Origin of the sequence: Ruminococcoides bili (assembly GCF_040093295.1) — a bacterium.
Classification (GTDB): domain Bacteria; phylum Bacillota; class Clostridia; order Oscillospirales; family Acutalibacteraceae; genus Ruminococcoides; species Ruminococcoides intestinale_A.
Window position 1 is genome coordinate 1 of sequence record NZ_JBBNJY010000013.1, and the last position, 51272, is coordinate 51272.

The window sequence follows — 51272 nt, forward strand, 5'->3', positions numbered from 1 at the left end:
TAGCTGCACCGGCAATGCCCAATTCGGGGAAAAATCCGATTCCGAAAATTAACAATGGGTCAAGAGCAATATTAACATGGGCAAAGCCCACACCCACGACCTTTTCAAAGGTTGACAAACTTTTATAATTGTTTTTTAAATTTATTCCGCTAAGCAAAAATTATAAATCAACACAAAAGCTCCCGATTTTTGTATCGGGAGCTTTTAGTTACAGTTATGTATTAAAGTTATTCCTTAGTTTCTGTTTCTGCAGGAATATCGCTTGTACAGTGTGGGCATTTTGTAGCCTTGATTGAAATTTCGCTCTGACAGAACGGGCAAATCTTTGTTGTGGGTTCTGCCGGTTCTTCGGGCTTTTTGCCGATTGCCATAATCTTATTTACTAATTTAACAATAAGGAAAATGACAAATGCCATTATAATAAAGTTAATAACCGCAGTTAAGAACTTACCGTATCCAATCGAAACATCGCCTATTGTAAGCGCATACTGGTCAAAATTCATTCCGCCGAACAAACCGAGAATCGGTGAAATGATATCCGAAGTAAGTGAAGTTACAATTGCCTGAAAAGCAGCACCGATAATAACACCGACTGCAAGGTCAAGCACATTGCCTCTCATAATAAAGGTTTTAAACTCGCCAAAAAACTTTTTCATTTCCTAAACTCCTCTGTTAAGATATTTTTAGCAGTTGCCATAACCGCAAAAATACAGAATAATGCAGGACAAACACGTTCCCACTAATAATAGTGGGAAAATTTTTTTGATTGAGTTAATAAACTGAATTATAAAACAGCCTTATGGAATTTCTTTTTGCCTTTTTTAATTACAACATAGCCTTTTTCAAAAGCAGACTTAGGAACATTTGCATATACATCTGTTACCTTTTCATCATCAACGGCAACACCGCCCTGCTGAATAAGGCGTCTGCCCTCACCCTTTGACGGAATAAGCGCACACTTTGTAAGAAGATCAAGAATTGCGATACCGTCATCTGTAAAGTCAGCGTCCGTAAGCTCTGTAGAAGGCATATTGTCTGTATTTGCACCGCTGCCAAACAATGCTCTTGCAGCCTCCTGTGCCTTGTCTGCCTCTTCCTTGCCGTGAATAAGATTTGTTACCTCATATGCAAGAATCTCCTTAGCCTTGTTAAGATTACTGCCCTCAAGTTTAGCAAGCTCATCAATCTGCTCAAGCGGTAAAAATGTAAGCATCTTTAAGCACTTGATTACATCTTCGTCGGCTACATTTCTCCAATACTGGTAAAAATCATAAGGACTTGTCTTTTCGGCTGAAAGCCATACAGCGCCGGACTGGGTTTTGCCCATCTTCTTACCCTCGGAATTAAGGAGAAGATTAATAGTCATAGCGTATGCGTCCTTACCGAGTTTTCTTCTGATAAGCTCTGTACCGCCGAGCATATTGCTCCACTGGTCGTCACCGCCGAACTGCATATTACAACCGTACTTCTTATAGAGAGCATAGAAATCGTAGCTCTGCATAATCATATAGTTAAACTCAAGGAAACTTAGTCCCTTTTCCATTCTCTGCTTGTAGCACTCTGCTCTGAGCATATTATTTACCGAGAAACAAGCGCCAACCTCACGCAAAACATCAACATAGTTAAGGTCAAGCAGCCAATCAGCATTGTTTACCATAAGTGCCTTGCCGTCTGAAAAATCAATGAAACGCTCCATCTGCTTTTTAAAGCAATCAACATTGTGCTGAATAGTTTCGGTAGTCATCATCTGGCGCATATCTGTTCTGCCTGACGGGTCACCGATCATAGCTGTACCGCCGCCGATAAGAGCAATCGGCTTGTTGCCTGCCATCTGTAAGCGTTTCATAAGACAAAGTGCCATAAAGTGACCTACATGTAAGCTGTCAGCAGTAGGGTCAAAACCGATATAAAATACAGCTTTACCATTGTTGACAAGCTCTTTGATTTCTTCTTCATCTGTAACCTGAGCGATAAGACCTCTGGCTACTAATTCCTCATAAACTCCCATTTTATTATAAAATCCTTTCTGATTTTGTTTTCATTTGTTAATTATAAATCAAAATTTACAATAGGTCAATACCTAAACTTACATATAAGAACAGGGCTTTGACGGTTTGCATTTACAGTTAATTTATTTCTTTTTTCTTCTGTATTTTGCAAACTTATCTTTTGTCTGTTTTCCGTTTCTGTTACGGGAATTGTTTTTATTTGAATTGTAAGAAGATTTCTGACCTTTATTATTTCCCTTATAATTATTTTGATTACTCATTGGCTGAACAAGACATTTTGAATCATAACCTATCAAATCTTTTCTGCCTGCTTTTATAAGTGCTTTAATTACTTTCTGTTTGTTTTCGGGAATAAAGTATTGCAAAAGTGCTCTTTGCATTGACTTTTCTTCCTCGGTTTTCGGTACATAAACCTCTTTCATTGTATAAGGGTCTATGCCTGTATAAAACATACAGGTTGAAATTGTACCCGGAGTCGGATAAAAGTCCTGCACCTGCTTTGGATGTATATTCTCCCTCTTACAGAACAGCGCAAGTTCCACCGCATCCTTCAAAGTAGAACCCGGATGCGAACTCATAAGGTACGGCACTATGTATTGGTCTTTACTCATACGACCTGTCAGTTTATAGAATTTATCGCAAAACTTTTTATAAGTTTCTATGTGCGGTTTACCCATTCTGTCAAGAACTGCAGCCGAACAATGCTCCGGCGCAACTCTTAACTGACCGCTTATATGATACTTTACAAGCTCTTCAAAAAATTCGTCACTCTGATCTTCCATAAGATAATCAAAACGAATACCGCTGCGAATAAATACTTTTTTAATGCCGTCAAGTTTTCTCAATTCTCGCAAAATATCAAGATACTCCGTATGCGACACCTGCATATTAGGGCAAGGAGTCGGAGCAAGACACTTTCTTCTTTTACAAAGTCCCGCCTTTTTCTGTTTTTCGCAGGACGGCAGACGGAAGTTGGCTGTAGGGCCGCCCACATCACTTATATATCCTTTAAATCTCTTATCGTTAAGAAAAGACTTTGCCTCGTCAATAACGCTCTGTTTACTTCTTACCGTTACCGCTCTTCCCTGATGAAACGCAAGCGAACAGAAATTACAAGCGCCAAAGCAACCACGGTTATGCGTAATTGAGAAAAGTACCTCCTGAATACCCGGTACACCGCCAAGTTTTTCGTAACACTGCGGATACCATCTTTCATACGGTAACGAATACACATAATCAAGCTGTTTTGTGTCAAGCGGCTGCATAGGCGGATTCTGAATTAAAATAAAGTTGCCGTGGCGCTGAATAAGAGTTTTGCCTCTTACCGCATCTGCCTCTTCGAGCTCTTTTCTGGCAGCAATTGCATAGTCCTTTTTGCTCTCACAAACTCTTTCGTAACTCGGCAGTTCCACAACGGTTTTCGGAACATAATCGCTTGTCTTTACAGCGTAGCAAATACCACGGATGTCATACAAAGCCTCTACGGGATAACCCTCCGACAAGCGCTTTGCCATTTCAATAGTTTGCAGCTCGCCCATTCCGTAAGAAATAATATCTGCTTTACTGTCAAAAAGTACAGACGGCATTACGGTGTTTTTCCAATAATCATAATGAGCAAATCTTCTTAGCGAGGCTTCAAGTCCGCCGATAATTATTACCGAATCGGGATAAAGTCTGCGGATTATATTTGAATAAACAGTTACAGCTCTGTCAGGACGCTTGCCGTTTTTACCGCCTGCCGTATAAGCATCATCACTTCGCTTACGCTTTGCAACGGTATAATGTGCAACCATACTGTCTATATTGCCTGCCGTAACAAAAAATCCGAGCCTCGGTTTGCCAAACTGTAAAAAATCGGCATCATTTTTCCAATCAGGCTGAGAAAGGACTGCAACCTTATAGCCACAGTCCTCAAGCACTCTTGTAATTATGGCAGCACCAAAAGACGGGTGGTCAACATAACTGTCGCCCATTACATATACAAAGTCAACTTCGTCCCATCCACGGGCTTTAACCTCTTTTATATTCATCGGTAAAAATGCCATAATATCACCTATATAATTTATTCATCGTCACTGCCCATAATATTACGGTGTTCAAGCCATTCATTATAGGTCATAAGTACATCTCTCGGTTTTGAACCCTGATGAGGGCCTACAACACCCATCTGCTCCATATCGTCTATCATTCTGCCGGCTCTTGCATAGCCTACCTTGAGCCTGCGCTGAAGAAGTGAAGTAGATGCCTGTCCTGCTTCAATTACGCATTTAATTGCGTCTTCCATTTTTGAGTCAATTTCAATATCATCGCCGCCTCTGTCATCGCCTTTTTTACCCTGAGTAATTTCTTCTGCGGCAATTCTCTTGATTTTTTCTTCAATCTCCGCATTATATTGAGCGGAAGAAGATTTTTTAATATAATTTGTTACACCCTCAATTTCCTCATCGGAAGCATAACAACCCTGCACACGCATTGGTTTTGGCGCACCTACAGGCAGGAAAAGCATATCACCTCTGCCTATGAGTTTTTCCGCACCGCTGAAATCAAGGATAGTTCTTGAATCAATATTTGAACTTACTTTAAGCGCAATACGGCTTGGAATATTTGCCTTGATAAGACCTGTAATTACATTTACCGTAGGTCGTTGCGTTGCAACAAGCAAATGCATACCTGCGGCTCTTGCTTTTTGAGCAAGTCGGGCAATGTACTCTTCCACCTCACTCGGAGCTGCCATCATAAGGTCGGCAAGCTCATCAATTGCAATTACAATTCTCGGCATTTTTTCCTTTGGTACGGGTAAACCGTTTCTCTCAAGTACAGGCTGAACAAGCTCGCCGTCTTCATTTTCTACAGGCGGATTTTCTGCCATATACTTAAGATTTTCTTCTATAAGCTCATTGTATGCGTCAATATTTTTACAGTAGTATTCCGAAAGAATCTTATATCTCTGCTCCATTTCGGAAACCGCCCATCCAAGCGCACCCGCCGCTTTCTTAGCGTCGGTTACTACAGGAATAAGCAAATGCGGAATACTTCTGTACTTTGTAAATTCAACCATTTTTGGGTCAACAAGCAAAAGTTTTACTTCGTCGGGTGTAGCTTTGTAAAGGATACTCATAAGAATTGAGTTTACACAAACAGATTTACCCGAACCCGTTGTACCTGCAATAAGCAAGTGAGTAAGTTTTGACAGGTCGGTAACCACAATTTCACCCGAAATATCTTTACCGAGTACGCAGGTAAGTTTACTCTTTCCTCTTCTGAATTCATCAGAGTCAATCAACTCACGCATAGTAACCATACTTACAACCTTGTTTGGTACTTCAATACCGACTGCGGCTTTGCCCGGAATAGGAGCTTCGATTCTTACTCCGTTTGCGGCAAGGTTAAGTGCAATATCGTCTGAAAGGTTTGTAATCTTGCTTATCTTTACACCCGGAGCAGGTGAAAGTTCATATCTTGTAACAGACGGACCACGGCAAATATTTACTATAGATGCTTTTACATTAAAGCTGTCAAGCGTATCAATGAGTTTTTTCGCATTGTTATGCATTTCTTCCGCAGCATTTTTATCGTTATTGTTTTCTGAAAGACTTAACAGCTGAATAGGCGGAAAATGATACTCGGGCTTTTCTTCTTTTTCTCTGATTTCAACAGGAGAATAGCTTGCATTTTCAAGTTCTTCTTCAAAGCTGTTTTCTTCGTTATGTCTGTTCTCTTCGTATGACGGAACCGGCTCGGGTTCTGTTTCTGCTTTATGATTCTTTTCATCAAAGTTTTTGCTTGCTCTGTTGATTATGTCCATCAAATCGTCAGAAACATTTTCATTTTCGTTATGTTCATTCTGTATTATTTCATCTTCGTATTCTTCACCGTATACTTCCTTTTCGGGACTTTTGTAAAACTGCGGCTCTTCAACTTCATCTGCAACTTTTGACGCATCTTTAACATCTGCTTTGTAGTCGCAGTCAACCTCAAGTTTTCTGTTAAGCTTTGTTTTGTTATCATCGTGAGTGTTTTCATCAAGAGGAATATCAATGCCGCTCCTCTTGCCTCTGCGTTTTTTCTTTTGAGGAGAAACTATGGTTTTGTCATTCTCTCCTCCTGCAATAAACATCTCACGCTGTGCCTCTTCCGCCTCACGCTCGGCAATGTACTCACGCCTTACCCTTGCTTTTTCTTCGCTCTTGTGCTTTACATATGTAACACCTTGCTCAACCTTTGATGCGGCAGCTTCTGCAATATCATTGATTGAAAGATTTGTAATGCCGAAAATAACGGCAAGCAATACAAGAATACAAATCAATACCGTCGGAACATTTCCGATTAACGATGCCATAGGATAACCAAGCAATCCTCCGATAAAACCGGCGCCGAATGTAAAGTAAGATTCACTTTTGAAAATATCGAGATAAAGTTCGCCTGCACAGGCAAGATAACCTTTTTCCGAATGAGGAGTGCCTGTTGCAACATAAATCAATGCTCCTATCAGCAAAACAATAAGTATGCAGAGTGCTACCTTACTTTTAAAATGCTGTATTTGCTTTTCCTTGTCCGTAATAATTGCCATATACATAAGAAAGACGGGAACAAGAAATGTTGCAAAGCCAAATACTCCAAAAAGTGCGGAACGAACCGTACTCCATAAATTTACGCTCTGAACAAATATTAAAATTACAAAAAACAGTGATAAAGCACCAAGGATAATTGCTCTTATCCTTGGTGTCAGCAAAGGTTGTGATTCAGGTATCGGTTGACTTTTTTTAGTGCTTTTTGCTTTTGAGGAGGTTGATTTACCTGAAGCTTTCTTTTTGGTTGTCTTTTTCTGGGTTGCCAATTTATACTACCTCCGCTAAAAGCATTATTGAATCATTGCACCGGTAAAGACATTTGCTCCTGTGTTCATTTCAATGCAGGAAATAACAAGGAATACTATACCTACAAGTGCAGTATATACTACGAAAATTATCATTTTGTCGGTCTTTAAGAACCATTTGAAAATAAGAATTGCAAAGTAGCCTACAATTGCAGAAACTACCATACCAACTATAATTACCACAGGGTCAATTGATATGCCCTCCGGACTTTTTATTGCGTCAACACCCTCAAGAAGAGCTGCCGCAAGTATTGACGGAACACCGAGAACAAATGTGTAGTCAAGCGCTTTCTGCTTGTTTATGCCTCTCATCTCACCGACTGCAAGAGTTGAACCCGAACGGGAAATACCGGGGAAAATTGCAGCAACAAACTGCATAAGACCTACGCATACAGCGTCAAGAACATTAAAGCTCTCTTTGCCTGCCGAATTTTCGCTGTGCTTTACATTTTTTAAATGCTTAAAACCTGCGTTTGAACCGATAGTCCTCTTGTTGCAGATAATACCGACAGTAAGCAAAATACTTGTAATCATCAAAGAAATCGAAACCACAATCAAGTATCTTTCGCCTGTAAGAACATCGGCAAGATCTTTAATTTTCATATCCGTGCCCGGAATAGGCAGAAATAACAGGAAAAGCGGAAGAAGTCCTATAATGAGCATCATAATAAGATTTCTTTCGTAATTCATCTCTTTCCATTTAAATTTACCTGTAAATACATCTTTAACAAGTGAGAAAAATTCCTTGATAAGACTCCATATAAGCTTATGGTAAAAAGCAACTACCGCTACAAGTGTTCCCACATGGAGCATAACATTAAAGAAAAGGTTATTTTCCGTTGCGCCCAAAATATGCTGTGTAATAGAAAGATGTCCGCTGCTCGATACAGGCAAAAACTCTGTTAAGCCCTGCACGATGCCCTGAATGATTGCATCAATAATTGACATAATATGTACTCCTTTAACCATAAAATATGTAAGGGCGACTTTTGACCGCCCATATAACCGCATTTAATTTATTTATATGCGGTTACTGTAAAAAATAAAATTATCTGCCACGTTTTTTACGGGTCTTATTGCGTTTTATCATTGTGTACAGGCAGTCAATTGCATCCGAAACCGTGCCGACCTCGTCAATAAGGCCTTCACTGACAGCCTCTTCCCCCTCAAGAATCGTTCCGATGTCCATTACAAGTTCGCCCGTGTTGAGAACAAGCTCATTGTACCGTTCTTTTGAAATATCGGAATTTTCCGCAACAAAGGTTGTAATTCTGTCCTGCATACGCTGAAAATACTCAAAAGTCTGCGGAACGCCGAGCGTCAGTCCCGTAGTTCGCACAGGATGCACCGTCATAGACGCACTCGGTGCAATAAAACTCTTGTCTGCCGCAACGGCAAGCGGTATGCCTATGGAATGTCCTCCGCCGAGCACAATTGAAACCGTGGGCTTTTTCATTCCCGAAATAACCTCAGCAATGGCAAGACCTGCCTCTACATCTCCGCCGACCGTATTTATTAAAATAAGCAGTCCGTCTATTCTTTCGTCCTCTTCAATAGATACAAGCAATGGAATAACATGCTCATACTTGGTCGTTTTATTCTGTTGCGGAAGAATGTAATGTCCCTCAATCTGTCCTATAATTGTCAGGCAATGAATTACGCTGTCTTTATGCGTAGTTAGCACCGAACCTGTTTCTTCTACCTGATCCGTATGCTGTTCGTCAATGGGACTGTCTTTTTCAAGCGACTTTTTTTCGGGCTGTTCGTTCGGATTTTTTACTGTATTATCAACCCTTGACTTACCCGATTTTTTTGCTGTGGTATTCTTTTCTTTTGCTTTTTGTGCCATATTAATGCACCTCCGAAAAATATTTTTTCCAAAAATGCGTTAATAATGTATTTGGCAATTAAATATTATAGCATTTATAGCAATATATTTCAATCTTTTTGCTCTTTTTTCTTAAAAACAATAATGATATAAAAGAATTATAGTAGTATAAAAGTAATAATGTTTTTGGAGTGAATTTAATTGGCATCAAACATAGTAATGGCGATAGTAATTTTCGTACTTATTGCATTGTCATCGTTCTTTTCCGCAACGGAAACGGCATTTTCTTTTGTAAACAAAATCCGTATTCAAAAGAAGTCCGAAGACGGCGACAAAAAAGCAACAACCGCTCTTTTTGTTATTGAAAATTTTGACAAAGCACTTACCACCATTCTTATCTGCAACAATGTAGTAAATCTTAGCTGTTCATCACTTGCAACGGTATTGTGTATGGCTCTTTTCGGCGACTACGGTTCAGCTATTGCAACGGGTGCAACTACTTTGCTTGTACTCACATTCGGTGAGGTGCTTCCTAAATGTTTGGCGAAAGAAAATTGCGACAGCTTTTCTCTTAAAACAGCAGGCATAATAAAGTTCTTGATGTTCATTTTAACCCCGCTTGTGTTTATCCTTGTACAATTCAAAAGCCTTGCCCTTAAGATTGCAGGCGGAACAGAGGATGCACCGAGCGTTACCGAAAATGAGCTTAAATATATAGTAGAAAGCATTGAAGAAGAAGGCGTGCTTGAAGAAAGCGAAAGCGAGATGGTTCGCCTTGCACTTGACTTTGACGAAAAAACCGCCGAAGAAGTTATCACACCTCGAGTTGATGTTACATTCATAAGCGTGGACGATTCGCCGGAGAAAATTAAAAATTTAATTATTGAAAACAGATATTCAAGAATTCCTGTATATAAAGATACCGTTGACAACATTGTCGGCGTACTTCACACAAGAGATTATCTCGAAAAACTTGCGGACGGCATCGCACCGGATGTGCGTGACATAATGCAGCCGCCGTACTTTGTATTCAGAACTCAACCTCTTTCAAAAATTCTCAGCACTTTCAAGAGAATAAAAGTTCACCTTGCAATCGTTACCGACGAATACGGCGGAACTCTCGGTATTCTCACAATGGAAGATCTGCTTGAAGAAATCGTCGGCGATATATGGGACGAGGACGAAGAAATTGAGCACAACTACTACAAAATCGGCAAGAATGAATTTCTTGTAAACGGCGACCTTGAGCTTGACGATATGCTTGCACTGTTCGACCTTGACGAAGATTACATTGACAGTGACAGCATAACCGTCGGCGGATACATTCTTGAAAATGCAGGCAGTATTCCGAATAAGCGTGAAAGCGTAGAGGCAGGCGGTTTCCGCTTTACGATTATGGAAGTGGCAAATCAGAGAATTATTCGTGTTGTTGTAAAAAGACTTGTTGACGAAAGTACAAGCGAAGAAAAAACAACAGACGAAAAAGAAAAAGAAGAATAATACATACAAAATAAAGAGCCAAGCACCCAAAGCCTTGGCTCTTTTCAGATATTGATACGGAGAATAATTATGAGCAATACAAAAGAAAACATAAAAAGAGGCAGCTGCCCCGTATATAAAAAATGCGGCGGATGTCAGTTGCAGAATCTCACCTACGCCGAACAACTTAGCTTTAAACAGAAAAAAGTTGAAAAACTGCTCTCAAAATTTTGCAAGGCAGATAAAATAATCGGTATGAACACACCCTATCATTACCGCAACAAGGTTCAGGCAGCGTTCAGGACAGATAAAAACGGTAAAATAATTTCGGGTGTCTACCAATCGGGAACTCACCACATCGTCGGCATTGACGAATGTATGACAGAAGATGTAACGGCAGATAAAATCATAGTTGCCGTACGAAAAATGCTTAAATCTTTCAAGCTCACAACCTATGACGAGGACAAGCAGAGAGGTTTTTTAAGACATATACTTGTAAAAAGAGGCTTTGCAACAAACGAAGTAATGCTTGTTTTAGTAACAGGCACTCCTGTTTTTCCGTCAAAAAATAATTTCGTAAAAGCGATTACCAAACAGTTTCCCGAAATCAAAACAGTTGTTCAAAATATAAATCCGTACAGAACAAACCTTGTACTCGGCGATGTGCAAAAGGTACTGTACGGCAAAGGATACATTGAAGATATTTTGTGCGGATGTAAATTCAGAATTTCACCAAAGAGTTTTTATCAGATTAACCCTGTGCAGACCGAGGTGCTTTACAACAAGGCAATTGAATTTGCAAATCTGAAAGGCAAAGAAACAGTGCTTGACACCTACTGCGGAATCGGCACAATCGGAATTGTTGCCGCAAAGCACGGTGCAGGCGAAGTTATAGGCGTTGAACTTAACAAAGACGCAGTCAAGGATGCGGTGCAGAACGCAAGAGCAAACAATTTGAAGAATATAAGATTTTATCAGGGCGATGCAGGCGAATTTATGGAGGCAGTCGCAGAAGAAAGCGAAAAGCCCGATGTAGTATTTATGGATCCGCCGAGAGCAGGCAGTGACGAAAAATTCCTCTCTTCCCTTATAAAAATGTCGCCAAAAACAGTAGTATACATCTCCTGCAACCCCGAAACCCTATCAAGAGATTTGGCATACATAGATAAGAACAGCACATATAAAATTCAAAAAATCCAACCCGTAGATATGTTCCCACATACAGCGCACATCGAGACCGTAGTCTTGATGTCAAGAAAAGAGGAGTAAATCGGGATAGGTGGCTTAACGGTGTGGTTTGTGCGTATTGGTCAGGCTGTGCTGTTTTGGCAGGTTGGCTTTGATTTGGATACAAATAAGGGAATGCAGACAGCACACTAGGAGAAACGAATGGATAGATTTTCAGAGAAGAGTCTTCTTTCACTCGGAGATCATTATGTGTATGGACTCATAGATCCACGCAGTAAGCAAATTTTCTATATTGGAAAAGGCACTAAAAACAGAGTGTTCTTCGTGGATGAAAGATATGAGCAGGAATTTCCGTTGGATGAGAATGAAACATTCTACATTGGAAAGTCGATAGCCAGACTGAAGATGAATCAGTCGGCACAGAATCCGATTACATATCTGAATCCACGATAGAGAGACAAATTTCATATTTAATGAAATTGACAAATCGGAATTTACGGAGGAAAATAGTAATGGCACTGTTCTTACTGATTACATATATAGTAATTTTTACATTTCAAATAATATTATTTGTGATAACCATTCGCAAGAAAACAAAAAAACTTTGGCGGATATTGTTTTCGTCAGAACTAATTCCGCTGCTTATATCCATAGGACTGATGATTTACTTTAATAATCTTCCTGGATATGGATTTATGCCAGGACTAACTTATTTGGGAGAAATATTGTTTAGTTTTGGAGCGGTTGTTTTGTACTGTATAAGTTTCCTGATTTCTATATGCAGTTATATTGCAATTTCATATAAACAAAGGAAACGCTGAATAAATCGTTTCTGTCGTTTGTTCACAGTCCTCTCAGTGACATATTTTCGAGCGTTGCTCAAAACGGCGAAACGAATGCTTAGCATTAATCAGCTTTTTCCAAACTTAATTTGAGGTATTCCACTTGTGTGTTTATTTGAGTTCCTTGAATGAGCTTAAATATTATGTTAATATTTTAAAGAAGTTGGCGTGTAGTTGAGTAGAAAGATAAATCGGAATTTGAGGAGACAATGAAATGATTAGGAAATACGTTGCTTGTGATATAGATTCAGTAATGCAAATATGGTTGAATACGAATATTCAGGCACATAGTTTTATATCTCAAGATTACTGGAAAAGCAACTTTGATATGGTAAAAGAAATGATTCCACTTGCAGAAATATATGTGCATGAAGTTGACAATGCAAATCAGATAGATGGATTTATTGGATTAAATAACGACTATATTGAAGGAATCTTTATAAAAGATGTAGCACAGTCAAAGGGAACCGGAAAACAGTTATTGGATCAGGTAAAGAAAATCAAGTCCACTCTAAAATTGAACGTTTATCAAAAAAATGAGAGAGCAATTCAATTTTATCTGCGAGAAGAATTTAGTATCCAATCTGAATGTGTAGATGATAATACGGGAGAAAAGGAATTTACAATGGTATGGAAGTGCTAAATTCCAGTTTGTAGGGATGACATGAAAAATGAAGTTTAAGGAACAGAGCTTTCCCTGTTTGCCTATACAAATGATAGAGCAATTCAAGGTTATCACAGGCTCGAACCACTGGATTTCAAGGGAAAAGGTGCGTTCCGCCATTCCCGTGTACAATAGGGGGTGAGTATGTTTTTCGTTGAACAACCGAGCCATATTGAAACCATAGTATTGATGTCAAGGAAATAATCAAACAATCTATAATGCGGCTTGTTTGCTGACTTTTGCAGCAGTTTAAATTATACGCACAACTGCTGCAAATGCTTGGCTGTATCTTGCGGAAACATATCCAACACAAAATTTCGTTCAGGTTGTAGCCTCGGATTAGATAATGCAAATTGAGTGAGTGGATTAGATGTCAGTGTGTTTGGAGAGAATTTTATAGAACAAAAAGCTGACAGGCAATCCTGCAATTCGACCGTTTTGAGGGGTTCATGAACAGTGAAATAGATGTTAATAGAAATTAGATAAATCGGAATTTATGGAGGATAAAGCTGATGAACAACAAAAGGATAATTATAGGAGTCACTATTGGAATAATCGCAGCAATACTTTGGAGCGTTGTTTTTATAAATGTCTTAAATAGCATGGCTGGAATTGGAATCGGAATATGTCTGGGTATATCTTTTGGTATATCTGGCAGTCTTATTTTTTCAAAAAAAGATAAAGATAAATGATGATACAACTTCCAGTTTGCCAACTTGCCCTTTGAGAAGAGAATTTTACAAAAGAAGTGTTCTCTATGTTCTCAGGCGAGAAAGTTCTTGAAGATTTACGGTGTGATAACACCCTGATGAAAACAATGGTTGACCGCTTCGGAGAAGATGTGACAACCTTGCGTATGATATTACGTCTTTCAGAGTACAGACTGAAGTATCAGCTAGTCCAACCTTTTTCGGTTGGGTGTTTGGCTTTAATGGCAAGGTACAGATACTTGCACCGGAAAGTGTAAAAGAACAGTACAGACAGATGATTGCACAAGCCGATGAGGGTATGCAGGAAAAAGAAAACAAAGGACAGGAAATCTAACACTCCAAAGCATACGATGTCAAGAAACGGCAGAATCTTCCCGCAAAGCTCGCAGCATGAATATGCCAAGGGCGTGGAGTTTGAAGTTTATCCGTCTGCGGATACAACCGCCCCAAACTATCGTTGTGAAATTTGGGTAGCCGTGAACGAAAAAGCCAAGTAATAAGGACAGCAACTGCGAGTTGCTTGTTTGAGATAATGCGTGAGACTATAATAAAGGTGTAAGGAAGGTACTGCATAGTGGATACAAAACAGGTTATACTTGAACTTCGTACTCAAAAGGGAATGTCGCAGGATGAGCTTGCAGAAAAAGTTTTTGTAAGTCGTCAGGCAGTTGTGGAAATAAAAAATGATCTGATAAGAACGATGGGAGAATGTCGTGATGTGACAGACCAATATCAAACCGAACGAAGTGCATATTTGCGACTGGGACAATTATTTATGAGATTATTTGCTGGATTGCTATAAGAGTCTGATGAAACGACATTTTAAAAAACAGTTGATTTAGAAGTTAACTGTTTTTGGAAGGCCGTTTTTGCTATATCTAACAGTCTGTTGTACAAAGAAGATTTTGCATGGATGAAAAAAACAAACCTTGTTGAGGTTAAATTGAGTTTTCCATTGTATTGTATTGCTAATGAATAAGAATAAGAAAAAGAACAGACAATGCTGAATACTCTGGAAACAAGAATATCTGAGTATAGTATGTAAGTTCGTAACAGAATGAAAGGAGCGATTCAAATGAGCAATTTGGAAAATTATATGAAACAGCAAGCAATTTTTTGCGAACAAAATGATAGCATTAGTAAGAATCTGTATTCAGAGTATGGTGTAAAAAGAGGCTTACGAGATGAAAAAGGCCAAGGTGTGTTGACGGGGCTTACAAATATTTCTGATATAAAAGCTTTTGAATATCGTGATGGAGTAAAGAGCCCATGTGATGGCGAGTTATCTTATCGTGGTTATAATATAAAAGATTTAGTAACAGGAGGTAAAGGAAAAAGGTTTGTCTTTGAAGAAGGAGCATATCTTCTTTTATTCGGAGAATTGCCAACTGATACACAGTTAATGGAATTTCAGGGAAGACTATCTGATTGTATGGAACTACCGACTAACTTTACCAGAGATGTCATTATGAAAGCACCTACATCAGATATTATGGGTTCTATGACTCGAAGTATTCTTACATTGGGCTCTTACGATAAGGAGAAAGAAAGTCTTGAAATTCCGAATGTGCTAAGGCAGAGTATGCAGTTGATCGCAGTATTTCCTATGTTAGCAGTATATGCATACCATGCTTATTGTCATTATGAAAAAAACGAAAGTATGTATATTCATAGACCTGAAAAAGATTTATCTATTGCTGAAAATTTCCTGCGCCTATTAAGACCAGATACAAAATTCACAGAACTGGAAGCAAGAGTACTGGATATAGCATTATTGTTACATATGGAACATGGTGGTGGTAACAATTCTACATTTACTACACGGGTAGTAACATCTTCAGGTTCAGATACTTATTCTGTTATTTCAGCAGCAATGTCATCCTTAAAAGGGAAAAAACATGGCGGTGCAAATCTGATGGTAATGAATATGATGGATGATATTAAAAGTCATGTGAAAGATTATGAAGACGAAGAGGAAATTACATCATATCTGAGTAAGATTTTGAAGAAAGAGGCGTTTGATCAGAAAGGACTTATTTATGGAATGGGACATGCTGTGTATTCTATTTCAGATCCGAGAGAAAGGGTGTTCAAAGGCTTTGTAGAACAACTCGCAAGGGATAAAGGACGTGAGAAAGATATGGCCCTTTATAACAATATTGAGAAGATTGCACCTAAGTTGATTGCAAAGCAGCGTCAGATATTCAAAGGAGTAAGTCCTAATATAGATTTCTATAGTGGTTTTGTGTATGATATGTTGAATATTCCAAGAGAATTGTACACGCCATTATTTGCGATAGCAAGAATTGCTGGTTGGAGTGCACATCGCCTGGAAGAATTGATAACTACAGATAAGATCATTCGACCGGCATATAAGAGTCTAGTCAGCAAAAAAGAATATATAGAAAGAGAGGAACGATAATATGGGAGCAGGAACCAGTGCAGAGGAGTTTTTTTTAAAGAGCGTCAATGTTGAAAGCATATTTGAATTTATTGAAAGAACAGATTATTTGTTCCTTTATAGTATAAAGGAATGTGTTGAAAAATCAGACTGTCATGAAAGAGTATATCTTTCAGAAGTGGCAGAATACATGAAATTATCGATTCCAGAAACATCTAAGATGGTAAAAAGTCTTGAAAATAAAGGATATATTATCTGGAAATTAGATGAAAAAAAAGAAAGAACATACCTGGTTTTGACGAACAAGGCAATTGAATTAAGTAATTGTCAGAAAGAAAAAATGATAGAAGCTTATGAAAAAATCATATCGAATATACAAGAAGATGACCTGGCAGTTACACAGTGTACATTGAGAAAAATCCGACAGCTTATGGAAGAAATAAAATAGTGATTAATACAACGGAGTAAGAAAAGCTCCTTCATATATTAGAATAAAAATAAATTTTGTTGAGGTTAAATTGAGATTGACTTTGTATTGTATAAGTATGAAATAAAAAGGAATCAGGTGATGTACAATGAAAAAGTATAAAATATGTAAAATCCTTAATATATAAAATCCTTCTTGTTATACTGGCAATTTTTTTATGTGTGGCTTTTTATGAATTGCTCGGAATCTGCGTTGCATATAAAAAGCAGCCGGAAGTGTCCAATACAACCAAAAAAGAAACAAAAAATGGGTCATGGAACGAATGAAGTGAAAATACAGAACTGGCAGTAATCATAGAAAAGAATCCAGAAGCACTTTTACAAAGAGTGCGTTTGATCAAGAATGCAAAAGAGGAAATTATTCTTTCTACTTTTGCATTTCAATCCGATGAAAGTGGAAAATTGATTTTAGGAGCACTGCATGATGCGGCAGACAGAGGCGTACATATTCGTCTGTTAGTAGATGGAATGAAGAGCTGGATTGATATGAAAGAGTGTCCCGCCAGGTATTGGAAGATGGAACCTATCGTGATCCATATCATGTAGAGCCAATCGAATTAACAAAGAAACGTCAGAGAAAAATATTTTTGGTACAGCATCTGCTTGGATGGGCAAGGTATCTGTTTTAATAAGGAGGAAGGAAAACGTGTTTCAAATATTGATTGTAGAAGATGATAAAGAATTAAGCCAGCTATTCCAAAAAGTGCTTGAGAAGAATGGATATCAAGTCAAAAGTGCATCGGATGGAGCACAGGCATTAGAAGTATTGGATAAGGAATATATTGATCTGATCATTTCTGATATTATGATGCCGGTTATGGATGGCTATGAACTGGTGTCAGAACTTCGCTCAGCAGGATATCAGATACCGGTGCTTATGATCACTGCGAAAGGTTCCTTTGATGATATGCGCCAGGGATTTCTTTCGGGAAGTGACGATTATATGGTAAAACCGGTAAATGTGAATGAAATGGTTTTAAGAGTCGGAGCACTGCTTCGCCGTGCACAGATACTGAATGAACACAAAATTGTGATCGGTTCAACAGAGTTTGATTATGATGCAATGACGGTTACAACTGATAAGGAAAGTCTTGTTTTGCCTAAAAAAGAATTCCTGCTTTTATATAAGCTTGCAGCTTCGCCAGGCAGAACATTTACAAAACAACAGTTGATGGATGAAGTATGGGGATACGAGACGGAGGCAGACCCACATACGATAGAGGTACATATAGGAAGAATCAGAGAGCGTTTTAAAGATAACCCTGATTTTGAAATCGTAACAATGCGTGGAATTGGATACAAGGTGGTGAAAAAATAATGGAACAAAAGAAAGAAAAAGGATTGCGGATCCGATCCTGTCTGACCGGTGCAATCTGGCTGGCACTTGTATTTTCAACAGTCATATCTGCTTTATTATTTGCTTTTTTGAATCATTTTTTTTATCTGCCGGGCAGCATACCTGTGCTTGGCTGGCTTTTGATTTTCAATACATTGATTGCAGGGCTGATCACTTCCTTTATTAATGCAAAGTTACTGGAACCAATTACCAGACTTAGTAAAGCAATGAAGGAAGTTTCTCAGGGAGATTTTGAACAGCATTTGGAAACGAACAGCCGTATAGCAGAAGTTGGAGAATCTTATCAAAGTTTTAACGTTATGACAAAAGAACTTCGTGCAACAGAGGTGCTGCAGATGAATTTTGTATCTGATGTTTCTCATGAGTTTAAAACCCCGATTAATGCCATTGAAGGATATACAATGCTGCTTCAGGGAGAAGAACTGTCTCCGGATCAAGAGAAATATGTAGAAAAAATCTTATTTAACACCCAAAGACTTTCCGGATTGGTTGGTAATATTTTGCTGTTATCCAAGTTAGAGAATCAGAATATACCAATGAAAAAAACAGAATATCGTCTGGATGAACAGATCCGCCAGGCATTTCTTTCATTGGAAACAAAATGGACAGAAAAAGAAATTGGTTTTCAGGTAGAATTGGAGGAAGTTAAATATACTGGGAATGAAGGACTTTTTATGCATATCTGGATAAATCTTTTGGATAATGCGATTAAGTTCAGCCCTTCAAAGGGGACAATTACGATGTTTCTAAAACAAGAACAGGATTCTGTTAAATTCATTCTGGAAGATGAAGGACCAGGAATAGAGGATGATGTAAAATCCAGAATATTTGACAAGTTCTATCAGGTAGATGGATCTCATAAAGCAGAAGGAAATGGCCTAGGTCTTGCACTTGTAAAACGGATTGTAGATAGTGCCGGAGGAACAATCAAAGCAGAAAACCGTGAATATGGTGGATGCAGATTTGTTATAGAGCTGCCAAAGCAGAAAGATGAGATTATATAGTTTTAAGATAAATTAGAAGATGGGAGGATTTATATGACATTTTATCAGGAGTTGCAGTTAAATCAGGCAGGTTCTAAAAACCTGTTGAAAAAGAGTGAAACACTAAAAGAAAGATTATATCATATGTGGGTATATCTGGTGAAGATAGCTGTTACAATGGCATTTTGTTTTTTCTTTGTGAGTATTTTCAGCATCCTATTTGGAAATGAGAACAGCATTGTAGGTGTAGTAGTCTTATTATGTCTCATGGTGTTTAGAAATGCGGATCTGGGGATCCACACCGGACAATCTACGATGCTTTTGGCTTTGTTCTTTGTAATTATGACTGTATGTCCGCATTTAGCAAATCAGTTTTCACCGGTATTGGGAATGCTGTTAAATATTGCGGCACTGGCTGTGTTGATTCTGTTCGGATGCCATAATCCATTCATGTTTAATCAATCTACATTGGTTCTTGGGTATCTGCTGCTATATGGTTATGATGTTACGGGAAAAAGCTATCAGATGCGATTAGTCGGAATGGCTTTAGGTGCAGCACTTACCTGCTTCGTATTTTATCGAAATCATAAAAACAGAACTTATAAAAGTAATCTGAAAGATCTGATACAAGAATTTGATATCACTTCTTCCAGAACAAAATGGCAGATATGTCAGATTTTATGCGTACCGATTGTCCTTTGCATTGCAGAACTTTGTAATATGCCACGTGCAATGTGGGCTGGTATTGCGGCCATGTCCGTGATTTTGCCGTCTATGGAAGATATGCACTACAGAGTCCGTAAAAGGATTGTCGGAAATATTGCAGGTGTTATATGTTTTACAGTATTATATTTTCTGCTTCCTTCGTCAATCTATGCATATATAGGAATTCTTGGTGGAATCGGTGTAGGATTTTCAGCACAATATGGCTGGCAGGCAGTATTTAACACATTTGGTGCTTTAGCCATTGCTGCAGAGACTTATGGACTACAAGGAGCAGTTAGTCTTAGAGTGATTCAAAATGTTTTTGGTGTTGTGTTTGCTTTAGCATTTTGTGTTATATTTTATTGGTTTATGTCTAAAAAAAAGGAAAGTGATGTGACCGTACATGCAGAGTGAAGTGAATCAGGAAGAAAATTTGAATAGAATTATTACGGTTCCTAGATAAGGTTTTTTATGATGAAAACAGTATATCATATGCGGTCATGCATTGAAAATACTGTTCAGTTAAGAAATGCTGTATTTTTTAGGTGCACTAATGTGTAGAAAGCAGGTGTATGATGAGTTCAAATCATTTTTTGGGGTATGACAAAAAGACAGATTGCATATCTGCCTCATAATGGAGTATAATGGTAACGAGATTTATGCAACCCGATACATGAAATCCCTATTTCTCTTTGGACGGAGGTGGATAGGATAATTTCGATTGTACCTGACAGGTGTCAGATACTTTTGTATGAGAAGCATGGTCTCTGTTTCGTTACCACCGTGTTTGAGATATGCCCTGCATATGTTTACTGTGATGGCGAAATTAATTTTATAGATGTGTTTGGTATTTTTAGATGTTTTTACCACAGCGTGAGAAGTCACTAATTCACAGAAATTATACAGAATCATACGGGCATTGATTTTCTGAAGGATTCCATCATACTTGCTGCGCCCCAGATCAATCAGAATGCCGTCCGTCTCATGAAGGAGCTTTACGGCATCGACATGGAGAAAAAGCAGTATTCTAAGCTGATATCAAGCATCCCGGAGCCAGACATCTCCATCTCCATGGGTTGTGATGTAGGTTGTCCGTTTATTGGCAGAGCGTTTGATGACAACTGGAAACTTGAAGATCCGACAGGAAAAACGGATGATGATTTCAGGGGGGTTATACAGCAGATCGAGAAGAATATTCTAGAATTAAAGAAAAAATGATTGCAATATAAATTCCAGTTTGTAGGGATGACATGAAAAATGAAGTTTAAGGAACAGAGCTTTACCCTGTTTGCCTATACAAATTATAGGACAATTCAAGGTTCTCACAGGCTCGAACCACTGGATTTTAAGGGAAAAGGTGCGTTCCGCCATTCCCGTGTACAATAGGGGGTGAGTATGTTTTTCGTTGAACAACCGAGCCATATTGAAACCATAGTATTGATGTCAAGAAAATAATCAAGCAATATAAAATTTGGCTTGTTTGCTGACTTTTTCTAAATCTAAAATTATATATTTAACCATCAAAAGCACTCGGGTATATCTTATGGAAACATATCCACCGCAAAATTTCATTCGTGTTTTAACCTCGAATTAAATATTATGAAAACATATATATTTAAAAAGTCATAAAAACTCCGCAATGCCACACATTTAATGTTTTATGCATACCGCAATATAAGGCAACTACTATGACGATAACAAAAAATCTAAACACTATTAGGAAAAATACAGTTTTAAATATCATAATACGGAAGAAAACAAGCTTGTATCATAAGGTACAATGTATTTATTGCAAAAAAAATTAAAATATACAATAATTTTCAGGAAGGTAAAGAATGTATCAAGTAACAGTTACACCTCAATTTCTAAGCGGCAAAGATACTTTTCGACAGGCAGTGCCTGCATTGTCATGGGCAGTTTTAATTTTTGCCACATTTATTTTGATGTGCGTATTTGATTTATATATTCTTGTGATACCGTTTCTGCTTGAATTTATATGTGTAATACCTATGGGAATATGGTCGGTAAAAAGGTCGAAAAAAATCAGAAAAGAATCCGCCAAACCAACAATAATAACACTCACAGCAAAAAGCGGAGAAATATACAAGGACAATATAAAACTCAACTTATCGTATAGTGTGCCGAAAAACATAGTTTATATAGATAACGGACACAGATCGGGGAAATTTAAATTTTATACTCTCTCTTTTTCTGCGATAATTACAGGAAATGAAGTCAACGGATTTATTGACTTTTGTCTTAAAAATAATGTTAGATTCTTAGTCTAACTTTTTGGGGGCGGCTCATTCATAGCTACATTTCCAAATATTTTTTCTGTTTATATTATAAGAAAAACAAGACCTCATGAGAAGTCTTGTTTTTGTTCATCTGTATATACTTAAAGGTTATAACTGCTTTTTAGTTTTAACTGCTTCTTCCGCCGCTTTATTAAAACTGCCTGCGTCTGTTGCTCTTATAAAAGTTTCAATTTGCGGATTATACATCAAATCATCACCGATAAACTTTGATATATTTGATATTATAATTTATACGCTATTCTTTTGTCAAACCGACAAAAAGTGTAAATTTTTCGCAGCTTATCTCCAATTGAAAGTTATCAAACCGTAAACATAAATAAATCCTATAAACAGAGGCACAACATATTTAAAAATCGGTTTCATCCACGACTTAATCTTAAGTCCTTTGCCCTCGTTAGCCTCTTTGATAAAGTTATCCCAGCCCCAGCCGAATTTATTGCAACAGAAAAGAGCAAGAACAAGCGAACCCAGCGGAAGAATATTTGTAGATACTATGAAATCCCAGAAATCAAGCCATGTTGTTCCTTCGGAAAACGGTTGAAAATGAAGCACACTAAAACCGAGCGCCGTTGTAAGTGCAAGGACAAATACAACAATTCCGCAAATCAAACTTCCTTTGCGGCGTGACCAACCCGTTAAATCTCTAATCATTGCAAGGATATTTTCACACACACCGAGAACGGTTGACAAAGCCGCAAAAACCATAAACAGGAAAAAGAGAGTTCCCCATATGCGGCCGCCTGCCATATTATTAAACACAGTTGCCATAGTGTCAAATAAAAGACTCGGGCCTGAATTTACTTCAACACCATAAGTAAAGCATGCAGGGAAAATTATTACACCTGCAAGAATGGCAACAAGAGTATCCAAAGAAATTATATTAACAGCCTCGCCCATAAGGGAATGGTCTTTGCCTATGTAACTTCCGAAAATAGCCATTCCGCCCATACCTGTTGACAATGTAAAGAATGCCTGATTCATTGCCGCCACTATAACCGAGCCGTCAATCTTTGAAAAATCGGGTTTGAGGTAAAACGACATTCCCTCTCCTGCGCCTTTCAGCAACAGACTGTTTACCGCCAAAACTACCATCAGCACAAGCAATGCGCACATCATATATTTTGTTACTTTTTCAAGTCCGTTCTGAATATTGAACGAAAGAATTACAAAAGCAATAACTACCGTAACCAGCAGAAAAATAACATTTACAGACGGCTGAGAAATCATAGAATTAAAGCCGAGGTCGGCATTATTCCCTATAAGAAAATTGACAAAATAGTAGATAATCCATCCGCACACAACTGTGTAAAACGCCATCAGCGCAAGATTGCCCACAAGGCACACCCAACCAAAGCCGCCCCACTTTTGTCCCGGCTTTTCTAATTTTTTATACATATGAATAGGACTTGTCTGCGCCGCTCTTCCGACGGCAAATTCCATAATCAAAGACGGAATACCGAGTACAATTAAGCAAATTATATATACCAGCATAAAACTTCCGCCGCCGTTTTGCCCGCACATCCACGGAAATTTCCAAACATTTCCGCATCCGATTGCACACCCTGCCGAAAGCATAATAAAGCCAAGTCTGCTTCCAAGTTGTTCACGCTTCATTATAGTAAATCTCCTTTAAAATTAAACACAATATAATTTATAGTATAGCAAAAATTGTATTATTTGTAAAATTGATAATATTATGTTATAATAACGAAAATATCGTTTATAAAGGATAAATAATATGGATACCAATGTATTAAAAACTTTTGTTGCCGTATGCGAATACTCGGGTTTTTCAGCGGCTGCCGATAAACTCGGTTATACACAATCTACGGTTTCTTCACAAATAAAGCAATTGGAAAATGAGCTTGACACTGTTCTTTTTGACAGGTTTTATCACAGAATAAACCTTACAGAGGACGGGCTGATCGTTTTGCAGCACGCAAGAAATATACTCGAATCTCACGAAAAAATGCTTGAAGGACTTAAAACTCCCGAAATAATAAAAGGAAATATCAGACTTGCAATGTCAAGTTCGGTATGTAATCGTTATTTTAAAGATGATTTTCTGAAATTTCGCAAACAGTTTCCCGATATTCATTTGGTTGTATTGGAAAGCGGTACAGAGCAAATGTTTGATATGCTAAGGAAAAACGAAGTTGACTTAATATTTACTTTGGACAGCCATATTTACGATTCGGAGTTTATTATCTGTGCCGAACATAAAGAGGAAGTCCACTTTATAGCCGCCGCAGATCATCCGCTTTTACAGCGAAACGAACTATTGTTAAAAGAAATATGCTCCGAAGATTTTGTGCTTACAGAAAGCAATATGAGCTACCGAAAACTTCTGAATCATGAGCTTGCCACGCAATCGTTGGAAATTCTCCCGATTCTTGAAATCGGCAATCCTCTGCAAATCTGCTCACTCATAGAAAACAGCAAAATGATTTCCTTTCTACCTGATTTTATTACGGAAGACGCATACCGCAACGGATATATTAAACATCTGCCGATTGCTGATTGTGATGTTTCTGTATGGACTCAATTATTAATACACAAAAACAAATGGCGCTCCCCTGCCCTAAACGCATTTATAGATTTTTACAGAGAGGTTATCGGTAAATAAAAACTTCTGATATATTACACAATACAGCTCCCCTATCATTATTACCGTGACAGGAGAGCTGTTGTTTAATTTATAATTAAATTTTATTTTTCTCAACAAACTCGCATTTTTCAACATCAAATACACCTTTTGTGGTTATTCGCAGTGACGGGATTACAGGCAGGCTTAAAAATGACAGCGTCATAAACGGGTCTATGCCTTTGTCCGCACCGAGGCGGTATGCCTCGGTTTTGGCTTTTTCGAGTTTTTCGTTTACCTTTTCTAAAGGTTCTTCCGACATAAGTCCTGCAACCGGGAGTTCAAGCAATGCCTTAATTTTTCCGTTATCGACAACCGCTATACCGCCTTTGCTGTTTCTGACCGCATTAACGGCAACGGATATATCACTGTCGGTACAGCCTACCGCAATAATATTATGTGAGTCGTGCGCAACGGAAGTTGCAACCGCTCCCGATTTTAAAGAATATCCCTTTACATAGCCGACACCGATGTGGTTCGTATTTTTATGGCGCTCAATGCAGGCAATTTTTAAAATATCGTTTTCCACATCAATTTTATCGGCTGTTCCGAGATTATGCGTGAGAAGTTCTCCGCTGACAAGTCCGATAAGACCGAGTTTTCCGTCAACTTTAAAACTGTCTGGCATAACTTCGTTTAGGCAGAATGTGTTATGACATTTTTCGATAAGCCTGTCGTCTGCGGCAGGGATTTCAAACTCCTTTACCTCACCGTCAAAAATCACTTTGCCACGCTTGAAAACAGTTTCCACATTAAAATCCGTCAAATTGTCTACAACAACCATATCGGCAAGATAACCGGGTGCAATTGCTCCCTTATTGTTAAGCGCAAAATATCTTGCGGCATGGTGAGTTGCTGCTTTTAATGTGATTATCGGGTCTGCTCCGCTTTTCAGCGCCTGTTTTACTATGTAATCAATATGTCCTCCATACAGCAAATCACTCGGATGTTTGTCATCAGTGGCAAACATACAGCGTGCATAATATTGCTGATTCAGCAACGGCATAAGCGCCTTTAGATTGTGAGCGGCAGTACCCTCTCTTATCATAATAAACTGACCTTTTCTAAGCTTTTCAAGTGCATTTTCAAATGTTGAACATTCGTGGTCAGAGTAAACACCTGCGGCTATGTAAGCGTTAAGGTCGTTTCCCGAAAGTTCGGGAGCGTGTCCGTCTATTTTTTTATGGTGAGCCTGCGAGGCAACTATTTTTGAAACCACATCATTGTCACCGTTTATCACTCCGACATAGTTCATCATCTCGGCAAGACCGAGGACTTTTTTATGTTCAAAATACGAATCAATATCCTTGTAGCCAAGCTCTGCACCGCTCTCGTCAAACTCGGTAGCAGGTACACAGGACGGCAACATAAAATGCACATCAACAGGCAGGTTCTGTGAGCTTTGTATCATATATTCAATACCGTCAGTTCCCATTACATTTGCTATTTCGTGGGGATCGGTAATAACGGTTGTTGTTCCGTGAGAAACAACCGCTTTTGCAAACTCACTCGGAGTTACCATTGAGCTTTCAAGGTGAATGTGTGCATCTATAAAACCGGGTAAGACAAGTTTGCCGTTTACATCGATTTCGTTTTCTCCCTCATACTCTCCGATACCGGCTATAAGACCGTTTGCTACGGCTATGTCGCCCTGCAAAAATTCATTTGAAAAGACATTGAGATACATTGCGTTTTTTAGTACAAGGTCAGCCTTTTCTCTGCCCGAAGCAACCGCAATGATTCTCTGCTTTACACCTAATCGTCTGTTTATTTTCTCTTCGTATGTTTCTTTCATAAAAGCACCACCTTGCAAAATATTAATCTTTATTTTTTAATAATTATATCATAATAATTTAATATTAAAAGACATTTATACTAATATTTTCTTTTTTTATCACAATAATCATATCAGAAAAGCCAAAATATTATTACAAACTTGAAAAACGAAAAATCAGAGGTATAATAGTAGTTATGTAAAATTAAAAATATGAAAATGTGTGGGGAAATATGATGGAAAACAGCAAAACCGAACGATTGGCTTATATAGATGTGGCAAGGGGATTTGTAATTATTTTAATGCTGATAGGTCACGCAAATGCTCCTGACCCGCTTGTGAAAGCAATTTTCGGCTTTCATATGCCATTCTTCTTTATACTTTCCGGATTTTTATATAATAAAACAAAATGGTCCGAACTCGGTTTCAAAAAATTCACAGTATCCAAATTTAAAGCTTACATAGTGCCTTACTTTATTTTGGCTTTTTTCAATTTACTCATAAATATACCGATTGAACAAATTAAAGGTCTGAAAGGTCAGGAATTATTTGACTCAACAATGAATCATTTGCAATGGATATTTTACTCTTGGGGCGCAATAGACAAAATGCCTAACTGCACTCCGTTATGGTTTTTGCCCTGTATGTTCATCTGCTGTATTTGCTTTTATTTTCTCAATAAAATAAACAACACAGCCGTACAGACAGTTATCTGTATATTGTCTGTAACACTTGACTATATCTTGTACTTATTTATAAATATTCAATTACCTTGGCACATCAATGTTGCTCTAATCGGTATGACATTTATGTTCATAGGACTTAAAATCAAAGAATCAAATCTGCTGAAAAATATCACCCACGGTATATCTTTTATATTTTCTATGATAGCTCTCGGTGCATTATGCATAGTAACAAACCCAAGAGTTGACCTCTGCAACAATACACTTAACAACACTTTCCTTACATTTTTGGGGTCAATTACAGTTTCTGTTGCCATACTTTTTATTTGCTATAAATATGTGAATAATTTTAAATTTTTAGCATTCTTAGGCAAAAACACCATAATTATTATGGCTTTAAATTACGCAGTAAACAGTTATTCAAACCAAATTTGGAGCAATACTCCTGTACTGCAAAGTATAAGCTATTGTTGGTGGATTATGACAATAGTTGATATTCTTGCCTGCTCGGCGCTGATATTACTCTGGAACGCACTAAAGAAGGGATTTCCCGTATTAAGATTATTGCATATATAATCACAATTAAAATAAACAAAGCTGACATTGCTAATTTGCATTGCAATGTCAGCTTTGTATTTTATGACAACAAAATAATTTATAAAATTACAGCACATCTTTTATCTCAAAAGCCAAAATGAGTTTAAATCGTTCCTCAAAGGTCTTAAGGTTATTGCCGAGGATTTTTTTGATTTTAGCAAGCTGATAATTTATTGTATTGCGGTGCACAAATGTTTCTTCCGCCACCTTCTGCACACTGCCGTCATACTTAAGATACAACCGTAAAAAATTCAGATAATCGGTTCCGTTATCTCTGTCGTAAATCTCAAGTTTCCTGAGGTTTTCATTGTATATGCTCTCAAGCAGCGAATTATCGTCTACGGCAAGAATGAGTTTTTTGATTTCAAGTTTTTCATAAAACATCGGACTGATATTTCTGCGTTGAGAAAGTTTGAGCATCTTAAGCACAATCTGATATGCTTTTGACAGCGACTTTATATTACAATCGGTTTTACTGACCGCAATATAAAGTTTATTAACGCTCATAAACTTCTCCTGCTCTGCCTGCAACTTTTCAACCAGACTTTCGATTTCCGCATTTGTAAAATTGCTTAGCACATAAAACAGCATATTATCTACCTTAAAGCCGCCCCAATGCTATTTGTATGAATAAATTATTCTTTCAAATGCATTTTCGGGTTTCAGAGTAGAAATATTATCTGCCATATCGGCTTTTATTCCGATTATTGCATAATCAGCATCGACAGAAAAATCGTTGCACTCAAGCACGGGAATATATTTATCATATTCATTCGGGAAAAATATAAAATTCTTGAGCGCATCGCCAATGCTTTCTTCCTTGCGTTCGTTTAAAATAATTCTGTTACAAAAATCTCTTGAAATATCGACAATTCTTGTTTTCCACGGAATATCAAGGAGAGGAAAATGCTTTTCGTTGCAATAACTTATCACTTCCTGCGGTATGCTCTTTATATAAGGTCCTATATTCAGAACCAGACCGCTGACCTGATTTTCTATGAGATTCTTAACAAAGGGCAGCATCCAGTCCTGCCCTTTGTTGGCAATGCCAGTTGAAAATATCAGCTCACCGCCGTGCAGAAAATCACTTACCTCCGTATCTTCAACCGAATGAACCCATTGTACGATGTTTGTCATTCCGTCTTTTCCGGCAATTACCCTCATACCGTAAAGATAACCTGATTTTTCACACAGTGACGCAAGTGTTACTGCCATTTTCTTCACCTCCGCAGATTTTATTCTCCGAACTTCTGCTTAACTGCATCTGCAATTATCTCTGCACAAGCCTTTGTTGAAACTCTTGATGTGTTAAGAAACATATCGTAATTTAATGGGTCTTTCCAATTTTCACCTCTTGTGTAGTATTTATAGTACGCTGTACGATATTTGTCGGTACGCTTTTTCATATCCTTTGCTCTTTCGTCAGATACATAAATTCTTGAACGAATTTTTGAAACGCAGTCATCGTAATATGCGTCGACAAAAACGCTAAATACATTTGATTTTTCTTTTAATATGTAATCCGCACACTTGCCGACAATTATACATGACTGCGTATGCGACAGTTCTTTTATGATTTCTGCCTGAATGTTGTATAAATTTAAATCCGATACAAAATCTCTTGATTCCGGTCGTAAAACATTGGCTGTCGGAAGTTTTGTAAGCGATTTTATGAGATAGCTGCCGTGTAATCTTTCGTCAACCTCTACAAACTCGCTTTCATCTATTCCGCTTGCCTGTGACGCCATCGTCAGTATCTGCCTTTCATACCACGGAATACCAAGTTTTTCTGACAGCAGGGAGGCAATCTCTTTGCCTCCGCTGCCAAAGCTGCGGGCTATGGTAATAATATAATTGTCCATAGAAACCTCCGATTGTTTTAGTCTGCTGCATCACATTTAAGCACTGCATTAAGGAGAACCGACGCACCCTTTGTACAAAGTTCTGTAGAAGTAAACTCCGGCTCACAATGTGAATGACCGTCCTTTGACGGAACAAATACCATTGTTGTCGGAAGCATATATGATGCAAACTGTGCGTCATGACCTGCGCCCGAATTAATCTTCTGGTTAGAATAACCAAGTTCGTTCACCGACTCCTGTACAAAATCAACAAGCTGCTTGTCATAATATACGGTATCTCTTGTCCAAGCAATTTCATAACCTGTCTTGCACTTCTCAATTTCCTTAGGCATATTTTCAATAATCGAAACTACCTGCTCGATTACCTTAGGATCTTCGTGACGGGCATCAAGTGAAAATTCAACATAATCGGGAATTACCGTATGAACATCAGGGTGGCAAAGAATTTCTCCTGTTGTATACACAAGCTCCGAATCGAGTTTATCAAACTCTGTGTGGAGGTATTCAAGTAACTTTGCAGCGCCGAAAAGTGCGTCGTGACGGTACTTCATAGGAGTTGTGCCTGCATGGTCTGCCTGACCGAGAACTTTAATACGGTAGTTTACCATACCGAGTACACAGGTAACTACACCGATGTCATTGCCTGCCGCCTCAAGGATCGGACCCTGCTCAATATGAAGTTCAAACATTGCCTTGTAATCCTTCGGATTAAGTCTGTTTGCCTCATCGCCCTTGTAACCCGATGCGTCAAGAGCCATTTCAAAAGTCTTTGTCGGGTCAATGATTGACTTTGATGCAAGCATATTTTCTTTCTTAAAATTCTTTGCAATGTCAGCCGGGAGATAATCGTAGCAAACAATACCCGAACACATCATAGCCGGCGGATAAAGCGAGCCTTCCTCGTTTGTCCAAATCATAGCCACCAAATCGTGTTTATGAGGAATGTTCTCTGCCGCAACTGTTTCAAGCACTTCCATAGCACCCATTACACAGAGGATACCGTCATAGTTGCCGCCGTTCTTAACCGAGTCACAATGAGAAGCCATTACGATTGCAGGTAATGTAGGGTCTGAACCTTTAAGTGTAGCGTAAACATTTGCCACATCATCCGTTTTGATTTCAGCACCGATTGCTTTCATTCTCTTTACAAATTCACCTCTTGCCTGTAAAGCCTCCGGAGATAAAGAATATCTTGTAATTCCGCCGTGACCCGCATCACCGAATTTGCTGAATGTTGAAATCTTATCCTGCATTCTTTCAATACTACACTTATACATAACACAAAACTCCTTCTTGATAATTTTCTTTCTATGACTTAATGTTTCTTTAATGCTGATTTTCTTACTTTTTTGCCTGCGGAAATTGCGCCTACAGGGCAAACAACCTTACACAAATGGCAGCCGACACATTTTTTACCCAAAAGTACGGGTTTGTTTTTATCGTTCATCTTAATTGCCTGATGTCCGCCGTCAAAGCACGATACATAACATCTGCCGCAGCCAACGCATTTTTCACGGTCAAAACTCGGAAAACATATGTAACTTCTGTCAAGATCATCGGCGGGAATAATATTGTACTCCGCCTTGCCTAAAAAATCGTTAATTGAATTAAAGCCGTGCTCCGACATATATCTTTTAAGTCCGTCAAGCATATCGTCTATAATTCTGTAACCGTACTGCATAACCGAAGTTGTAACCTGTACCGTTGAACAACCGAGTGATATAAATTCCGCCGCATCATACCATGTTTCTATTCCGCCCATACCGCTGATTGGAATATCTTTTAGTCTTTCATCAGACTTCATTTCATTTATAAATCTCAGTGCAATCGGCTTTACAGCCTTGCCCGAATAACCGCCGACCGAGGACTTTCCGCTTACATTAGGAGAAGTGGAAAAACTGTTTAAATCAACATTCATAATACTTTTTATTGTGTTGATTGCCGCAAGTCCGTCTGCTCCTGCCTCTACCGCTTTTAAAGCTGGAGGAAGCATTGATGTGATGTTCGGAGTCATTTTTGCAAGAATCGGAAGTTTAGTTCCTTTTCTTACAGCTTTTGTGTAAGCATACACAAGTTTGGGATTGATTCCTACATCACTGCCAAGTCCCTCGCCTACCATTTGCGGGCAACTGAAATTACACTCGATTACATCTGCTCCCGCCTTTTCACAAAGAGATGCAAGTTTTGTCCACTCCTCTTCGTTACTGCCCATAATTGAGGCAATAATTACTTTGGCAGGATAATTTTCCTTTAGCTTTCTGAAAAATTCAAGGTTTTCTTCAAGAGAATAGGTTGATATCTGTTCAATATTTTTAAAACCGACAAAAGCTGTATCTTCCTTATCAAGTTCAGCAAATCTCGGTGAAACTTCGTTTGGAGTAAACATACCGATTGTTTTAAATGCAACTCCTGCCCATCCCTCGTCAAAAGCCTTGGCAACCATTTCATAATTACTGCCGACTACCGACGAAGAAAGGAAAAACGGATTTTCACACTTTACTCCGCAAAGGTCTGTGCTTAGGTCAATTTCTTTAGGAGCAACGGGCTTTTCCTTTGCAACAAGTTCTGTTATTTTATCAATCCTGACAGGTGCATCAAATTTTGCTCTGTTGCACTCTTGCATACAACTGCCGTCTATGCAACTTACGCAAGGATTGTCTGCAAGAAGATACCTTGCACCCTCCTGATTTTCAAAATTAATTGAACGGATAATTCTGTCAATTCTTACTCCGTGTTCACAAGCATTGGCACAAGGAGCGTTTTCACAAAGAAGACATCTGCTGCTTTCACTTTTTAAAACTACCTCTCTGTATCCCATAATATCAACCACTTTCAAAACTATTTTGAGGTACTGCGCTTAATATACATACCGCTGCCGGGTGTACCTGTAAAGTTGCCGTTGTCATAAACAAGGCTGCCTCTTAAATATGTCTGAACAGGATAGCCGTGGAGCTTTTTGCCCTCCCATATTGTATGGTCGCAATCCGAATGCATATTATTTACGCTGACAGTAAAATCTTTGTCCTTATCGTAAATTACAATGTCTGCGTCCTTACCGACTTCGATTGCACCCTTTGAATCACAACCGAAGATTTTTGCAGGATTTGTCGAACAAACTTCAACTGCTCTTTCAAATGTAATCTTACCGCTGTTTGCTGCGTCAAGCATATACGGATAAAGGTTTTCAATACCCGCACAACCGTTTGGAATCTTTGTAAAATCATCCTTACCCCAATCCTTTTCGTAACTTTGGAACGGACAATGGTCGGTTGCAACCGTATCAATAAGTCCTGCCTTGAGTGCAGTCCACAAAGCATCCTGACTTTCCTTACCTTTCATAGGAGGTGAACATACAAAGTTTCTGCCGTCCTCACGCTTGTAAACATCGCAGGTAAATTCAAGGTACTGCGGACAGGTTTCAATGTAAATTTCATGACCCTCTGTCTTTGCCTTAATGCATTCTTCAAGTCCTTCCTTGTCTGCCATATGAACAATGTAAAGAGGTGCTTCAAGGTGCTTTGCCCAATGCACTGCTCGTTTATCTGCCTCTGCCTCAACAAATTCAGGTCTGCTAAGATAATGATACCATGCGCTTGTTTTTCCCTCTTTTAAGAACTGCTCCGTTCTCATATCAATAAGATCGGGATTTTCTGCATGGAGATTGATTTTTGCGCCAAGCTCCTTTGCTCTTAATAGAAGTCTTACAAATGTTGCGTCATCAACCATCATCTTTTCTTTTTTATAAACAAAGAAACACTTAAAGCTTGTAATACCCTCTTTCACGGCTGTTTCCATTTCGTCAAGAATTTCTCCGCCGTTTAAATCAGTGATACAGCAATGGAATGCGTAGTCTACACAAGCCTCTTTTTCAAGCACAGCTTTTTTTGAATTGATAAGTCCCATAATAGTTTCGCCGCTGTGCTGAACAGGATAATCAAAAACTGTTGTCACACCGCCGCACGCTGCTGCACGAGTACCCGAAAGATAACTGTCGGCAGATACTGTTCCGCCAAACGGCATTGCCAGATGTGTGTGAACATCAATAGCACCTGGCAATACAAGTTTGCCTTTTGCGTCAACAACTTTAGTAGCAGATACTTCAAGGTCTTTTCCGATTGCTGCAATTTTACCGTCCTTAACGGCTACATCTGCCTTATAGCTGCCCTTTGCGGTAACTATTGTTCCGTTTTTAATTAATAAATCCATAATGTTCCTTTCCTTTCTTTTTTACCGTGCGGCGGAAAACTTACCGCCGCACGGTTTTTATTATCTTACTTTGTAAAGAGGTCTTTTTTGTAAACAAGTTCAAGACCCGATCTCTGATATACCTGTGCGATTTCAAGGAGATCCATACCGCCTGCATTTGCAGAAGTAAGGTTTGCCACCCATGTTACACCAAAATCAACCGTACCGTTGTTTACTGCTGTTGTTTCCGAAATATCGCCGCCACCCGGTGTGATAGTAACCTTAAGACCGACTTCGTCATAATAGCCCTTAGCCTGTGCTACATAGTAGCCCATAAACTGAGCCTGTGGCAACCACTTAAGCTGAATTGTTACATCTGTCTTTTCAAGTGTACCGAACTTACCGTCTGCAGATGCGTTTGCTGCCTCAATGTACTGTGTATCACGAATATCATCAAGTGTAAAACTTTCGAGTTTAGAAGATGCCGACGAATCATCAAGCTGTACATACTTCTTACAAAGGTCAAGAGTCTGCTGCATTGCCTCTTCGTCCATATTACCGTAGTCGCTTACCGCATTGCCCTTTGTATCTGTAGATACAAGTTTTGCAACCTGCTGTGCCATATAGAGCTGGTGATCGGAAGACACTGAAGAACCTGCGTCAAATACAATCTGCGCTGCCTCCTCCGGATTTTCTACTGCGTATTTCCAGCCTTTCATTGATGCATAAACAAATGCCTTTACTGTATTAGGATTATTCTTCGCAAACTCCTTTGTACAGAAAATATTATCTTCAAGCATTGCAACACCCTCGTCATTCATATCAATGGTGCCTACTGTATCGCCGTACTTGTAACCGCCGTCATAATCGTTAATTACAAGACCGAGTTCGTTAAATGACATTGCCGATGCAAGTGTAATATCGTCCTGGTCAAAACCGTCCATTGTAAAGTCCTGCGAAAGATATGTTGTAGGAAGATCATATTTCTGCAAAAGTGCGAGAATTTCGTATTCGTTACCAAGTCCCCAGTTACCGATTTTGCCCTCTGCTGCGGCCTTTTTGATAATCTCTTCGTTTGTCATTGGTGTACCTGTTGAAGCTGAATCCGCTTTGGAATCAGATGATGAACCGCCTGAATTACCGCAACCGGCAAAAGCTGTTGCAGTCATCATTGCTGCAAGCGAAACGGCAAGCAATCTTTTGACATTCATTTTTGTTTTCATTTGAAATTCCCCCAATATACTTGATTTTATGTAAACCGTTTTTCGGTAAACAACTGTAAATTATTTTATTCTGCGTTTTTTAAGTACAATTGATTCCACGAGCATAAGCACGCCGTACATTAAAAGTCCTATAAGACAAGCAACAACTATATATGCCCACGCTGTAGGATACTGTCCCAATACAATGTTCTCTCTGATTTCTCTGCCGACACCGACTATGTATTCCGCAAAGTATTCAGAAACAACTGCGCTGATAATACTGATAGGAACGCTTACTCTAAGTGCTGTAAATATATACGGAACAGAATTCGGAAGTCTTAGCTTAAAGAAAACCGTACTTTTCTTTGCCGCATACGATGACATAAGATCGAGTGCAAACGGCTTTAATTCCGTTAAACCTCTGTAAGCGTTAATACTCATACTTGCAATGCAAACAATCATAACAACAAAAGTTTTTGCAAACATACTTCTTATGTTCGGGTCACTGCTGATGTCTTTTGTCCAGTTTGTCATTACAGGAGCAAGTGCTACAATCGGAATAGCATTAAATGCACCTACTATTGTAAGTCCGCCTTTACCCCATTTTTGAAAGGTTGCGGCAAATACGGCAATTAAATATCCGATAATCGAGCCTATCAGAAGTCCCGCAACGGCAACTATAATCGTATAAAGTGAATTTTGTGAAAAATCTGGAATATTATCTAAAATAATGTGACATATTCTTGACGGAAGCGGAAGTGTGTTTGTGTCGGTATTAAAAAATTTGTGCAAGATTTGTCCCTGCCACAAAGCAATAATCAGAACACCGAACAATACCGGAAGGAGTATGCTGCTGATTGTCTGAGCAGCTCGGTTTTCTTTGAGTTTTTGCCATAAGCTCTTTCTTCTTCTGATCAATTAAACCGCCTCCTTTTTCTTTTTTGATTTGCGTTCAATACGCTTTAGCGGTGAAACTCCGTTTTCAATCCAGCCCATAAGTGAACAGCTAAGTACACCGATTACCGCACTGAATACTACAATATCCCAAAATACATATATTGACATTGCGTGTTTAAGCGACTGTGAGAGCATACAACCGAGTCCGCCGTCACCCTGCAAGGTATCTACAAGGATTGAAGCTGTAATTGCCATCGGTGCCGCTATCTTCAATCCTGTAAAGAAATACGGAATACAGGACGGGATAAGCATCTTGAAATAAACTGTGGATTTCTTTGCCGCATATGAATACATTAGTTCATACTTTTGTTTTTCCACCGAGTTAAGTCCTGCAAGTGTATTTGTAGCCACAGGATAGAATGTAAGGATTGCCGCAATGATAATTCGGCTTGAACCGATATCGTGAGTCATTGCAAGAATAATTGGTGCCATACCGAGAATAGGTATAAGCTGTATAAGCATTAGGTACGGCGCGGCAATTTTATTGACTGTATTTGAAAGTTTCATTAAAATTGCAAGTCCGAATCCGATTAATGTACCAATCAAAAAGCCCTGTCCTGCTCTTGAAAGCGTTTGCCCTGCGTTTACAAGCACAACCTGCAAGCAGCTCATACCGTTTGCTACAGGTTTAGGGTCAATAAACGAATAAGCTATCTGCCATATATGCGGCATAATGTTTTCGGGAGTTCGTTTTGCGGCGGCTACCACAAAAGCAAATATCTCCCATATTACAAGTATTCCAAGCACCCAAACCAAAGTTACCGATGCTTTGGAGCTTTTTATCTTTTTAATTATCTTCATCATAAGCTACCACCCTCAAAGCTGTTTCTTACCTTTGAAACGAGTTCGCCAAAATGAGGAGTATCTCTCATATCAATCGTTCTCGGATAAGGCAAATCAGCGTCAACAACAGCCGAAAGTCTGCCCGGATGTGGAGAAAGAACGCAAATTCTTGTTGAAAGGAAAACAGCCTCCTGAATATTGTGAGTTACAAATACAATTGTTTTGTTTGTTTTTTCCCAAATATTTAAAAGATCAAGGTGTAACTTTTCCTTAGTGAACTCATCAAGTGCCGAAAAAGGCTCGTCCATCAAAAGTATTTCCGGTCTTATGCCAAAAGCTCTCGCAATGCCTACTCTCTGCTGCATACCGCCCGAAAGCTGCTGCGGATAATGGTCTGCAAACTTTGTAAGTCCTACCATCTCAAGCATTTCGTCTGCTCTGTCGGACCTGTCTTTTTTAGAGTAACCCATAATTTCAAGCGGAAGTTCAATGTTTTTCTTAACTGTTCTCCATTCAAAAAGTACGGGATTCTGAAATACAATTCCGAATTTCTGCATAAGTCTTATTTCCTTAGGAGTCATATTACTTACTCTGACATTGCCCGATGTAGGTTCAAGCAAATCGGCAATTGTTCTTAAAAGGGTTGTTTTACCGCAGCCGGAAGGTCCGAGAAGTGAAATGAATTCTCCCTTGTGAATATCAAAATCCACATTGTCGAGTGCCTTAACATCGTTGCCCTGATTATCCTTAAACACCACCGACACATTATTTATAGCGATTTCAACATCATTTTTCATAATTGCTTCGCTGTTCAAATTCATATATCTTACCTCCCGAATAATAAAAAAGCACAGCAAAGTTGAGTTTTCACTGCGCCTTTGCTGTGCCTGTAATCTTAAATTTTACCGAATGCTTTAAGCATACAGTTTTTTGTAAATTTCTATGCAGTCGTCCTCGGTTACTGTCTTAACCGTATTGGCGGGACTTCCGCTGGCTACCGCATCAATAGCCATTTTAGGTATTCTTGAATAATACTCATCTCTGTCTATGCCGTATTTTTCAAGAGTGGGAATTTCGCATACATCACAGATATTTTGCAATGAATCAATAAACTTTTCGGCTGCTGCCGAATCCGAATCATCATTGTCTGCAATGCCTGTTGCTCTGCCCAAATTTGCAAATTTTTCATATGCACCCGATACCGCAAAACTTAAACATTCCTTTAAAAGCATTGCGTTTGACATACCGTGCGGCACATGGAAGAATGCACCGATAGGGCGGCTCATTCCGTGAACAATGGTTACGCTTGAATTATTTATACAAATGCCTGCCTCCAAAGCCGCAATGCTCATCTGCTCCCTTGCCTCTGCATTGTCGGGTTCTTTATAAGCTATCGGCAAATATTTCATAATTCTTTTTACTGCGGAAACCGCAAGCGTATCTGTCATAGAAAAAGCTTTTTTAGAGGTATAAGCCTCTACTGCGTGTGTAAGAGCGTCAAGTCCTGTTGCGGCTGTAACACTTTTGGGTGCATCGACAGTAAATTCACTGTCTACAATTGCAAGTTTCGGAACAAGCACATCGCCTTTCAAAAGCATTTTTATCTGCTTTTTGGAATCGGTAATTACCGTAAATTTAGTTGCCTCACTGCCTGTACCTGCGGTAGTCGGAATTGCAGCAAGCGGCAAAATTTCGCCTGTAATTTCTTTTCCGCTGAAATCCGCAACACTGCCATCGTTTACTGCCATTGCTGCGATTGCCTTTGCCGAGTCAAGAGGACTTCCGCCGCCGATTCCGATAATAAAATCACAATCGGACTCTTTAAGCATCTTTACACCGTTATTTATCATAACATCGTCAGGCTCACCTGTAATGCCGTTAAAAATTACATATCCTATACCCTCTTCGTCAAGCAATGCCGTTAGTTTTTTCATCATATCCGAAACCGCAATGTGTCTGCCTGTTACGATAAAAGCCTTTCTGCCCATTTCTTTTAAAAGCGGTGCAGCCTCGTTAAGCACGCCTTTGCCGACTACTATGTGATTTGGAACTACAAAATGTGACATTTTAATATCTCCCGTTATTTTAGAATTTTACTATTATAGTATCAAATCAATTCATTGTCAACATATGTAAGAACTTCGTCCATCTTTACCATTTCTTCCCTGATCTGTTCTTCTGTAATGATAAGCGGCGGATTTACAAAGAGCATATTTTCGTGTGAATAAGTCATAAACTTTTTCTTCTTTAACATTCCTACAAGACTGCCCATAATGCCTTTTTCATCCTTGCCGTACGGAACTAACGGTTCTTTTGTTTTCTTGTCCTTTACAAGTTCAATAGCAGAGAACAAACCGATATATCTTACATCGCCTACACAAGGATGTTTCTCTTTCATTTCTTCAAGAATTTCACCGAGCACCTTGCCAACCTTGTTTACATTGTCAAGAATGTTAGCCTCGCTGTAGTAGTTTACACAGGCAACACCTGCCGCACAAGCAAGCGGATGACCGCTGTATGTAAGGCCGCAGGAAAGAAGATGATCGTCAAAGTAATCTGCGATTTTCTGCGATACCGCAACTCCGCCGAGCGGAACATAGCCGCAGGTAACGCCCTTTGCAAATGATACAATATCGGGAACTACATCAAAATTCTGGAATGCAAACATTTTACCTGTTCTGCACCAACCTGCCATAACCTCATCGCAAATCATCAGAATACCGAACTCATCACAAATCCTTCTTACTCCCGGTAAGTAACCCTTAGGAGGAATAATTACACCGTTTGAACCTGTAATTGTTTCCATAACGATTGCGGCTACACTGTCAGGGCCTTCATAAATAATCTGCTCTCTCAATTTAGTGAGATAATATTTTGTAGCTGCCTCTTCGGATTCAAATTCAACAGCCTCTCTGTAAACATACGGATCAAAAAATTTTACAAATCCCGGAATACCCGGCTCAAGCGGATATCTTCTCGGCTCGCCCGTAAGGTTGCCTGCGCCGAATGAAGAACCGTGATAACTTCTGTAACGGCTGAATACCTTGTTTCTGCCCGTAAACATTCTTGCAATCTTTACTGCGTTTTCGTTTGCGTCTGCACCTGCATTTGTAAAGAATACTTTGCCAAAACTGTCCGGAAGAAGATTAATAATCATTTCCGCAAGTGTTGACTTTGCCTCTGTTGCGTATGACGGGCCTACAAAACAAAACTTATCAACCTGTTCTTTAATTGCATCTCCGATAGCTTTGTTACCGTAACCTAAGTTAAGGTTTACAAGCTGTGAAGACATATCTGTATATTTATTACCGTCAAAATCGTAGAAGTAAATTCCCTCTGCCTTTGCAACAGGAATAGGATTTAAGTTACCCTGCTTGCTCCATGACTGAAGTACATATTTCTTATGGTTTTCAACAATTTTTTCAGGTGTCATAATTATCATCCTTTCAAATCATACCCTATCAAATCACAAATGGGACTTCGTGTTCAACGAAGCCCCATTGCTTTGAAATCTCTTTTGTTTATGCCATTATTATACCACGATATTTTATGAGTGCAACACTTTTATGCACAAATTTCTTTGTGCTGCGGCACAAATTGCAAATATAAAGCATCACTTTTTATAGGGAAATCTGTCATAATTCATAATATTTTATAAGCCGCAAACAACTTGTGCATAATATTGTTATCGGATTGTAAATTTTAAATCTAAATTCTTATACTTACTTGACATAAATATATTTAGGTGATAAATTAATATATGATGAAGTTTAATCGGAGGTGAGATTTAATGGACAGTTGCAGTAGTTTTGGTCGAAGTATTCAAACAGGTGTTACGGAAATACTCAATGTAAGGCTGTCTGTTAAATTCTGACTGATGTTTAGCCTTTTGTAAACATAATATTACTTTCTGTTCCACCGAATATTATCCTATACTGCTCAACAATCAATTGTTAAACTGCTGTGGGAATAGCGGTGGTATTTTTATGCCCTTTTGAGACAAACGGGAGGTAATGATATGACAGAGAAAGTATTAAACAAACCAATGTACGCAGATGAAATCGTAAAGATTTTCAGGAGCGGACTTCCAAAAGACGAGCTTATAGAAAAAATTTCCGACTACCATACAAGCGATATTGCCGACGCTCTTGAAAAAATGACTGCCGACGAAAGAAAAGCGCTCTACCCTGTTCTCGGTGTGGAACTTGTTGCGGAAATATTTTCTTACATTGAAGATTCGGAAGAGTATCTGAAAGAAATTAATTCCGATAAAGTTGCTAATCTCCTTTCGGAAATGGACTCCGACGATGCGGTAGATATTCTTGAAAAGCTCGGCGATGACGACAGAAAAAGAATAGTCGCCTTGCTTGACAACGATGCAAAACAAGATGTACGAATGATTTTATCTTATGACGATGATGAAATCGGCAGTGAAATGACTACCAACTACATCGTTATAAGCAAAAATCTTTCTATAAAAGAAGCCAGACACGAACTTATCTCGCAGGCAGGTGAAAATGATAACATCAATACAATTTACGCTGTTGACGACAACAACTGTTTTTTCGGCGCTATTGATTTGAAAGATTTAATTGTTGCAAGGAATTATCAAAATCTTGATGACATCATAGTAAAGTCATATCCTTTTGTAACGGCACACGAAAAAATTACGGATTGTATTGAACAATTAAAAGACTATGCTGAAGATTCTATCCCTGTGCTTGATGACGAAAAACATATTCTCGGCGTTATTACCGCCCATGATATTGTTCAGGTTGTGGACGAGGAACTCGGTGAGGATTACGCAAAACTCGGTGGTTTGACCGCAGAAGAAGATTTAAACGAAACCACTTTTCAAAGCACAAAGAAAAGATTGCCTTGGCTAATTATTCTGCTTTTTCTCGGTATGGGAGTATCTTCGGTGGTAGGCATTTTTGAATCGGTGGTAGCCGTTATTCCGATAGTTATATGCTTTCAGTCGCTCATACTTGATATGGCGGGAAATGTAGGCACTCAATCGCTTGCGGTTACAATCCGTGTACTTATGGATGAAAATCTGACAGCGTCAGACAAATTAAAACTCACCGTCAAAGAAATGAAAGTCGGATTTTCAAACGGAATTTTTCTCGGTGTAATGGCAGTGATTTTTGTCGGTCTGTATATTTTCCTTATTAAAGGAAACAATATTGCCTACTCGTTTATTGTATCGGGCTGCGTAGGATTTTCGCTTTTGGCGTCTATGGTAATTTCAAGCCTTATCGGCACACTTGTTCCTATGTTCTTCAACAAAATGAAAATCGACCCTGCCGTAGCGTCAGGCCCATTGATTACAACCATAAACGACCTTGTTGCAGTTGTGACATATTACGGTATGGTATGGCTGCTTTTGATTAACATTTTACATTTAACCTAAATATTTTTACGATAAACAGGCGTGATTTTTTCGCCTGTTTTTGTTTGCGTAAATATTTCACACTACAACTAAACATCTTGTAATTTTACTTTTCTCTTATAAACACAACTGTGCATTTTGTAAAAATTTTTTAAGTAAACATCAGTGTATTTTTCAAAATTTTAGGATTTACTTTTTTATTCTGCTATGCTATAATTCATACGAATTCAAGGATATTGTAGTCCATAATTATTCTTTACAATAAATTTTAACAAAGAAGTGTGAATTATTATGACCGGTTCAAAATCCGTACGAAATCTGACGCAGGGTAAAATATTCAGTCAGATTTTATTTTTTGCCATTCCCGTAATTATAGGAAACCTTTTACAGGAATTATATAATGTAGTTGATACCTTGATAGTGGGGCAAACGCTTGGCGAAATCAAGCTTGCGGCGGTAGGCTCTACAAGCTCTCTTAACTTTTTTGCGCTCGGCTTTTTCATAGGTTTATCGGCAGGCTGTTCGGTAATCACCTCTCAACACTTCGGTGCAGGAAATATTAAGCAAATCAAAAAAAGTGTTGCCGCACATATATTAATCGGAATTATATCATCTGCCGTACTTACAGTTGCCTTTGTATTTTTAGTAAATCCGTTTTTAACAATGCTCGGCACTACAAAAGAAACTTTTGATTACGCAAGCCGGTATCTTACAATAATCTACCTCGGCATACCGGCAACTATGCTTTATAATCTTACAGCATCATTGCTCAGATCGGTCGGCGACAGCAAAACTCCGTTGTATTTACTGTTGTTCTCTTCTGTTCTGAATGTCGGACTTGACCTGCTGTTTATAGTAGTATTCAAATGGGATGTTGCAGGTGCGGCAATAGCAACTGTAGTTTCACAATTAATCTCCGCAGTGCTTTGCTGTATTTACATATGTTTTAAAGTTAAACTTCTTTTGCCGACCAAAGAAAGTTTTACAAGTATAGGCAGAATGGTTGCGGACGAACTTAAAGTCGGCTGTCCTATGGGACTTCAAAACTCTGTAATTTCTATAGGTATGATGGTTTTGCAGTATTTTGTAAATCAGTTCGGCTCATATGCGGTTGCAGGATATACTATCGGCAACAGAGTGCAGATGCTTGTTCAAAATCCGATGAACTCAATGAGCATGGTAATTGCTACCTTTGCGGGACAAAATGAGGGCGCAGGAAAATATGACAGAATACGAAAAGGCGTAAACTACTGCCTTATTCTCTGCATAACATACGCAATAGCAGTTGGCGCATTAACAATGTTGTTTGCCACACCGATTACGGGAATATTCACAAGCAACAGCTCTCAGCAAACAATAGATTATTCCGTACAATTCATATTCTGGAACTGCCCGTTTGAATTTACTCTCGGAATGTTGTTCATTTACAGAGGCACAATACAGGGTCTTAAAAACGGCATTATTCCGATGATCGGCTCGCTTATCGAGGTACTTATGAGAATATGTGCACCGGTTATTTTAAGCTCAATAATCGGTTATATATCAATCTGCGTTGCAGGTCCTGCCGCTTGGACGGCAAGTATGCTGTTAATGCTTGCGGTTTACTATATAAAAATGAAAGGCTTTAAAAATAAAAAAGCACTTGCATGAAATTAAGGGAACTTTTCAACCGAGAAGTTCCCTTATGTTTTACAGTTATTTATTATTTTGATAATTATTTATTGTTACGGAAAACATTTTTGACACGGGTCATATCCTCTGCTTATTACTTCATCACGAGTGCCTGTAAATTCCTCTTTATTGGAATCTTTCATTCTTTTTACTGCCGAGCAATCAGGATAGTGGAATTTTTTAGTATTGGTATTCAGTATATATGTATGTGTGTCTGTATTCTCATTTTTTGGAGATTCTTCGGGGTCTTCATAGTGACTTTCGGCTTTTGACTCTGCTTTGGACTCAACTTTGGATTCAACTTTTGGTTCTTCCTTGGTTGTCGGTACTGTATATTCACTTTCACCCGTTTTATAATCTATTTTTATATCGGGCTGAACATTATAGCAGTACACACAAAAAGTAATACTGTCGCCGTTATCTTCAACAGACTTTGCCTCAATTAATACGCCTCGTGCAACAAGTTCATCATCCTTAAATATCGGTGTAACCCTGTATAATGTATGGTTATCGGTTTCTTTTACATAATCGGCAACCATATTTTCAAAAGGCAGCATACCCTCAACATTTAGGTAACGGGTACCGGTAATGAGGTTCTTTTCGTTTGCGTTTTCGCCCGTCAGCTGATAGCCGATAAGATGACAGCGATTATACAAATAGTTTCCGTCAACACAATCATACTTTACCGTCTGCCATCCTGACGGTTTTACCGAACCTATTGAACCTCTCTCCTCGGTTGGCATAATATCTTTTCCCACACAGGCATATGCCATTCCGCATCTGCCTAATGTATCCAAATCACTGTAGTACTCAAATGGCGATGTTGTATATTCGTCATCACTGAAATACGGTTCATTGTCATTTATTTCCACATAGGGATTGCCAGAATATTCAGGTATTGACGAAAGGTCAAATTTCGGAGTCTGCAGTTTCGTAGGATTTACAGTCGCTTTTTGTTGTGATTTATCTTCACTTTGTTGAGTATAGCTTTCTTTTGTTTCCGATGATGTATCTAAAACTGTGGATACACAGCCTCCAAATACAGACAGTGCTATTGCTCCTGCCAACAATAAAATACTTTTCCTTTTCATAGTCATTTCCTTTCTGTTTTATAAATTAATATTTTTTAAATATTCCTCGGTTATTTCAGGGTGTGAAAAGCCTTTGAAATCCGAACTTGAAACAAGCGTAAAATCTTTTAAATCGTATGCAAACTTTACATCTGACGGGTATCTTCTGTTCCAATGAAAAATTATTAATTCAGAACATCTTTCTAAATTATCCGGTAAAATATCTTCAATAAAAAAATAATCGTTATTTTCAATTTTCACTAAATCAGATATATCATAAACTGTCATCAACCGAGTATTTCTCAATTCTTTATCTACAAATAATTCTTTTGAATATTCGCTTACCCATAAATTTTTGTTTTGAGTCATTTCAATAATTTTAGAAATCAAAATTTTGTCTGACGAAACGCGCCTTTTGTTAAACATAATTCCGTTGCAATCTTCAAGACATACTACTATGTGCATAAATTTCACCTCTTTATCTTTATTATACAATAAACAAATTTGTTAGCCAATATGTATATTAAATTTTCTCAAATATTTATACCAAATGATTGACATTAAAAAGCTTTAAATATAAAATTATTAACGGTGATTTTATGATTACGGAAACAGAACGATTATTTATTCGTGAGCTAACAAAAGATGATTTCAGTGCACTATATTCTGTTTTGGCAGATTCGGATATAACGCAACACTATCCATATACATTTGATAAAGCAAGAGTAATGAATTGGATTGACAAAAGCATTGAGCGATACAATATTTTCGGCTTTGGCTTGTGGGCAGTTTGCTTAAAAGATAACATTCCCTCCGCCGCTGTCGCTGTGTCATACGGTTGTAAAAAACTTGATGAATTTATTGACAGTGAAAATGAAACAACTGTTGTGTACGAAATCACAAGGACAGATTGGGAAAAAATTAAAATATAATTTTATACAAAAATTCACTTGATGTATATTGAAAAATATTTTATATGTTGATATAATAAAAATACCGATTGTTGACTAAGCCTTGGCTTTTTCATAAATATTTTAATAAGGAGATTAGTGTTTGACAAAGACTAATACAACTGTAATAGTAGCATAATCGGGAGGTTTGCTACTTTTACCCACAAACCTCCCAAAAGGTTTTTGATTTTACTTTTTGGAGGATTATGCTCTATGAATAGAGAAAACAAGAAAAAATCATATAAAAAAGGTTATTATAAATCACACGCTTGCAACGAAAGTTTTACCTGCAAGGTATGCGGCAGACTTGTCGTACCTAACGGTGCGGGAAGCGACCATCGCAATCATTGCCCTTACTGCCTGTCAAGTCAACATCTTGATATTGAGCCCGGTGATCGTGAGGCAGATTGCGGAGGAACTATGGAACCTGTCGCAGTATGGGTTCGCAAAAACGGCGAATGGGCGATTATTCACCGCTGCAAAATCTGCGGAACATCAAGCTCAAACAGAATTGCCGCTGACGATAACCCGATGAAACTTATGTCTATTGCAATGAAACCCGTATCATCTCCCCCGTTTCCGCTTGAAAAAATTGAAAAAATGACAAAACTTATGGGCGGTGACGGCGAACTTAAGTGGTAATAATCTGACTGCAAATCAAAAGGGCTCCTTGTCGGTTGGCGAGGAGTCTGATGTTATTTTTGAACATTTACATATTAAATTATTTTTTGAAAATAATAACACAAGGAGGTATATATATGTGTACTGCCGCAACATACAAAACCAAAGATTTTTATTTTGGAAGAACTCTTGATTACGAATTTTCTTACGGTGATGAAATTACAATTACACCGAGAAACTATGCCTTTGATTTTCGTCATACAAGCACTTGCAGCTCCCATTATGCAATAATCGGAATGGCTCATATTGCAGGTAATTATCCGCTCTACTATGATGCAATCAACGAAAAAGGGCTTGGAATGGCAGGACTTAACTTTGTCGGAAATGCCGTTTATGCCGAACCTGACGACAGTAAGGAAAATGTGGCGCAATTTGAATTTATACCGTATATCTTAAGCAAATGTGCGAGTGTAAGCGATGCAAAAAACTTGCTTGCAAAAATTAATCTCACAGGCACTCCGTTCAGCGATAAACTTCCGACCGCCGGGCTTCACTGGATAATTGCAGATAAAAACGAATCTATAACCGTTGAATCCGTTGCGGACGGACTTCATATTTACGATAATCCTGTCGGTGTACTCACTAACAATCCACCGTTTGAAACACAGATGTTTCTGCTGAATAATTATATGTCGCTCTCCGCTAAACAACCGCAGAACACATTTGCAAACGGACTTAAACTTAATTCGTACAGCCGTGGTATGGGGGCAATCGGATTGCCGGGTGATCTTTCATCTGCATCACGATTTGTGAGAGCTGCATTTACTAAAATGAATTCAATTTCAGGTGAAAGCGAAAACGAAAGTGTAAGCCAATTTTTCCATATTCTCGGCTCTGTAGATCAGCAACGAGGTTGTTGTGAAGTCAGCGAAGGAAAGTATGAAATTACAATTTATACTTCCTGCTGTAATGCCGCAAAGGGAATTTATTACTACACAACCTATAATAATCATCAGATTTCCGCCGTAGATATGCACAGAGAAAATCTTGACGGTACAGAGCTTATACGCTATCCGTTAATTACGGAACAACAAATCAATTTTCAAAACTAAAGCAACAGACCGACACATCAAAATGTATCGGTCTGTACTTTTATTCTGCGTTTTTAAGAGCCTCTTCCATAGGAATTTTTTTAATTTTTCTGAACTGCAGCGCACCTACAACAGCATATGCAAGTATGCCTAAAACAAGCATTTGAACATAAACCATAGGGTCAATGTAGAAAGTAAGCCAGCCTGAAAAGCTCCTGATAATTTCGGAATATATAGCTTTCATAAACAAATACGAAATCGGCAAGCTGATTATTACCGAAAGAATGGCTACAATCGCTGTTGACATAATATAAAGTCTTGTGATTTCTCCGTTCTGATAGCCGAGTATTTTTACTATCGAAACGGAATTTGCATTCTTTTCGATTATAACTTTAGAAAGCAGGTAAACAAGCAACATATAAAGGACAACGGAAAATACTACAATTATAGGAATCATTCCTCCCATTGAATCTGTCATTTGGTCGGAAACAACAGTCAAATCCTTTTGAGTAATTTTGCTTGCAATGTACTTATCATCAATATCGGTTATTTCATTATCCGAAAAATATCCGCTGAAATAATCATCGCTTTTTTCAAATTCGTTTCTGAAATTTTCTATATCTGTAAAGACTGCCAGTGATGCGGGATATTTATATGTACCGCTTATTGTCAGTCGATAAGTTTTATCATCATACTTTGTCTTTAAGTCAAGATTATCTCCGACTTTTAATCCGAATTTTTCCAATACACCCTCGGATACAAAAACAGAATTTCTGTCAACAAAACCTGCTTTTACATAGTCCGAATCCTTATCCACACCATACACGGTAATTTCATCCGAATTGTCCGAATTTTCAAAATCGGTTTCGAGTGTGGTTACAGCGTACTTTTCCGCTCCCTTAGTATCTGTTTCAACAGGAACTTTTAAAACATACTGATAATTACAAATCATATTATCGATTACTTCTGTCTTAAAATTATTTACCAATGGTGTCAATAAAAGACTGAACATTAAAATAAAGTTCGAGAATAAAATACCTATAAACATAACAATGTAGCCGGATTTATTTTGAAAAATCACACGAAGTCTGAATTTTGTCATAAATTTAAAATCAGGTAACTTCACAACCTTTTTCTTCTCTTTTTTGCTAAGGTCATGACGCAAAAATTTAAGAGGTGAAAGCGAAAGCTTTTTGCTGAGAATAAATATATTGACAAGTACCATAATTATACAAGGCACAACGGTTGTTATAAAGAAAGCATATGCATTCCACAATGTAACATACGGGCCAAGGCTGTAACTTCCGTAATAAATATCTGCTATAACATTTTTAAATACCGAATATCCGAGAATATTACCGAGTACCGCACCGATAAGAGTAACAATTACAGGCAAAACAAGATAATGTCTTAATAATTCGCCTCTTGTATAGCCTGATGCTCTGAGTGTACCGATAACAGCAGACTCTTTTTCAATAGTATTTGAAGTAGTAACTGCAAATACAAATGCCATAATAGCAATAACGATATATAAAAGAATTATCATCATAGATGTATCCGAACCGATATCATCACCCGAAAAATGGATTGCCTGATTATCGGGTTCGGCAATAAAGTTTTTGAGCTCTGCATTTTTTGCAATCAATTCTTTTATATCGGTATTTTTATCGTGCTTTTCCTGTTCTGAATATGAAGCATCGTTAAAAGTGTAAGAATAGCAATAGTTTAAATTTTTATCGGAAATTTTGTCAAAAGCATTATCTGTTACAGTTGCAACAGTAAAGTTTTGAGCGTCAAACATCATATCCGTATTACTTTTGAACAATGATGTGTAATCGGAAAAAGCAACATAACCGCTGACTTTGTATTCCTTGCCGTCAAGCGTTACTTTATCGCCGATTTTTATATCATTATTTTCGCTGAATAATCTGTCAAGTGCAATTTCATTGTCTGCCTTTGGAAATTCTCCGTCAAAAAGTTCTATCTTATCTACATCATTTCTCATTTTATAAATTCTGTATGTAGAGCTTTTATAGGTTTCTTCTTTATAAAAATTATCATAAAGCGTTAAATCTTCATCTTCAAGTTTTGTTTTAAGGTCATCGGTCATCTTGCTTTCAAGAACAAAATTACCGTCCTCTATATTATTTTTATCAAAACTTTCGTCAAAAGCGGTTTTCATACTTGTACCGGCAACCAAAAATCCTGATACAACTCCGATTGTAGCCACTAAGAATATAAAAATAACAATATACTTTCCGATATCTCCCTTAAGTTCTCGTGGCAGTCGCTTATTAAGCGGATTCTTCATAAATTCATCTCCTTACCAATCAAGCTCTTCGGCATTAACTTTTTCGGTATTTTCATATTCTTTACGAATATTTCCGTCTCTGAGTTTGATAACCTTATCTGCCATCAATTTGATAGCATCGTTATGAGTTACGATAATTACGGTGTTTCCGTACTTTTGATTAATGGTTTCGATAAGTTTTAAAATATCCTTTGAAGTTTTATAATCAAGCGCACCTGTCGGCTCATCACAGAGTAAAATATCGGGATTCTTTACAATTGCTCTGCCTATTGATGTTCTCTGCTGCTGACCGCCCGAAAGCTGACTCGGAACTTTATCCTTGTGTTCCCACAAACCGAGAGTATGCAAAAGTTCATCTGTATCAAGAGGATTTTTGCTTAAAAATGCTCCTACCTCTATATTTTCTTTTACAGTAAGATTCGGAATTAAATTATAGAACTGAAATACATAACCGAGATGATTTCTTCTGTAAAGCGAAAGCTGCTTTTCGTTCATATCTTCGATTTTACTGCCGTCAATGGAAATGCTGCCGCCATCGGCTTTTTCTATTCCGCCGATAATGTTGAGCAAGGTTGACTTACCCGAACCTGACGGACCGAGCAAAACGCAAATCTTGCCTTTCTCAACTCCGGTGGTAATACCTTTTAATACCTTTGTACGATTTTCCCCTGTACCGTAATACTTTTCTATACTCTTAATTTCAAGAAACATAAACTACCTCCTGCTATTTATATGAATATATGTTTATTTGTTCATATGTTCAATAATGAGAATTTAACATACAAAGCAAATATTGTCAAGTAAAAAATAAATAAAAGTTATTTTAAAAATTCATTTAGTTAGTTTTAACTAACCTAAGTCGTTAAAATTATCTGCTGTGTATGCATTTTGCCGACGCAGCAGACTGTTTTAGATTTTCTCTATCTTCATAGGAATATATCCTGCGTTTATTACAATATCTCTCAATTCTTTTTCGGCAATTTCCTGCTTTGTTCTCACATAAGCGGAATTTTCCGAAAGTTTTACCTTTGCAAGATAATTTTCTTTTGAGTTAAAAGCATTTTCCACTCGCATTGCACAGTTTTTGCAAGTCATACCGTCGATTTTTATTTTGTATTCAAAGCTGTAATTATTCACATTACTGTCCTTCGGCTTAACTTTTTTTATGCTGTCGCCGCCTGTACCACAGCAACCGCTTTTAAGGCTTTTGATGTATTTTAAAACACCAATTACACATATAACAGCGATAACCGCACAAACAATAATTGTAGAAATAATAGATTCCATAATAACAACCCCTTGTAAGTTAGTTTCTTCTAACCTTAGTATATCACTCTGCTTTTTCCTTGTCAAATAAAAATATTGTCTTAAAACAGTTCTGTTTTTGTTAAATATAAAAAACTCTTATTTAAGATTTCGAGTAAAGTTTTGCAGATTAGAGGTAACAAAATTCTTCCCGAAAAAATTATAAAATTCAAATTAAATTATGTGCTAAACTATAAATTACTCCAACTTTTTATAAAAAACCTTATCAAAAAAACTGCACCCTGTCATATTGTGGTGACCCCCAAAAGTTAGATTTGAAAGCGTAGTGGCTTTTAGCTGCTACGCTTTTGTTATGCAACTAAGGCAT

The 51272-nt window shown here is 38.1% G+C and carries 47 protein-coding genes and 1 pseudogene; 23 read left to right on the forward strand and 25 right to left on the reverse strand.

The window, feature by feature from the left end; all coding sequences use genetic code 11:
- Positions 1 to 227: 227 nt before the first annotated feature.
- The 6 genes from mscL to AAAY30_RS05830 form a co-directional block, all read right to left on the reverse strand.
- Positions 228 to 656 carry a large conductance mechanosensitive channel protein MscL gene (gene mscL / locus AAAY30_RS05805; protein WP_022233914.1) on the reverse strand — a complete coding sequence of 143 codons (429 nt, stop codon included), beginning with the start codon at positions 654 to 656 and terminating at the stop codon, positions 228 to 230.
- Positions 657 to 784: 128 nt separating this feature from the next.
- Positions 785 to 2008 carry a tyrosine--tRNA ligase gene (gene tyrS / locus AAAY30_RS05810; RefSeq protein WP_022233913.1) on the reverse strand — a complete coding sequence of 408 codons (1224 nt, stop codon included), beginning with the start codon at positions 2006 to 2008 and terminating at the stop codon, positions 785 to 787.
- A gap of 123 nt (positions 2009 to 2131) precedes the next feature.
- The gene (locus tag AAAY30_RS05815) at positions 2132 to 4054 is read right to left on the reverse strand and encodes a YgiQ family radical SAM protein (RefSeq protein ID WP_337781555.1); all 1923 of its coding nucleotides are present in this window, start codon (positions 4052 to 4054) and stop codon (positions 2132 to 2134) included.
- Positions 4055 to 4071: 17 nt separating this feature from the next.
- A complete protein-coding gene (locus AAAY30_RS05820) occupies positions 4072 to 6846 on the reverse strand; it encodes an FtsK/SpoIIIE family DNA translocase (protein ID WP_337781554.1) in 2775 nt (924 codons plus the stop codon).
- Positions 6847 to 6870: 24 nt separating this feature from the next.
- Positions 6871 to 7833, reverse strand: coding sequence for an undecaprenyl-diphosphate phosphatase (locus AAAY30_RS05825; protein WP_195410860.1), 963 nt, complete (start codon positions 7831 to 7833; stop codon positions 6871 to 6873).
- Positions 7834 to 7933: 100 nt separating this feature from the next.
- Complete coding sequence (locus tag AAAY30_RS05830; protein ID WP_022233909.1) at positions 7934 to 8734, reverse strand: ClpP family protease; 801 nt, start codon at positions 8732 to 8734, stop codon at positions 7934 to 7936.
- 180 nt (positions 8735 to 8914) lie between these two features.
- Here AAAY30_RS05830 and AAAY30_RS05835 point away from each other — a divergent pair, with 180 nt between their 5' ends.
- The 16 genes and pseudogenes from AAAY30_RS05835 to AAAY30_RS05910 all read left to right on the forward strand — a co-directional run bounded on the left by AAAY30_RS05835 (position 8915) and on the right by AAAY30_RS05910 (position 21816).
- The gene (locus AAAY30_RS05835; RefSeq protein ID WP_186935178.1) at positions 8915 to 10213 is read left to right on the forward strand and encodes a hemolysin family protein; all 1299 of its coding nucleotides are present in this window, start codon (positions 8915 to 8917) and stop codon (positions 10211 to 10213) included.
- A 69-nt stretch (positions 10214 to 10282) separates the two neighbouring features.
- Positions 10283 to 11461, forward strand: coding sequence for a 23S rRNA (uracil(1939)-C(5))-methyltransferase RlmD (rlmD, locus tag AAAY30_RS05840; protein WP_499222351.1), 1179 nt, complete (start codon positions 10283 to 10285; stop codon positions 11459 to 11461).
- Positions 11462 to 11581: 120 nt separating this feature from the next.
- A complete protein-coding gene (locus tag AAAY30_RS05845) occupies positions 11582 to 11833 on the forward strand; it encodes a GIY-YIG nuclease family protein (RefSeq protein WP_303248473.1) in 252 nt (83 codons plus the stop codon).
- A 603-nt stretch (positions 11834 to 12436) separates the two neighbouring features.
- Positions 12437 to 12865, forward strand: a complete 429-nt coding sequence (locus AAAY30_RS05850) for a GNAT family N-acetyltransferase (RefSeq protein WP_302187122.1) — start codon at positions 12437 to 12439, stop codon at positions 12863 to 12865.
- A gap of 533 nt (positions 12866 to 13398) precedes the next feature.
- Positions 13399 to 13578: a hypothetical protein gene (locus tag AAAY30_RS05855; RefSeq protein ID WP_022233904.1), complete on the forward strand. Its 180-nt coding sequence runs from the start codon at positions 13399 to 13401 to the stop codon at positions 13576 to 13578.
- 226 nt (positions 13579 to 13804) lie between these two features.
- On the forward strand, positions 13805 to 13930 hold the full coding sequence (locus AAAY30_RS05860) for a hypothetical protein (protein ID WP_333780949.1): 126 nt from the start codon (positions 13805 to 13807) through the stop codon (positions 13928 to 13930).
- Positions 13887 to 14093, forward strand: coding sequence for a hypothetical protein (locus tag AAAY30_RS05865; protein ID WP_186935201.1), 207 nt, complete (start codon positions 13887 to 13889; stop codon positions 14091 to 14093). Before AAAY30_RS05860 ends, AAAY30_RS05865 begins: the two co-directional genes overlap by 44 nt.
- Positions 14094 to 14170: 77 nt before the next feature.
- Positions 14171 to 14398, forward strand: a complete 228-nt coding sequence (locus AAAY30_RS05870; RefSeq protein WP_295026333.1) for a helix-turn-helix domain-containing protein — start codon at positions 14171 to 14173, stop codon at positions 14396 to 14398.
- 273 nt (positions 14399 to 14671) lie between these two features.
- On the forward strand, positions 14672 to 16018 hold the full coding sequence (locus AAAY30_RS05875) for a citrate/2-methylcitrate synthase (protein ID WP_432767110.1): 1347 nt from the start codon (positions 14672 to 14674) through the stop codon (positions 16016 to 16018).
- Position 16019: 1 nt separating this feature from the next.
- On the forward strand, positions 16020 to 16445 hold the full coding sequence (locus AAAY30_RS05880) for a MarR family winged helix-turn-helix transcriptional regulator (protein ID WP_186935203.1): 426 nt from the start codon (positions 16020 to 16022) through the stop codon (positions 16443 to 16445).
- Between the two features lie 137 nt (positions 16446 to 16582).
- Positions 16583 to 16993, forward strand: a pseudogene (locus AAAY30_RS05885) (phospholipase D-like domain-containing protein); the annotation flags it as partial.
- Between the two features lie 97 nt (positions 16994 to 17090).
- Positions 17091 to 17801, forward strand: a complete 711-nt coding sequence (locus AAAY30_RS05890; protein ID WP_003693048.1) for a response regulator transcription factor — start codon at positions 17091 to 17093, stop codon at positions 17799 to 17801.
- Positions 17801 to 18844, forward strand: a complete 1044-nt coding sequence (locus tag AAAY30_RS05895) for a HAMP domain-containing sensor histidine kinase (protein WP_252560171.1) — start codon at positions 17801 to 17803, stop codon at positions 18842 to 18844. Before AAAY30_RS05890 ends, AAAY30_RS05895 begins: the two co-directional genes overlap by 1 nt.
- A 33-nt stretch (positions 18845 to 18877) precedes the next feature.
- Positions 18878 to 19942: an FUSC family protein gene (locus tag AAAY30_RS05900; protein WP_186935206.1), complete on the forward strand. Its 1065-nt coding sequence runs from the start codon at positions 18878 to 18880 to the stop codon at positions 19940 to 19942.
- A gap of 570 nt (positions 19943 to 20512) precedes the next feature.
- Positions 20513 to 20746, forward strand: coding sequence for a low molecular weight phosphatase family protein (locus tag AAAY30_RS05905; RefSeq protein WP_021972512.1), 234 nt, complete (start codon positions 20513 to 20515; stop codon positions 20744 to 20746).
- 617 nt (positions 20747 to 21363) lie between these two features.
- A complete protein-coding gene (locus AAAY30_RS05910) occupies positions 21364 to 21816 on the forward strand; it encodes a hypothetical protein (RefSeq protein WP_301954804.1) in 453 nt (150 codons plus the stop codon).
- 309 nt (positions 21817 to 22125) lie between these two features.
- Here AAAY30_RS05910 and AAAY30_RS05915 read toward each other — a convergent pair whose 3' ends face one another.
- The gene (locus tag AAAY30_RS05915; protein WP_186935209.1) at positions 22126 to 23460 is read right to left on the reverse strand and encodes a sodium-dependent transporter; all 1335 of its coding nucleotides are present in this window, start codon (positions 23458 to 23460) and stop codon (positions 22126 to 22128) included.
- Between the two features lie 124 nt (positions 23461 to 23584).
- Here AAAY30_RS05915 and AAAY30_RS05920 point away from each other — a divergent pair, with 124 nt between their 5' ends.
- The gene (locus AAAY30_RS05920) at positions 23585 to 24472 is read left to right on the forward strand and encodes a LysR family transcriptional regulator (protein ID WP_499215692.1); all 888 of its coding nucleotides are present in this window, start codon (positions 23585 to 23587) and stop codon (positions 24470 to 24472) included.
- Positions 24473 to 24548: 76 nt separating this feature from the next.
- On the opposite strand, the gene ade is transcribed toward AAAY30_RS05920, so the two are convergent.
- Positions 24549 to 26285 (reverse strand): adenine deaminase, encoded by a 1737-nt coding sequence (gene ade / locus AAAY30_RS05925; RefSeq protein ID WP_499215693.1) that lies wholly within the window; start codon positions 26283 to 26285, stop codon positions 24549 to 24551.
- A gap of 215 nt (positions 26286 to 26500) precedes the next feature.
- Here ade and AAAY30_RS05930 point away from each other — a divergent pair, with 215 nt between their 5' ends.
- Complete coding sequence (locus AAAY30_RS05930; RefSeq protein ID WP_337781928.1) at positions 26501 to 27523, forward strand: acyltransferase family protein; 1023 nt, start codon at positions 26501 to 26503, stop codon at positions 27521 to 27523.
- An 87-nt stretch (positions 27524 to 27610) separates the two neighbouring features.
- Here the strand turns inward: AAAY30_RS05930 and AAAY30_RS05935 are convergent, their stop codons facing one another.
- The 12 genes from AAAY30_RS05935 to AAAY30_RS05990 all read right to left on the reverse strand — a co-directional run bounded on the left by AAAY30_RS05935 (position 27611) and on the right by AAAY30_RS05990 (position 39966).
- Positions 27611 to 28135, reverse strand: a complete 525-nt coding sequence (locus AAAY30_RS05935; protein ID WP_186935213.1) for a PucR family transcriptional regulator — start codon at positions 28133 to 28135, stop codon at positions 27611 to 27613.
- A gap of 27 nt (positions 28136 to 28162) precedes the next feature.
- Positions 28163 to 28759 carry a PucR family transcriptional regulator ligand-binding domain-containing protein gene (locus AAAY30_RS05940; RefSeq protein WP_337781929.1) on the reverse strand — a complete coding sequence of 199 codons (597 nt, stop codon included), beginning with the start codon at positions 28757 to 28759 and terminating at the stop codon, positions 28163 to 28165.
- 20 nt (positions 28760 to 28779) lie between these two features.
- Positions 28780 to 29406 carry a cytidylate kinase-like family protein gene (locus AAAY30_RS05945; protein ID WP_294655779.1) on the reverse strand — a complete coding sequence of 209 codons (627 nt, stop codon included), beginning with the start codon at positions 29404 to 29406 and terminating at the stop codon, positions 28780 to 28782.
- Between the two features lie 17 nt (positions 29407 to 29423).
- Positions 29424 to 30683, reverse strand: coding sequence for a Zn-dependent hydrolase (locus AAAY30_RS05950; protein WP_337781930.1), 1260 nt, complete (start codon positions 30681 to 30683; stop codon positions 29424 to 29426).
- A 38-nt stretch (positions 30684 to 30721) separates the two neighbouring features.
- Positions 30722 to 32224, reverse strand: a complete 1503-nt coding sequence (preA, locus tag AAAY30_RS05955; RefSeq protein WP_302484649.1) for an NAD-dependent dihydropyrimidine dehydrogenase subunit PreA — start codon at positions 32222 to 32224, stop codon at positions 30722 to 30724.
- Between the two features lie 20 nt (positions 32225 to 32244).
- The gene (gene hydA / locus AAAY30_RS05960; RefSeq protein WP_294668223.1) at positions 32245 to 33615 is read right to left on the reverse strand and encodes a dihydropyrimidinase; all 1371 of its coding nucleotides are present in this window, start codon (positions 33613 to 33615) and stop codon (positions 32245 to 32247) included.
- A 62-nt stretch (positions 33616 to 33677) separates the two neighbouring features.
- Positions 33678 to 34814: an ABC transporter substrate-binding protein gene (locus AAAY30_RS05965; protein ID WP_337781931.1), complete on the reverse strand. Its 1137-nt coding sequence runs from the start codon at positions 34812 to 34814 to the stop codon at positions 33678 to 33680.
- A gap of 60 nt (positions 34815 to 34874) precedes the next feature.
- Entirely contained in the window at positions 34875 to 35711 is an 837-nt protein-coding gene (locus AAAY30_RS05970) for an ABC transporter permease (RefSeq protein ID WP_499215694.1), read from the reverse strand.
- Entirely contained in the window at positions 35712 to 36554 is an 843-nt protein-coding gene (locus AAAY30_RS05975; protein WP_412287372.1) for an ABC transporter permease, read from the reverse strand.
- Positions 36551 to 37354: an ABC transporter ATP-binding protein gene (locus AAAY30_RS05980; protein WP_294655787.1), complete on the reverse strand. Its 804-nt coding sequence runs from the start codon at positions 37352 to 37354 to the stop codon at positions 36551 to 36553. The genes AAAY30_RS05975 and AAAY30_RS05980 overlap by 4 nt, the downstream gene beginning before the upstream one ends.
- Positions 37355 to 37447: 93 nt before the next feature.
- Complete coding sequence (locus AAAY30_RS05985) at positions 37448 to 38599, reverse strand: iron-containing alcohol dehydrogenase (protein WP_337781932.1); 1152 nt, start codon at positions 38597 to 38599, stop codon at positions 37448 to 37450.
- A gap of 41 nt (positions 38600 to 38640) precedes the next feature.
- Positions 38641 to 39966, reverse strand: coding sequence for an aminotransferase class III-fold pyridoxal phosphate-dependent enzyme (locus tag AAAY30_RS05990; RefSeq protein ID WP_195410874.1), 1326 nt, complete (start codon positions 39964 to 39966; stop codon positions 38641 to 38643).
- A gap of 585 nt (positions 39967 to 40551) precedes the next feature.
- On the opposite strand from AAAY30_RS05990, the gene mgtE reads away from it, so the two are divergent.
- Together mgtE and AAAY30_RS06000 are read left to right on the forward strand one after the other, a co-directional pair.
- The gene (gene mgtE / locus AAAY30_RS05995; RefSeq protein WP_337781933.1) at positions 40552 to 41946 is read left to right on the forward strand and encodes a magnesium transporter; all 1395 of its coding nucleotides are present in this window, start codon (positions 40552 to 40554) and stop codon (positions 41944 to 41946) included.
- 270 nt (positions 41947 to 42216) lie between these two features.
- A complete protein-coding gene (locus tag AAAY30_RS06000; RefSeq protein ID WP_022234037.1) occupies positions 42217 to 43575 on the forward strand; it encodes an MATE family efflux transporter in 1359 nt (452 codons plus the stop codon).
- 74 nt (positions 43576 to 43649) lie between these two features.
- Here AAAY30_RS06000 and AAAY30_RS06005 read toward each other — a convergent pair whose 3' ends face one another.
- Positions 43650 to 44687: a DNA/RNA non-specific endonuclease gene (locus AAAY30_RS06005; protein ID WP_337781934.1), complete on the reverse strand. Its 1038-nt coding sequence runs from the start codon at positions 44685 to 44687 to the stop codon at positions 43650 to 43652.
- A gap of 18 nt (positions 44688 to 44705) precedes the next feature.
- Positions 44706 to 45131 (reverse strand): hypothetical protein, encoded by a 426-nt coding sequence (locus AAAY30_RS06010; protein WP_294668192.1) that lies wholly within the window; start codon positions 45129 to 45131, stop codon positions 44706 to 44708.
- A gap of 134 nt (positions 45132 to 45265) precedes the next feature.
- On the opposite strand from AAAY30_RS06010, the gene AAAY30_RS06015 reads away from it, so the two are divergent.
- The 3 genes from AAAY30_RS06015 to bsh all read left to right on the forward strand — a co-directional run bounded on the left by AAAY30_RS06015 (position 45266) and on the right by bsh (position 47349).
- Positions 45266 to 45598: a GNAT family N-acetyltransferase gene (locus tag AAAY30_RS06015; RefSeq protein WP_337781935.1), complete on the forward strand. Its 333-nt coding sequence runs from the start codon at positions 45266 to 45268 to the stop codon at positions 45596 to 45598.
- 231 nt (positions 45599 to 45829) lie between these two features.
- Positions 45830 to 46258: an RNHCP domain-containing protein gene (locus AAAY30_RS06020; RefSeq protein ID WP_302186933.1), complete on the forward strand. Its 429-nt coding sequence runs from the start codon at positions 45830 to 45832 to the stop codon at positions 46256 to 46258.
- 116 nt (positions 46259 to 46374) lie between these two features.
- On the forward strand, positions 46375 to 47349 hold the full coding sequence (gene bsh, locus AAAY30_RS06025) for a choloylglycine hydrolase (protein ID WP_337781936.1): 975 nt from the start codon (positions 46375 to 46377) through the stop codon (positions 47347 to 47349).
- A 40-nt stretch (positions 47350 to 47389) separates the two neighbouring features.
- On the opposite strand, the gene AAAY30_RS06030 is transcribed toward bsh, so the two are convergent.
- The 3 genes from AAAY30_RS06030 to AAAY30_RS06040 all read right to left on the reverse strand — a co-directional run bounded on the left by AAAY30_RS06030 (position 47390) and on the right by AAAY30_RS06040 (position 50926).
- A complete protein-coding gene (locus tag AAAY30_RS06030; protein ID WP_295025610.1) occupies positions 47390 to 49639 on the reverse strand; it encodes an ABC transporter permease in 2250 nt (749 codons plus the stop codon).
- Between the two features lie 12 nt (positions 49640 to 49651).
- Complete coding sequence (locus tag AAAY30_RS06035; protein ID WP_022234032.1) at positions 49652 to 50350, reverse strand: ABC transporter ATP-binding protein; 699 nt, start codon at positions 50348 to 50350, stop codon at positions 49652 to 49654.
- Between the two features lie 198 nt (positions 50351 to 50548).
- Positions 50549 to 50926 carry a heavy-metal-associated domain-containing protein gene (locus AAAY30_RS06040; RefSeq protein ID WP_295025612.1) on the reverse strand — a complete coding sequence of 126 codons (378 nt, stop codon included), beginning with the start codon at positions 50924 to 50926 and terminating at the stop codon, positions 50549 to 50551.
- Positions 50927 to 51272: the final 346 nt, after the last annotated feature.

Excerpts from the sequence above, each read along its gene's own strand:
- mscL (WP_022233914.1), bottom strand. The coding sequence starts at position 656 with ATGAAAAAGTTTTTTGGCGAGTTTAAAACCTTTATTATGAGAGGCAAT.
- tyrS (WP_022233913.1), bottom strand. The coding sequence starts at position 2,008 with ATGGGAGTTTATGAGGAATTAGTAGCCAGAGGTCTTATCGCTCAGGTT.
- AAAY30_RS05815 (WP_337781555.1), bottom strand. The coding sequence starts at position 4,054 with ATGGCATTTTTACCGATGAATATAAAAGAGGTTAAAGCCCGTGGATGG.
- AAAY30_RS05825 (WP_195410860.1), bottom strand. The coding sequence starts at position 7,833 with ATGTCAATTATTGATGCAATCATTCAGGGCATCGTGCAGGGCTTAACA.
- AAAY30_RS05830 (WP_022233909.1), bottom strand. The coding sequence starts at position 8,734 with ATGGCACAAAAAGCAAAAGAAAAGAATACCACAGCAAAAAAATCGGGT.
- rlmD (WP_499222351.1), top strand. The coding sequence starts at position 10,283 with ATGAGCAATACAAAAGAAAACATAAAAAGAGGCAGCTGCCCCGTATAT.
- AAAY30_RS05845 (WP_303248473.1), top strand. The coding sequence starts at position 11,582 with ATGGATAGATTTTCAGAGAAGAGTCTTCTTTCACTCGGAGATCATTAT.
- AAAY30_RS05850 (WP_302187122.1), top strand. The coding sequence starts at position 12,437 with ATGATTAGGAAATACGTTGCTTGTGATATAGATTCAGTAATGCAAATA.
- AAAY30_RS05855 (WP_022233904.1), top strand. The coding sequence starts at position 13,399 with ATGAACAACAAAAGGATAATTATAGGAGTCACTATTGGAATAATCGCA.
- AAAY30_RS05865 (WP_186935201.1), top strand. The coding sequence starts at position 13,887 with ATGAGGGTATGCAGGAAAAAGAAAACAAAGGACAGGAAATCTAACACT.
- AAAY30_RS05875 (WP_432767110.1), top strand. The coding sequence starts at position 14,672 with ATGAGCAATTTGGAAAATTATATGAAACAGCAAGCAATTTTTTGCGAA.
- AAAY30_RS05880 (WP_186935203.1), top strand. The coding sequence starts at position 16,020 with ATGGGAGCAGGAACCAGTGCAGAGGAGTTTTTTTTAAAGAGCGTCAAT.
- AAAY30_RS05890 (WP_003693048.1), top strand. The coding sequence starts at position 17,091 with ATGGGCAAGGTATCTGTTTTAATAAGGAGGAAGGAAAACGTGTTTCAA.
- AAAY30_RS05895 (WP_252560171.1), top strand. The coding sequence starts at position 17,801 with ATGGAACAAAAGAAAGAAAAAGGATTGCGGATCCGATCCTGTCTGACC.
- AAAY30_RS05900 (WP_186935206.1), top strand. The coding sequence starts at position 18,878 with ATGACATTTTATCAGGAGTTGCAGTTAAATCAGGCAGGTTCTAAAAAC.
- AAAY30_RS05905 (WP_021972512.1), top strand. The coding sequence starts at position 20,513 with ATGAAGGAGCTTTACGGCATCGACATGGAGAAAAAGCAGTATTCTAAG.
- AAAY30_RS05910 (WP_301954804.1), top strand. The coding sequence starts at position 21,364 with ATGTATCAAGTAACAGTTACACCTCAATTTCTAAGCGGCAAAGATACT.
- AAAY30_RS05915 (WP_186935209.1), bottom strand. The coding sequence starts at position 23,460 with ATGAAGCGTGAACAACTTGGAAGCAGACTTGGCTTTATTATGCTTTCG.
- AAAY30_RS05920 (WP_499215692.1), top strand. The coding sequence starts at position 23,585 with ATGGATACCAATGTATTAAAAACTTTTGTTGCCGTATGCGAATACTCG.
- ade (WP_499215693.1), bottom strand. The coding sequence starts at position 26,285 with ATGAAAGAAACATACGAAGAGAAAATAAACAGACGATTAGGTGTAAAG.
- AAAY30_RS05930 (WP_337781928.1), top strand. The coding sequence starts at position 26,501 with ATGGAAAACAGCAAAACCGAACGATTGGCTTATATAGATGTGGCAAGG.
- AAAY30_RS05935 (WP_186935213.1), bottom strand. The coding sequence starts at position 28,135 with ATGCTGTTTTATGTGCTAAGCAATTTTACAAATGCGGAAATCGAAAGT.
- AAAY30_RS05940 (WP_337781929.1), bottom strand. The coding sequence starts at position 28,759 with ATGGCAGTAACACTTGCGTCACTGTGTGAAAAATCAGGTTATCTTTAC.
- AAAY30_RS05945 (WP_294655779.1), bottom strand. The coding sequence starts at position 29,406 with ATGGACAATTATATTATTACCATAGCCCGCAGCTTTGGCAGCGGAGGC.
- AAAY30_RS05950 (WP_337781930.1), bottom strand. The coding sequence starts at position 30,683 with ATGTATAAGTGTAGTATTGAAAGAATGCAGGATAAGATTTCAACATTC.
- preA (WP_302484649.1), bottom strand. The coding sequence starts at position 32,224 with ATGGGATACAGAGAGGTAGTTTTAAAAAGTGAAAGCAGCAGATGTCTT.
- AAAY30_RS05965 (WP_337781931.1), bottom strand. The coding sequence starts at position 34,814 with ATGAAAACAAAAATGAATGTCAAAAGATTGCTTGCCGTTTCGCTTGCA.
- AAAY30_RS05975 (WP_412287372.1), bottom strand. The coding sequence starts at position 36,554 with ATGATGAAGATAATTAAAAAGATAAAAAGCTCCAAAGCATCGGTAACT.
- AAAY30_RS05980 (WP_294655787.1), bottom strand. The coding sequence starts at position 37,354 with ATGAATTTGAACAGCGAAGCAATTATGAAAAATGATGTTGAAATCGCT.
- AAAY30_RS05985 (WP_337781932.1), bottom strand. The coding sequence starts at position 38,599 with ATGTCACATTTTGTAGTTCCAAATCACATAGTAGTCGGCAAAGGCGTG.
- AAAY30_RS05990 (WP_195410874.1), bottom strand. The coding sequence starts at position 39,966 with ATGACACCTGAAAAAATTGTTGAAAACCATAAGAAATATGTACTTCAG.
- mgtE (WP_337781933.1), top strand. The coding sequence starts at position 40,552 with ATGACAGAGAAAGTATTAAACAAACCAATGTACGCAGATGAAATCGTA.
- AAAY30_RS06000 (WP_022234037.1), top strand. The coding sequence starts at position 42,217 with ATGACCGGTTCAAAATCCGTACGAAATCTGACGCAGGGTAAAATATTC.
- AAAY30_RS06005 (WP_337781934.1), bottom strand. The coding sequence starts at position 44,687 with ATGAAAAGGAAAAGTATTTTATTGTTGGCAGGAGCAATAGCACTGTCT.
- AAAY30_RS06010 (WP_294668192.1), bottom strand. The coding sequence starts at position 45,131 with ATGCACATAGTAGTATGTCTTGAAGATTGCAACGGAATTATGTTTAAC.
- AAAY30_RS06015 (WP_337781935.1), top strand. The coding sequence starts at position 45,266 with ATGATTACGGAAACAGAACGATTATTTATTCGTGAGCTAACAAAAGAT.
- AAAY30_RS06020 (WP_302186933.1), top strand. The coding sequence starts at position 45,830 with ATGAATAGAGAAAACAAGAAAAAATCATATAAAAAAGGTTATTATAAA.
- bsh (WP_337781936.1), top strand. The coding sequence starts at position 46,375 with ATGTGTACTGCCGCAACATACAAAACCAAAGATTTTTATTTTGGAAGA.
- AAAY30_RS06030 (WP_295025610.1), bottom strand. The coding sequence starts at position 49,639 with ATGAAGAATCCGCTTAATAAGCGACTGCCACGAGAACTTAAGGGAGAT.
- AAAY30_RS06035 (WP_022234032.1), bottom strand. The coding sequence starts at position 50,350 with ATGTTTCTTGAAATTAAGAGTATAGAAAAGTATTACGGTACAGGGGAA.
- AAAY30_RS06040 (WP_295025612.1), bottom strand. The coding sequence starts at position 50,926 with ATGGAATCTATTATTTCTACAATTATTGTTTGTGCGGTTATCGCTGTT.